Here is a 57671-nt window from a genome sequence, read left to right on the forward strand (position 1 = left end):
CGCCGCTCGCGGTCGTCACCTCGCGAATGTCCAGCAAATTGGTCAGCGAGAGCTGGTTGAGCGCGGTTTCGTCGAAATCCCCTGCGGGAACCGCCGACTGCGAATGGGCTACCCTCGGCGCCATTAGCCACAGAAGACCGGCGGTCACGGTCGCCCTGTTGCGCAAGCCCTTCTGGGGTAAGTGGCTGTGTGTCCTGGTCGTCATGGTTCCATTGCAACCAGCATGGTCGGACTGCTCCCGAAAGAACAAGAGCAAAGCGCAAAGGCTCCGATGATGGAGATGACGGACCTCCCGTCCTCGGGCGGCGCGTCGGGCAGCGGCGCCGGGTCCCTCGGGGCACGTGAATCCGACCCCGGCGACCCCGACGAGCAGCTCAGCGCCACGAAGAGGCCGCCGAGGCTGTAGGCTCGCCAGAGCAGACGCCGGAAGCGGGGGCGCGTCGACCTCATCTCCATTCGTCGACCCCCAGATCCGCCATCACGTGTTTGGGGAGCTTCCGGATCGCGTTCTCGATGACTTGACGATTGCTCAAAAACGTGACCGCCACCAGCCCGACCTTCGCCGTCGAGAGGCTGAGGATTACGAAGCGCATCGTGCTCTTGGACTCGAAATCGGAACGAAACCGCTCCGGGAGGAGCACGGCGTCGGCCGTCTGGAACTGGAGCAGCGGCAGCAGAGCCTCGATCTTCGTGACGCGCTGGACCTCCGGCGCGTCGCTCACGCCCAGGAGCCCGGCGACGAACTTCGGGAGCGCTTTTCGCTCGACCAGGTCGATGATCCCGTACCTGTGCGATGAGAGCATGTCCTTGGTCAGCGCCTTCGTCGAGACCAGGAGGTATTGCTCCGCGTCGCTCCCCGCCTTCAGGCCCTGGAGGTCGGCTGTCCGGTTGAGCGAGGCCAGGACCGGTCTCGGCGAGAGCGCCGCGCTCGGCGGGTTGGCCTCGAGCGCCGTCCTGAAATCGCTCAGCTTTCCGAAGACCGTGACATCGACGCCGGGCATCGCCTCCTCGATCTCCTGCTCCAGCGCTCGCGCACGGAGCGGCGTCACCGCGTAGACATAGAGCGTGGCCTCGGGGCCGGCCGTGGTCGGGGGGCTGAGCAGCAGGAGGCAGCACCCGAGCAGCAGAGCCGCCGCGAGCAGGACCGCCGACGCGCGCGCGGACCGCCGAGGTCGCGAGGGCCAGAAACCGGCCGTCCCGCTCCGAGCACGCGCGACCAGCTCCTCGATAACAGGGTGAGATGCTCCGGGTCGAAATGGAGAGATCAAGTCGTTGTCTCGCCGCGTACGCTCGTTGTCGCGCCGCGTCCATGACGGTATCCAGCGGTGCGTGGCCTGCGCTTGCTTCGCGAGGTGCTCCAGGGCAATCACGGCCGCTGACCGCCGTCCCCGCGTGGAGCGCGCGCGACACCTATCCACCCCCCTCATGCCCTCCCGGTCATCGTGAGCAGTCAGCGTATCCGAGGATCAACCCTCCTTGTCAAGCGCCCCCTGGTCATGGCCGCACGAAGCGCGGTCAGGGCCAGGCGGCCGTGAAGCGGATGCGCGCTGCGGAGCGGGGGCGCTCCACGGAAACAAGCCTCGCGCCCCGCGCGCGCCGCGAAGCGGCGGTCAGCAAGCCCGACAGGATCTCTGACGCGCGGCATTAGGAGACGGCCTAGTCGGGTCGAGGCGCGCCAGGCTTCACGCCGGTCGCTCGCGCGCTTACGGCGGCCTTCCTGCCCGGCGGAGGCACGAGATGTAATTGGGGTTGCCGACACATCCTGCCTCGTTTGCACACATGTAGAACGACGGTGCGCGTGAGGCTTGATGTCGCCACCTGCGACCACAGGAGAGGGTCGCACGGCGGCGATGACACAGGGCGGTTCGCTGCTGCGACATGAGCTGGAACACCGGCGGTCTCACCGATCCTGGCAGGGCGCTTCGACCTACAGAACCACCCGCTCTGCGCGGCCGCGGAGCTGCGGAAGCTCGTCCCCGCGCTGCTGGACAAGGGCAGGTTCGATCGGACGGTGCGGATCATCGACAAGGCGAACTGGCTTTGTCCTGCGACGGCCGCGGAGAACCGAGTCGTCTCGACGAAGCTGATCACGTCGGACTTTCCTTTGCCTGTCCGGTAGCTCGGGCACGACGACCTTCATCGCCATCGCAATGGTTTTCTCTGCCTCTCTCAGTGCGTTGGCGTTCGAGGGAGCCCTGCGCCGGGTTCATGGACAGTAGCGGAAGGCACAACCGCATGGGCCTGGCTCCCCCGGCTCAACCGGAGCCTAGCGTACCCATCAAGATCACGTTATGCCTCTCCGCGACGGCGATGTTGGGGCGACCTTCGCCCGATCGCGGGGCTTCTCGGACTCGCCAGGTCGTTGACCGGAGCGCGGCGCGTCGTCGGCCCGCTGCGCTCCCAGGGGTTGGCGGTCCCCGGGTCGCGCCAAATCGATGGCTAAGCGGATCGTCACGACGCGGTTCGGCCTACGCGGATCTCCGCGTTTATCGCACTCTGGCACCTCGTCTACGTGGCCTGCTGCTGTCGACGCGCCCTTGCTCGCCCGTTCGGTGCGGGCGTCAGGCCGAGCAGCCGACCGATCGCCTCGTGAACGACCCGGGCCCCCACCTCATCCCCGAGGGCGACGGCGCAGCTCAGGGTGCTGGCGAGTGAGGCGACCACGGCCGCCCGATGCGACGGATCGGTCACGGCGAGCTCCCCAGGCCCGGGGCTTGACACTTGGGCCCGGGTTGGGCCCAGGCCGTCCGAGGGGGTGCGATCCGTCGTCACGCCCTCCCCAAATCCCCGGGGAAGCGACGGATCGCGACGGTTCGCCCCCGCGGAGTCGTCCCGCCAGGATTTCTGGGACGACGAGGCGGATGCGGAAGAAATGTCAATAATTTCAATCTGTTCTGTCTGATTCACGGCCGGGTCGCTCGCTGGCGTGGGCTCGTCGCTTTTCGTGATTGGCTCGTTAGCGAGGCATCGGAACAATAGCGCCAGGCCCGTCAGCCTGCCCCGCCCATCGTGAGCACCATGCGCCAGCGTGTCTACGAACCGCGACTGTGGCGGGCTCCGACGGACAGGGGAGCACCATCGTTTCACGATAGCTGCGCACCGCATGAGCGTTAGAGCATTGTGGCCATCTCGGGCGGCCAGAGATCGCTCGGGCTCAGGGTGCAGGTGACGCGGGGGTAGACGAAGTCGGTTTCCTCGTTCTCCCTGCGGCGGAGCTGGAGGAATTGGTGGCGCTCCTCGTCGTTGGCCAGGGTCAGCGGTGTGCCGTCCGCAAGCTCGGGACGCCCGTCACGAACACATACCCAGGTCTTCGAGGTGCGAAACGTGCCCCCGAGCCAGGGGTTGTCGGGAGCGTCAGTCGCGGGGTCCAGCACGATCCGGTGACGGAACCTTCGATTGGTGTCGGCGGAGAATACGACGACGCGGCCGTGGAGGAGTGGGATTACGAAGGAGGGCCCCCCGGGCTCCTTCGACTCCACCATCAGCCGCCGTGACGGCCCGGCCTGGGGGTGTTCGTAACAGGAGAAAAGGGCGATCTCGCCGGCATCCTCCAGGTCGAGCGCCTGGTCCGAGTGGGCGCGCATGGTGGCGTAGGCGCGGGTGTAGACCTCCAGCAGCGCGTTGTTGAAGGGTAGCGCGAGCGAGGCACACGCGCGGATCTGCCGTGCGAGCGTGGTGTGGATCGGCCGAAAACACTGAGCCGGGAGCTTGTAAGCGGTCGTGGTGCGGACGATGGGGACCCCGCGCGGGCCGTCGCTCACCACGAGCACCGCGCCGCGCCGGCCTTTCCCGAGCTCCTCGAGCCGAGCCGACGCGGACAGCGCCGCGAAGAGGTCGCCCTCGGCGGGCACGGTGTAGGTGCGAAACATGTCCGACGCCTCGTAGATCGGCGCCCGGTAGTCCCCTGCGTTCATGCTGAAGCGAAAGCCGTCTCCGTAGTCGATGGGGGCCGACGTCTTGTTCTCTTCGGCGTACAACCGGCGAAGCGCCGTCATCCCCTCGGGCGTGGGGGCCTCCAGCTCCACCCGCGTCCCGTCCTGGAGCAGGAATGTGCGCCCACCCTCGTGGACCGCCTCGGTCTTCGAGCAGCGCACCACGTAGCCCAGCCGGGTCGGGAGCCGCGCGGCGTCCAACTCGGACGGCACTATCTCGTGAGTGTAGCGTCGGTTGGTCGACAGCGGCATGAAGAACACCGAGTTGGGATACAGCGTGATCGTGAACTGGTCCGGAAATGTGTGTCCCTCCTCGGTCTCGATCTCCTTGTATCGGAAGCGGAGCCGGGTCAATCCGGTGATCGCCCGGTGACCACGATCGAAGCGGTCGCCGGTGATGGGCGCGAGCCGATCGAGGAGTTCGTAGAAGGTGCAGAAGGCCATGACGCCGTCGCCCGGCATGCGGTGGGTGTCAAGATAGTTGTCCGTTGATTCGGTCACATCCTCGTGAGTGCCTGAGCCTCGTGAGTGTGGGGGTTGAGGGTCACGGGGCCGATGGGCGTCCAGTTGCGTGTCTGGCCGGTCCAGCGCAGGGGCGTCCTGCGGCGGGCCCGCTGGTAGAGGGCATGGCGGGCGGCGAGCAGCGCGCCGTCGCGCCCCCGGTGTCGGTCGTCGGGCGTGACAAAGCGGATGCTGCTGTGCAGGTGCTCGCCGTTGTACCAGGCGACGAAGCGCGCGACCCACTGGCGTGCCTGTTCCACGGTGGCAAACGGGCGGCGTGGGTACTCGGGCCGGTACTTGAGGGTGCGGAAAAGGGCCTCCGCGTAGGGGTTGTCGTCGCTGACGCGAGGGCGGCTGAAGGAGGGCACGACGCCCAGGCGCTGGAGGGTGGCGAGCATGGTCGAGCCCTTCATCGGGCCGCCGTTGTCTGCGTGCAGCACCAGGCAGCCGGAGCCCACTTTTTCACGGCCGCACGTCTGCTTGACGAGGCGAGCAGCAGCGACCATCGACTCCTCGGTCTCGACCGACCAGCCGACAATCTTGCGGCTGTAGACGTCCACAACCAGGTACAGGAAGTAGAACGCTCCGCGCACTGCGCTCTTCAGGTAGGTGATGTCCCAGCACCACACCTGATTGGGCCTTCTGGCGACGAACGAGCGAGGACGATGGGCGCTTGCCGGTCGAGCCGGATTGCGGTGTGCCAGCAGCCCCTGCTCGCGCAGGACGCGGTAGAAGCTCGACTCCGACGCGAGATACACGCCGCGGTCGGCCAGGCGCGGGACGATCTGCTTGGGCGAGAGGTTGCGGAACTCCGGGCTATTGGCCGTCTCGACGATGCGCCGGCGCTCCGCTTCGGTCAGCTTGTGCACCGGGGCGTGGCGCGGTCCGGCTCGACCATCCTCGCCGCCGGCCTCGCCTCGCCAGCGAGCCACTGTGCGCGCGCTGAGTCCGAGCGCACGGCAGGCCGCCGCGAGCGTGGCGCCGCCACGCACGGCCTCGTCGATGAGCTCGAGGGTCACCTGTCGGTCTCCGGGTCCGTGTCGTCGTCCCCGTCCCCCCAGATGGTCTGGGCTTTCCTAAGAAGCTCCTGCCGCAGCCTGCCCCTCGACGAGCGTCAGGCCCAGCGCATCCGCCCGTCGGCGGAGATTGGCGATCGATCGTTGCCGGTAGCGCTCTTCGTAGTAGTTCGCGCCCGGATCGACGTAGGCCGAGCCGTGCCGCAGGGTGTTGTAGAAAAGTACGGCGATCTTGCGGGCCGTGGCCGTTATAGCCTTCGCCTTGCCGATACGCGCGGCGAGTCGCCGGAAGAACGCTCCGAGCCCTGTGCTCGTTCGACTCACCGAGACCGCTGCAAGGCGCAGCAGGGCCGCTGCACGATTCGCCGAGGGGCGTGTGCGGGAGCTGAGTACCTTGCCGCCCGAAATCTTGGTGCCCGGTGCGAGCGTCAACCACGAGGTGAAGTGTTTTACGGTAGGCCAGCGCGTCATGTCGGTACCGCACTCCGCCACGATCCGCAGCGCCGAGGACGGGCCGAGGCCGTTGATCTGCGTCAGGTCGACGCCGAGCATCGCATGCAGCAGGGCATGGACGTCGAAACGCGGTTCATTCCTCTGGGCCTTGCGTCAGCGTGGAGGAGGTGGTGGCGGGGCAGTCTCCTTCTGTGGCAACGCGCGGACGGTTCGCTCGATCTCGGCATCGCAGTCCTGCAATTTGGCTTGGTAGGTGTCGTAGAGCTCGATGGCCTGCCGAAGAGCGAAGACGTGCTCCGGCCGGTAATTGCCCGTCAGCGCCTCGCAGATCGTCTCGACCGATGCTTTGCAGCGCACGTCACGGTGAGCCGCCAGCACTTCGGGATCGCGCTCAGCACCAATGATCGCCCGCAAGATCTTCATGCCGGTGAGCAAGACCGACCTGATGGAGCCCTTCCCGAGGCTCAAGGCCTACTACGAGCGCTGTCAGGCCCGCCCGGCGTGGCAGCGCACCCTTGGCCTCTACGCCGAGCGACTCGGCGTGAGCGTCGACGACATCCGCGAGAGCGTAAGTTCTCGTCACGACAGGGAAGCGCAGGCAGCGCGAGGAGTTAAGAACAACGCGCACCAGCCGCCGGAATTCCTGGACAGGGCGGCCACCAGGCGGTCTAACGTAGCAGTGTGCCGCGGGCGCGCAGCGCCCGTCAGCACCAGCGCCAAGTTCGGCGGCTCTTCCCATCAGATAGCGCGCAAGATCCCATTGGGGGATCATCCAGCCACTCTCGGCAGGGAGAGCGGCGCTCCTCTTCGATTCTTCCGCGTCAGTCGCCTGCGCATCGGTCAGGCCGCTATCGAGCACCGGCCGGTGCGGGGCGCGCCCGCCGGTGACGGTCGTAAAGCGCGTCGCGCCAGGCCACGAGATCAGCGTAGCGTTCCGCAAGCGCTGCGTGCCACCATGGCGCGCGCGCCGCCGGGCTCAGAGCGATGTACCGGGTATCGACCGGCGCGACGAACTGCAACGTCACGGCCATCGCCATGTCGGCGTACGTCAGGCCCTCGCCGAGCAGGTACGCGCGGTCACCGGCGAGGGCTTCCCGCAGCCCGTCGAGCTCGCGCGCGAGCGTCGCGTCCGCGACGGCGAGGGCGGCGGCGTCGATCCCGTACTTCCGCCGGAGAAACACGATCGCCAGGTCCGCTGCCGGAACCGACGCGCGTCGCACGGGTGCGGGAAGAAACGGCGGCTGCATCTCGACCTTGGCGGCGCGGTCGTGCGTGAGCCGCTCGAGGTAGAGCGCGCGGCCAGCCGCGAGCGCCGTCTCGCTACGGGCGTTCCACGCGGTGATCGCCGCGTCGTGGTCGGGCGGAAAGAGCGTCGGTCCGCGGCCGATCTGGTCCGCATGCCGCGCGATGGCGAACGAATCGGTCAGCACGCCGTGCGGCGTGACCAGCGCCGGGGTGCTGACCCTGCCGGTCGGTCGTCGCGTGCGCAGTCGCAGCAGCAGCTCACCGAGCAGCGGCACGTGCTCGCGGTAGCTGTACGCGAGGCCATGGTGGTCCAGCGCCCAGCGAGCTTTCTCGGACCAGGGAGCGAAGTGTTCGGCAATCAGCGTTCGCATGGTCCCTCAGGGAACAGAAAAAGCCCGCGCCCGTCCAGCAACGTCACGGGCCCGTGTCGTCGGGAGCGAGCTTCGCGACGTCTCGCCCGTCGGAGAGGGCGAATCGGCTGAAGAAGCTCCGCCAGTGACCCCCTCCGACGACGGCACGTTCCCGTCGAGGACGGGCGTTACGAAGAGGTAAGCGTACATGGAGGCTCGATCCTCTGGAGGGCGGCTCACAGAGTCCACGTCTCCCATGTCCGAACTATCAGTCGATTGGTCAACCGAAGCCGCCGGACCAGGTCTGTCTAGCTCGTCGCCTTTTGTGACCTCCCCCACGGAGAGTCTCACGGATCGGCTCTGCGCCGCGAGGCCCCAATGCTGTCCAGCGCCGTAGGGCAGATCCGTCTAACCCGGCGGCAATCGCCGCCTTTCCGGGGGTCGGGGCGGCGTGGAGGGGGCGCGGCGGACGCGTCGCGCCGCGCCGCGCCTGGGTGACACGGCGCGGCCGCCTCATCGGGACGTTGCCGGACACAACCCGGTCCGCTCACAACCCCGGACCGAAGGGGCCGTCGAGGGGGCTGCGGACGGCCAGGCCGCCGCGGTTCAGCACGTGGGTGTAGATCATCGTCGTGCTCACGTCGCGGTGGCCGAGGAGCTCCTGGATGGTGCGGATGTCGTAGCCGGCTTCCAGCAGGTGCGTGGCGAAGGAGTGACGCAGAGAGCGGCGGCGAGGGCCGCGCCGCCGCCCAGTTGCTCCCCTGCGTGCCGGTTCGGCAGCTCAGCCTCGCCGCGATCCAGTGGACATCGAAGCTCGGCAGACATCAAGCGCGATGGCCCGCGCTGTTTACGGCTTCTCGGGGAAGAAGTCGTCAGGGAAGACGAGCTCCTCCACCTCCTCCAGGTTCAGGTCCTTCCAGTTCCATACCCTCTGCAAGAGGCCGAAGTCGAAGGCCCAGTAGTACGCCTCGCTCCCGGAACCGAGCAAGGTGCAGCGGTAATCCATCGACGTCCCGAACCCATCCGCGTATTTTGCCTCGCTGCACGTGAAGAGAATATCGTCCTCCACCGCGCTCCAGGGCACGACCTCCTCCAACCGAAGCCGACGCCCCCTGGGCTCGCCTGCGCCGTGCGACCGGCGCCCATCCCCCAGACGATCCCGACGCGCCCCGGGACCGCCTGCGCGAACGAACTGGATGCCACGGAGCTCCCCCGCGTCCGAGAATCTCAGCTCCAGCTCCAGCTCCCGGGCCCGCCACAGGGGCAGAGAGTAGAACATGATCGTGTGGCGATAAGGCAGCTCCTCCACCAGCGCCCGCTCGGTGCGCAGCGGCTCCCCGAGGAATCGACGGTATTCGTCCGCATGACACACGCTCCCGGCGTCCGCTTCGAACAGGCGCGCGCGCGACCATCTCCTGCGCCGCGGCGACCTCCGACGCGCCAACGCCCAGCAGCCTCAGCCCTTCCGAGACGCGCTCCTTGTTACGCATACCCGACATGAGATAAACCTGAAACGCATCAACAGGCTTCATCATCCCGCCCTCCCGAGCCTCGTCACGGCGTGGCGAACACGGTGAACTCCTTGCTGATGCAGGCGCTCACCATCGACGAGAGGCCATAGAGCGCGCCCGACACGCCCGCTCGCAACGGGTCGCGGCCGTCGGTGCCGAAGAGGCTGGGCAGCACGGCCGTGCAGCCGAGCGCTACGACCCGATCGGCGAACCCGAGCACATGGGGAGAGATCCCGGGCATCTTGGTCAACACCAGGACGGCGGGTCCCTTCCCCTTCCGATACACGTCGTGCGCGACGCCGCGATGCGTGAAGCGCTCGAGCGCGAAGGTGGCCAGATCTCCCTCTGGCGTCCTGGGTTTGCTCGGTGAAATCACGACGACACTGCATCACAACAGGTGCGCGCGGTAAAGCCCTCTCCGGCGGCACCCGTCGCTCCCGCGGAGGAGCGCCTACGACGGAGTCATGGATACCGCGACGCCCTTCGCGGCGAAGGGGCGGCTCCGGCCACGGCTCGCGAGACCACGCCCGCGACGAAGCTGTATGCGGCGCTCGGTCTCGTGGCCACACCGCTCTACGTAGTAGGGCCGACAGGCGCGCGGCTCTCGGGCGGTCTCGCATCGGGTCGGGTGTTCTTTCCATGGGCGGAGCTCGGCGTGGGGGCGACGTTGCCGCGCACCGTGCCCGGAGGGGGAGCGTCGGTGAGCCTCACCTGGCTCACCGCTCGCGCCTCGCTGGCGCCGCTCGGCGCATCCCTCGGCGATCACGTCTTCGTGAGTGCTTACATGATGTTCGATGCGGGCGCGTTGCTCGCCTCGGGGGAGGGAGCCCCGGAGGTCTACAGCCGATGGCGCCCGTGGCTCGAGGCGGGCGCCGACGCACGGATGCGCGCGCTGCTCGGCGCATGGTCCTTCATGGATTGGCAGGTTGGGCCCGCGCTGCCCCTCCTTCGGGACGAGTTCTACTACGTGCACGGCGGGACGGCCTATCAAGCCCCCGCCGTGCGGCTTGACGCCGCGCTCTCCATCGGGGTGCTTTTTCCGTGATCAAACCGGGGACCTCGTGGATCGCCTGGGATGAGCCCCTCGTGATCACCACCACCGACGACGCCCCCGGCTCCACCGCCTTCCGCCTCGCTCGCCCTCCGGGCGGACTCGTGGACGCGCAGGCGCGTTCCCCCTGTGAGTCCACCGCCTGCGGTGCCCGCGAGGCGCGTCTCGAAGAGCTCGCGTCGCACCTCGAGTTCCTGTGGCGGTTCGCGTGCCGGATGGGCGTGGGCGAGGCGGCGGCCGAGGACATTGCGCAGGAAGCGTTCGTGGTGGCGGCGTCGCGCCTCGACGCGATCCTTCCCGGCAAAGAGCGCTCGTATCTCGTCTCGGTCGTGGTTCACATGGTCCGACGCGAGCGAACCCGGCGAGCACGTCACGAAGAGCTCACGGGAGAGCCCTCCGCGCCGGCGGGCGAGCAGCCGGACAGCCGCCTCGACGACGCACGCGCGCGCAGGCTGCTGGATGCGTCGCTCGAGGCGCTGGACGACCAGCTTCGCGCGGTGTTCGTGCTCCATGAGATCGAAGAAGAGACGATGGCGGACATCGCCCATCTGCTGGACTTGCCGCCAGGGACCGTGGCGTCACGACTCCGCCGCGCCCGTGAAGCGTGGAAGCGAGCGACCGATCGGTTGAAGAAGGGTCTGCCGGTGAGCGGCGGGAGGCGGCCGTGAGCGACTCGTACGACGACTTCGACCGCGCGCTGCTGCGCGCCGGGAGGACGGCGAAGGCGCCTTCCTCGCTCCGCGCGAAGGCCCTCGCGGCCGCCGCGGCGGGGACCGCGACCGCGGTCGCAACGACGAAGCTCGGCGTCGGTGCGGCCAAGGCGAGCGGGGGGATCGCGGCGCAGGCCGCTCACGCGTTCGGCCTGAAGGCGGTGGTCGTCGCGTTCATCGGCGTCACGTCGATCGCCCTCGTGCTCGGGGGCGCGTACGTGGCGACCCATCACGCGGACGCCGTCGCGCCCGCAGCCCCCGTGCGCTCGCCTCGCGCGGCCGAGGTCGGTGGGGCGGCGCCGGCAGCCATCCCACCCACGCAGGAGGAGCCCGCCCTGCCTGCAAAGGAAGAGCCCGCCGCCGCCCCTGCCGCCGAGCCCGCCCCGCGCGCAGCGGCGTCGATCAAGGACGTGGCGCCGGCGCCCCAGGGGATCAGGCTCGCGCGCCAGGTCCCCTCATCCGCTCCTGCGGTGACGGCCGTCCCCGCCGTCGACCCCCTTCCACGAGAACCCCGCGGTGAGCAGGTCGCGCCGTCCCCTGCGGCACCCACCTTCGTTCTATCGGACGAGCTCCGGCTCATCGACGCCGCGCGAGCGGCCCTCGCGCGGGGGGACGCGCCGCTCGCCCTTCGCCTCACCGCCGAGCACGCGGCGCGCTTTCCAGGGGGCAGCCTCGCCATCGAGCGCGACGTCCTCCGCGTCGACGCCCTCTTGGCCGGCGGGCGCATCGCGGAGGCCGCGTCGCACGCGTGCGCCTTCGCCGCGCGGAGCCCGCGCTCCACTCAGGCGCCGCGCATGATCAAGGTGGGTCGCTGTTCAAATACGATTCCGTGATCAAACGCGCGGGGAGAGATCGCCGGGCAGTGGAGGATTATCGACCATGCGATTCCTGAAGAGTGTACTCTCGTTGTTGTTTCCGCTCGCCCTCTCGGCCACCACGTCGGGGTGCGCCGGAGATGTGGTGATCGATGACCTCGACCCCGGCCAGCCGCTCGACCCCGATGGCTCGGGCGCGGGCGGCGCGGGCGACGTTATCCAGGGCGGCGACGTCAGCGCGACAGCGCACCTGGAGGCGGTCGCCGATGCCGCGGTCTACGGGGAACATTTTGACGACAACGGGGATGACACGAATTTCGGTTCCATTTCTTCTCTGTGGTTCAACGAGGGGATCCCCAGCCAGATCTTCCTCCGTTTCGACCTCAGGAGCGTCCCGAGCAACGTGAACGTCCTGTCCGTGCGGCTCGAGATGACGGCTCATCATAGCGAATATGGAGACAGCGTTGATACGCGTCTCGTGCTGAACGACACCTGGGACGAGTACGGGATAACGTGGAACAACCAACCGCCTATCGAAGACAAGGTGCTCGGCTCCTGGTCTGTGGGTATACTTTCTCGTTCTGCCAAGCTCTGCGTGAACGACCACGAGTTGCTCATCGCCCCCGTGCAGGAGGCGCTCGCCTCGGACCAACTCATCTCTTTCCGGCTAGATTCAACGTGTTGTGACTCGGACTACTACTCCCGCGAGTGGGACGACGTGACCAAGCGACCGCAGCTCGTCGTGGAGTACGAAGAAGAACCGTAGGTTGAACCCAGGCTCAAGGGGAGCTCTGCGGCCGATGGCTCATCGCCGAGCATGCTGCAGCGCGCGATCGCGCGACGTTCCATGTGAGCTCGACAGGGCCCGGTCCACGATCGGGCCGGTCGAGACCGACCACGCCCTCGCCCAAGTGACGGATCTCGTCGCCGGACGACTGGCGCAACGGTAAAAGCGGTGAGCTCGCCGGAATAAGCTATCGATAGCTCTCCGCGATGCGCTGCTCTCACGGCCGCCCGAGGCGACGGATCGGTCACGGCGAGTTCCCCAGGCCCGGCGCTTGACAACTGGGCCCGCGTTGGGCCCCTGCCTCCCGAGGGGGTGCTATCCATCGTCACACTCTCCCCAAATCCCGGGGCAGGCGACGGATCGCACCGGTTCGCCCCCGCGGAACAGTTCCGCCAGAACTGCCGGTTCGCTCCCCAGCCTGCGTGGCGCCTCCTGCCCGCATCAGCTCATCCGCTGTCAGGCGCCCTTCGCATGGGCTCGCGGAGCACATCAACCCTGGAAGGTTCGACGGGAAGAACTCCGCGAAACCGAAGCGACCCTGGAAGAGGACGCGCGCGCCGCTTGACGATCCGCGCTCGGATCGAATGACAAAAGGGGAGGAGATCACCGATGTCGATCGAGCTCAACCACACCATCGTCCCGGCGCACGACAAGGAGGCTGCCGCGCAGTTCTTCGCGCGCATGTTCGGACTCGCGGTGGACGCGCCGTTCGGGCCGTTCTCCCCCGTGCGCATCAACGGCGGGCTCACGCTCGACTTCGCCGACCGCGAGACGTTCGAGCCGCACCACTACGCGTTCTTCGTGGACGACGCGGAGTTCGACCGGATCTTCGAGCGCATTCAGAGCGCCGGCATCCCCTTCAGCGCCGATCCGCACGCGAACGAGATGGGCCGGATCAACCACCGGAAGGGCGGCCGCGGCTTCTACTTCCGCGATCTCGACGGGCACATCCTCGAGGTGCTGACGCGCGCGTGAGCTCGGCTTTGCGCCACCGGCCCGTTCATTCGCGCGGCCGCAGCGTCTTCATGAGGCCGTCGATCATCGGCTGGAGGCCGAACTCGAACACGCGATCGAGGTTGAAATCGTACCCGCCCGAGAGCTCGTCCAGCAGCCTGGCGAAGCTCGGATACGGCCCCGACGTCGCGATCGCCAGGAACGCGGCCCCCTGCGATTCGTTCCACTGCGCTTCGGTCATCCCCGTGGTGGCCTCGGCCTCGCGCTCCGACTCGAGGTTCACGGCGACGCCGCGAACGTAGCTGTAGAGCGTCATGTGCGCCTCGAGCCGGGTCGCCGCGTCGATCCCGGGGGCTTCCATGGCCCGCAGGATCCACTCGGCGTGCGCGATCACGTTCCGCAGCGCGACCGGCCGCGCGAGCGGCAGCACGTGCGCGAGCCATCCGTGCCGCCGGTACAGCGCCCACTGCGCGCGGGCCGCGCGGATCAGGGCCTCGCGCAGATCGCGAGGAGGCGAGCTCGGCAGCGGGTGCTCGCCGAACACCGCGTCGATCATGAGGAGCACGAGCGCGTCTTTCCCCTCCACGTACCGGTAGAGCGACATCGTCGGCACGCCGAGCTTCGCGGCGACACCGCGCATGGAGAGGGCGTCGAGCCCCTCGTCGTCGGCGAGCCGGATGGCGGCCTGCACGATCCGCTCGCGCGTCAAGGCGCCGCCTCGCTCGGACGGCTCACATGCCGCGCGAACGCTCTCGGCCACCACGTGGCCCGAGCGCGGGATCGAGCGGATGAGCCCCTCGTGGCGCAGGGTCGACAGCGCCTTGGTGGCGGTGGCGAGCGCGACGCCGAAGGAGCGGACGATCTGGCGCGTCGAAGGGATGCGATCGCCCGCACGGAGGCGCCCGGACGCGATGCGCGCGCGCAGGTCGTTCGCGATCTGCAGGTAGGGCGGTCCGTCGGCCGACTTGCGGCGGTTCGTCGACGCGCCGCGCTTCACCGGAGGCATGGTGACTGTACTAGCACAGATGGTCGGTTGAAAGCGCGCGCGACGCTGCCTGGCGCGGCGCGCGACCGCGGCTGTTATAGCCTAGAATTATGGGCCATGGCGCCACTCGTGGGGTGCCGGGCGCCGCCGCCGTCGCCATGCTCGTGCGTACGTCGTACGCGCTCGACTACGTACGTCGTACGCAACCTTCCCCCCGAGGTCCCCATGTCGAACGGCACCGTTCTCGTCTCCGGCGCAGGCATCGCAGGCCCCGCGCTCGCCTACTGGCTCTCGCGTCGCGGGTTCACCCCCACCGTGGTCGAGCGCGCCCCCGCCCTGCGGGCAGGAGGCAACGCCGTGGACTTCCGCGGGCCGACGCACCTGCGCGTCCTCGGCGAGATGGGGGTGCTCGACGCGATTCGACAGCATCAGACCCACATGCGGGATCTCGCGATGGTGGACGAGACCGGCCGGCGCCTCGTCACGCTCCCCGCGGCGTTCGCGAGCGGCGACGTGGAGATCGAGCGCGGCGACCTCAGCCGCATCCTCCACGAGGCCGCGAAGGACGCGGCCGAGTTCGTGTTCGGCGACAGCATCGCCTCGCTCACCGACACGCCCGACGGCGTCGACGTCACGTTCGAACGCGGCCGGCCGAGGCGCTTCGACCTGGTCGTGGGCGCCGACGGGCTGCACTCCCGCGTGCGCGCGCTCGCGTTCGGCGACGAGTCGAGGTTCCTGCGCTTCCACGGCCATTACGTGGCGACGTTCGCCGCGCCGAACCACCTCGGCCTCGATCACCAGGGCCTCATCTTCAGCGAGCCGGGGCGGGCCGCCAGCATCGCGAGCGCCCGCCGCCCCGAGGAGGCGACGGCGCTCCTGATGTTCGCCTCCAGGCCGCTCGGCCACGATCCGCGCGACGTGGCGCAGCACAAGGCGATCCTCGCCGAGCGTTTTGCGGGGATGGGGTGGGAGGTGCCGCGTCTGCTCGAGGCGATGAGGCAGAGTCCGAGTCTGTATTTCGACGCCGTGGGGTGGATCGACATGGATCGCACTTCGCGCGGTCGCGTCGTGCTCCTGGGCGACGCCGGCTACGGCGGCACCCTCGGCGGACAGGGGACCGGGCTCGCCGTGGTCTGCGCGTACGTGCTCGCGGGTGAGCTCGCCGTCGCGAAGGGAGACCACCGCGCCGCGTTCCAGCGCTACGAAGCGCGGATCCGTCGATATGCCCGGCGCTGCCAGCAGGGGGCGAAGCACGTCGGCTCGTTCTTCGCACCGCCGACCCGCGTGCAGCTCGCGCTGCGCAACGCGATGTACCGGGCGCTCACGTCGCGCCCGCTCTCCCGCTGGTTCGAGAAGATGGTCACGAGCGCCGCCAGCGACCTCGTGCTCCCCGCGTACCCGGCGTGACCTCCTCGCCGTGCCTCGATCGCGTGGGCTCGTTTCCGCGGCGCAATCCAGCGGTGTTTGCGAGCAGCAAGTCGAGCACCTGCTGCGCGCGCTCACGCGCGACCGGCACGTGGACACCGCGACCGTGCGCGGCGAGGCCGTCGCCCACCCAGACGCGGGTCTCGCCCTCTCGCGTGAGCTCCTTGACGTGCGCCACGTTGATCAGCCAGTTGCGATGCACACGCGCGAAGGACCGCCCGAAGGACGACTCGATGGCCGCCAGCGAGAGGTCGATGTCGAAGGCGCCGTGGGAGGTGTGCACCTGCGTCAAGCGCTCCGCGGCCTCGAACGCCCAGACCTCGTCTCGGTCGAACAGCACGAGGCCCTTGTTCCGCCGCGCGGCGATCCGCAGCGGACCCGCGCGCTCCGGCCGCGGGTCGCGCGCCCGCAGCCTCTTCAGGCACTGCTCGACACGTTGCTCGGTGAAGGGCTTCAGGAGGTAGTCGGAGACGCCGAGATCGTAGGCCTCGAGCGCATGCGTGTGGAACGCGGTCGCGAGCACGAGCAACGGAGCGCCCGGCAGCGCCGCGAGCTCGCGCGCGACGTCGAGCCCCTCGTTGCGACCGCCGGAGAGGCGCACGTCGAGGAACACCACATCGAAGGCGTGGCGCCCTTCTCCGAGGAGGATCTGCCGTGCTTCTTCCGCGGACGACACGGCGCCCGCGACCTGCGCGAGGTTCGAGCCATCGAGGAGCTCGACGAGGTAGTCGCGCGCCGCCCACTCGTCCTCGACGACGAGCGTGCGTAGCTTCGCGTCGCTCACCGTGCTCATGCCGTCGCTCCTCGAGTCATCAGCACCTCGACGACCGCAGCGGTTCCTTCGCTCGACGACGAGAGGCGCAGCTGTGAACCAGGGCACCTCAGCTGGAGTCGCCGACGCACGGTGTGGAGGCCGAGCGCGCCCGAGCGCGGCTCGTTCGCCGAGAGACCGGGCCCGTTGTCCGTCACGGTACATACGAGCTTCGATGACGTGCCGGCCTCATGGATCGCCGCCCGCACGGTCACCCGTCCGCCGCCCGCGCGACACAGCGCGCCGTGCTGGACCGCGTTCTCCACCAGGGGTTGCAGCAAGAGCCGCGGCAGCAGCACGCCGCCGACGTCGGCCGGAATGTCCCAGTCGAAGCGCAGGGCGTCACGGTGGCGTGACTCGAGGATCTCCGCATAGCGCCTGAGCCACGTGATCTCCTGGTCCAGCGGCTGCATCTCGTCCTCCCCTTGCAGCGAGCCCCGGAGCAGGTCTCCGAGTGACCCGATCAAGCGCCGCGCCTCGCGCGGATCCTGCACGACGAGCCCCGCGATCGTGTTGAGCGTGTTGAGGAGGAAGTGCGGCTCGAGCTGTGAGCGCAAGCGCGCGAGCTCCGCCGAGACCCGGAGTTGCTCCGCCTCGAGGCGGAGCTTCTCCGTCTCGAGCGCGCGGCGCTGGGCTTGTTCGGTCACGTGCGGGGACACGAAGACGAGCCCCCAGATGCCGGCGAGCACGAGGCCCATCATGGCGCCGAACCCCGCGACGAGCGGTGGGGAGAGCGGCCCCTTCTCGTCGAGCTCGACGCCGACGAGCCCCTCGAAGACGAGCACGAACGCGAGCGCGAACAGGGCCCCGACGACGACCGCCCCGAGGAGGCTCACGACCAGCAACCTCGTCGGGCTGAAACGGCGTTCGACGCCGCGCTCGAAGGCGGCGGTGAGGGCGAGCAGCACCACCGGCGCCGCGACCAGCCAGAGCGAGAAGCTGATGACGATGCTCGCGATGTGCTCCTCGCCGCCGAGATCAGGGGCGGTCTGGAGCACCCCGACGCCGATGGCCGAGGCCATGCCGAGGAGCCAACGTCGCCGGGTATGGAGGGTCAGCGGCGCGCGCGAAGCAGAGCCTTCCATGAAGGAAAGCTACCATTCGGGGAGACGGTCCACAACGTTCGCCGCTCGCACGATGAAGCGAAGAAGGCCCGCGACCGAGCGCTCACCGGCTCGTGCGCGAGGAGCGACGGCTCGTCGGAACCAACACCCGGCTCGTCGGAAGTGCACGGCAGAGCCGCGCGCCAGATGGGAGAGCTGAGAACCCCAGCCAACCCATCACTCCCACTCGCTCAGACGGACGAACCATGACCCAACACACACTCCGCAGAGAGCGCGAGCCGTCCGGCGGCTCGCGTCCAGGCCGGCTCGTGACCCGCCCTTGGCATTGGGCCGCAGTCGTGCTGATGGCGACGAGCGCCTGTGGCACGAGCAGCGCGAGCAGAGAGGACCTCACGGGAGAGCAGCTCTTCAGCACGCCCTTCCCGCGCTCCAACGGCCGCTCGTGCGCCACCTGCCACGTACCGGAGGACAACTTCACGCTCACCCCCGACCACGTGGCGCGGCTGCTGGAGACGAACCCGGACGACCCGCTGTTCAACGCGATCGACGCCGACGACCCCACGGCCGAAAAGCTCACATTCGAACACCTGAAAAAGGGCCTCGTGCGCGTGTGGCTCACATTGCCCGACAACGTGGACCTGATAGACGATGACGGCAACGTGATCACCCCCGGGGATCGCAAGCTCTTCGTGTGGCGCGGAGTGCCCTCCATCGCTGACTCGGCGTTGACTGCGCCTTTTCAGCTGGATGGACGTATGAAGACGCTCGAAGATCAAGCCCAGGGAGCCATCACCGGGCACAGCGAAGGCGGCGAGGCTCCCCGGAGCGAGCTCGAGCGCATCGCCGCGTTCGAGCGCGATGTCTTCTCCTCGAACCGGGCGCGCAGCGTCGCGGAGGTTCTCGCCGGCGGCGGTGCCCCGGAGAGCGCGCCCGACGTGGAGGACGAGCTCGATCTCACTCCAACGGAGGAGCGGGGACGAGAGGTTTACAAGGCCATATGCGCGGCGTGCCACGGGGGCGGCAACCAGGCGACCATCGTGGATCGGGATATCCACGATCTGGCCTTCCCGGTCATCAAACCCGACGGAACCGTGCTTTATGAAGTGCCAGCGACAGATCCCCCGACCCCGGTGCTCGCCGCTCAACCCAGGAACGAATTTCTTAATATTGGGTCGGCATACGAAACATTCATGGGCCAGCTGGACCCTGATTCGCATGTCTTTACGAGGGATGTGAGCTTTCCACGTTACCGGTATCGGTTCTACACGGACGATTCTCGAAGGGAGATAGCCGCGGACCTGCCTCCGACTCCCCCGCCGGGCTTCGATGACGATCCGGGCGGCGATGGCGACCCCGCGGGCCTCAATGACGATCTGGACAGCGATGGCAACCCCGTCGCGGGGCCGAACTTCGGGCTACAACTTTTCTCCGCCGATCCGGGTCGCTCCATGATCACCGGGAGCCCCAACGACTTCGAGGCATTTGACGTACCGACATTGCGTGGAATAGGGAAAACTGCTCCCTACTTCCACGACAATGCCGCGGACACCCTGGAGAGGGTTGTTGACGTCTACAGCGACCACCTGCTCTCCAGGTTCCCATCCCTCACCCTGCCTGGGGAGAAGGAGCCGGACGATGATGGGGATATCGGCCCTCCCGAGGCGTTGACCGCCGATCAGAAAAGCGACCTGGTGGCCTTTCTGAAGCGGCTGTGAGAGCCAGCCGACGCTCGCGGTGGACGATCTCGACCTCGCGGCCTTCATGTGCGTGAAGACGGTCGAGACGCTGACGCACACGGCGGTGGTGAACGACGGCGCCTACGTCGCCGGCCCGAGGATGAAGACGTTCCTCGACGAGACGACGCGTCTCGTGGCCGGCTACCTCACGGGCACGTGATCCGGCGCGCGCCATCCTGGCGCGCTCGAAGCACGCGGATCAGGAGCGCCCGGAGGGCGGCGTGTGCCCGCGGCGCGTCTCGCCGTGGCGTGAAGGCGGCGCCCTTCGAGGCGCGCCGCCCGCGCGGTGAGCCCCTTATTCGCCGCGCTCCGTGCGCGCCGCCTCGTCGAGGAAGCGCTCCATGCGGCTCCGCATCTCCGACAGTTCGCTCCTGAGGTACGCGACGTCCGCCTCCCACGCGGGGCGGGGGGGCCCATGCGCGTCTTCCTCGACGGAAGAGCGAATGAGCTTGGCGTAGCGGTCCACCTGCTCCTCGAGCTGCCCTTCGCGGAACGGGCCGTCGAGCAGGCCCCGGACCGCGCTCCGGTAGCCCGCGAGGTCCTGGCGAAGGGCGCTGAACAGCACGTCGCAGCCGGGCACGCGCAGCTGCGCTCTGCCTTCGAGGACCGGGACGTCTTCGGGGCACATCTCCGGCGTCTCCGTCCAGTGAGCCGCCCCGCCGAAGAAGCGCCAGCTGCCCAGGCTCAAGGTGTTGTCGAGATCCCACGGAACGACGCGGAACGTGCCCGACGAGGGCTCTTCGTAGACGAAGTAGTTGTGGTTCGCGGCGGAGCCGTCCTCGTCGACGTAGAAGGTGGTGATCCCGTCCCAGTTCAAGATGGCGTCATCGACGGCCAGGTAGCGCTGGAGCTCCTCGACATCCATCCATGTCGACAGGGCGGCGAGGCGCTCCGCGCCCTCGGTGGACGCGAGGTCCTCCGCGAACGCGATGAAGCGCTCGTGCGTGGCCTCCTCTTCGTTCGTCTTGATCTTCCCGGCATAGTAAGCGGAGTCGGTCGAGACCGGCCAGGCTGCTTCGTAGAGGCTGCCGTCGGGATCCTCGGGAAACTGGTTTTCCGTGAAGCGGCCGTCGGCGTCCTCCACCATCGAGAAGAGGCCGAGCGGCTCGCCGTTCACGTGCAGCGTGGCCCACGCGCTCCTCGGGGCGGCCACGCCCATGTCCCTGTAGAGATCATAGGCGAGCCGCTCGTGGAGCTTCGTGGGGTCGCGGATCATGGAATGGAAGTTCAGGCGCTTCTGCCGGAAGAAGCGCTGTCCGTCGACATACTCGTCGAATCTCACCTTCATGCTGAGCTTCGGGCAGGGGAGCTCTTGCTGCTCCTCGACGCACATCTCGAGGGTGCCGTAGCCGCCCTTGAAGCGCAGGCCCACGAGGCCCAGGCTGCTGCCCCTGTAGCAGGCCTCCGCCTCGACGTACTCCTCCTCGATCGGGTTGGCCTGGAGGTCCGCCCAGGTCTCGTCGCGAAGCCGGAAGTCGAAGCGCGGGACGTCGCTGGCCGCGTACAGCGCGCTCGGGTCGCCGTCGGCCACCGCGGCGTCCGGCGGATAACACGGCAGCGTCGCTCCCTGCCCGCCGTTCTCGATCTCTTCGCCCCCACAGCCCGCGCCCAGCGTGGAGAGCGCCAGCGCGAGCAAGAGGCAATACGTTCGTTTCATCAGCCGCTCCTTGCGGGCGGCGAGCCTAGTCGCGGCGTTCGCGCCTGTCGACGCTCGGCGTTCGCGCGTCGCGCCAGGACGGCTGTCGCTGAGCGCCTCGATCCGGCGGAAGCGCGTGCGCCGCAAGCTGCCTCGCTGTCTGCCCGAGCTGCCGGTCTCGCGTCTCCAGGGCGCGTGGCTTGCTCACCGAGCTCGGCGAGCCCACCGATGTTCAAGCGCGCTCACCCGACCGAGGGCCGCCGCTCAGCGCGCGTCGGTGAGGTCGAGGCCGCCCGGGAGGACGACGAAAAAGACGCTCTCCTCCTCGGCGTATCCGTCGTGGCTCTCGCCCGGCGCGGTCCAGAGGTAGTCGCCTGGCGAGAGCACCCGCTCGCCGATCCGAAGCCTCCCCGAGACGAGGTACGTCTCTTCGCCGCCGGGGTGGTCGTGGCGCCGCGCGTGCGCCCCCTTCGCCATGCGAACGAGCACCGTCAGCCCTTTGCCGCCGTCGTGGCGGCGCAGGAAGCTGAACTGGATGCCGGGCGCGACGGTCTCGAACGACTGATCTTGCTGCTGGTGGAAGGTCGTCGTGTTCATGAACCCACTATGATCGTCGCCTCGGTATGTGAGAAGCTCATGTTTCGCATGATTTCATGAGAGCAGCTCATGTCCCAGATGCTCGAGATCCGCCACCTCCGCCTCGTCCGCGCCATCGCCGAAGAGGGCGGGCCCACGCGCGCCGCGGCGCGCCTTCACCTGACCCAGTCCGCCGTGAGCCATCAGCTCGCCGAGCTCGAAGGCCGCCTCGGGGTCGTCCTGTTCACGCGCGTCCGGCGCCGGCTCAAGCTCACCCCGGCCGGCGCGCGGCTGCTCGACGCCGCGCGCACGATGCTCGTCGATCTGGCGCGTATCGAGCGGGACCTGCAGTACGCCGGATCGCGCAGGCACGAGGTCTTCCGCATCGCCGTCGAGTGCTTCACCACGTACTACTGGCTCCCGCCGGTCCTCTCGGCGCTCGCGAAGGACCATCCGCATGTCGACGTGCGCATCGTGCTCGAGGCGCGGCGCGAGCCCGTCGCCGCGCTCCTCCGCGGCGAGATCGAGCTCGCCATCGTGAGCTCGCCGGTGCGCGATCGCGCGCTCGTCGTCGAGCCGCTCTTCGACGACGAGTGGACGGTTATCGTCTCACCGTCGCATCCGCTCGCCGCGCGTCCGTACGTCACCGCGATCGAGCTCGGTCACGAGAAGCTCCTCACCGTCGACGCCCCGCGGAGCGACGTCGAGCGCCTTCGGGAGCTCATCGCCAGCGAGCGCGCGCCAATGCCGCTCGCCGCGCGCGTGCCGCTCACCGACGCGCTCGTGGATCTGGTCAAGGCCGGTCTCGGCGTCGGGCTCGTCTCCCGCTGGGCCGTCGCGCCGAACATCGCGCGCGGCGAGGTCGCCGCGCGCCGCCTCACCCGCGACGGCCTCCCGGAGCAGTGGGCGGCCGTCTACAGGCGCGACGCGGCTGCGCGCTTTCCGCTCGCGCGCTTCGTCGAGCTCTTTCGCGCGCCGTCGTCCCTCATCACCCCTTCACGCGCGCGCCAGCGACGGTCCCGTTGACGATGGCCTGTCGAGGACGCCCCGATGTCGGACGTCCTCGTAGGCCCAGCGGCCCAGCGCCTCCCGGAACCAGCAACCAGCCCGGGGAACGCGGCGTCACGAGATGAGAGGAGTGGAGGCATAGAGGATACGGAGGGGCGAGCAAAGAAACTCCGTGTCCTCTGTGGCTCTGGAGCTCGATTTGCCGGCTCTTCATGGGAACTCGGGCCGAATGACTTGGGTAAGCTGAGCTGAGGACAGAACGAGGCATCGCGACGCGCGCGGTCCCGCTACTTCGGTTCGCCGTGCCACACTTCCTGGTATCGTGCCCGGATGAACGAGGACGAAGAGCTTCGCGAGTCCGAGAACCTCGAGGAGATCGTCCGCGCGGCGGCGGGCGACGCGGCGGTGCGCGTGACCGACGGAGAGAGCGTCGACGACGTGCGCGATTACGGCCGGGTCCTCGACGCGCTCGACGCGATCTCGGGCGGCGTGCTCGGTGTCACCACGCGCCGCTTCGAGGAGGGCGCGACGCGCACGATCGTGCTCGAGCGGGGCGCGCGAGCGGCGATCGAGCTCCGCCTGGAGGGCGATACCGACTGGATCGACCATCCGGCGCTCGTCGAGCAGCTCGATCGCGCGCTCGAGGCGGACGGCGCGTCGGGCCGCTTCTATGCGTTCTGTTCGCGATCGTGGGGACAGGAGGTCGGCTTCGCCTACCTGCCGAAAGCCGAGGGCCAGCGCATTGCGGAGCTCGTCGCGGCCCGGGAGGAGATCGCGATCTTCGAGGACTTCTTCCCCAAGGGGCGCCAGACCGTCGACGAGGACTGAGTCGGCGCGCCCACCGATGTTCCAGCGCGCTCACCCAACCGAGGGCCGCCGTGCTGTGGAAGAGCACCGTCCTGCGCCGCAAGGCGCTCGGGGACGCCGCGTAGCCGCAAGAACATCCCGTGCCAGACCAATGCCCGGAGGGCGACGTGTGCCCGCGGCACGTCGATGCGCCCTTCGTCGCGCTCGACTAGAGCACGGATCACATTGATCAAGCGAGAGATGAACCGCCAAGCGCGCCAAGGACGCCAAGAAAAACACAAAACCCTTGGCGTCTTATGGCGCCTTGGCGGTTCGAATTTCTGCTCGTTTCAGGCGGTTTCAGCCCGTCAGTCGCTCTAGCGCGGGACCTCGGGGATGAACTCGGCGCCCAGGCGGAAGATCAGGAAGTCCTTGGTGACGTTGCCGCTGCCACCGGCGGGCCACAGGAAGGGACTGCCGGCGCTGCGGTCCGGATCCCACTCGTACCACATCCACCGAGCCTCCTCGTCGATGTCGCAGACGATGGAGAACTCATTGCCGGGCTCCGGAACCGAGCGCTCCGTGTCGTTCGTCTCTCCGAATGCGACATGCCCGTGCGCAGACGCCTCGGTGGTCACCCAGCCGGCGCTGGTCGTCTGCGGGTCGAGCTCACCGCTGTTGCAGCGCGCGATATGCTGGTTGATGGTCTCCAGCGTCGGCCCGTGCGAGCCGAGGTCGTAGTCCTCGCCCGTCGCGCAGACCTCCCACGCGCCGTCGCCGGTGAAGACGGGAGCGGCCCCCTCGCGGAAGAACTGGCCGATCACGCCCTGTGTCGTGGACTTGTCGGCGTACGTGATGATGTAGAGATAATGCCCGGCGTTCGCGGACGCCGCCGGCACGGTGTACGACTCCGGCCCGTTGCCGATGGGACAGGAGAAGATCTTCCCGGCGAGGGTGTTCTCGATGCCCCCGAAATAGTTCAGGAGCCCGTCGCCGGTCCCGTAGCCGAAGCCGTACGCATTGTCGGCCGTGATGATCACGCTCACCGCGGTCGAGAGCCCGGTCCCTCCGCCGACGCCGGCGATCTCACCGAGACCGTTCTCGTCCTCCCCGCCCGCGCCCCCGTTGCGGCTTGATCCGCCTCAGCCCTTGTTCCCCGCTCGCCGCTCGAACCGCAGCCTGAGCACCTCGTCCTCGAGCTCGTTCGCGATCGCCATCGCCCGCCGCCGCGCCTCCGCGCCCTCGTCGCCGCCCACGATCCGCGCCAGCATGTTCAGCGCCATCGCGCGCATCCGCATGTGCCCGCCGTCCCCCGCGTGCCGGCACGCCTCGCGCGCGAGCGCGGCGCCTTCCTCGGGGAAACCCTGCTTCCACCTCGCATACGCCAGCCCGTTCGCCCGCCGCGACCGCGCGAAGGCCGGACCGTCCTCCGGGATGCGCCGGTAAAGCGCCTCCGCGGCCGCCGGATCCGGCTGCTTGCCGCCCCAGGAGCGGTTCCGCTCGAAGGCGCGTTGATCGATCCACCGGGCGAACAGGCAGGCTCGGTCGCAGGCGGGCATCCGCAGCTCGAAGAGCGGCTCGATCTCGTCGAGCAGGCCGGGCACGCGCGCGACGTCATCACGGCTCGCCACGAAGGCCTCTGTGAGCAGGGCCTCCACCCGCGCCTCGGGCGGGGCCTTTCCGAGCAGCGGCCGGATGCGGGCGAGGTGCGTCTTTCCGGCCTCGCGGTCGTCGCCGCGCAGCACGCAGGTGGCGTGGGCGAGGGCGAGGAAGACGTGGGAGGTCGGATCCTCGCTCACCGGCGGTCGATCCCAGAGGCGCAAGAGGTCCTGGGCGAGGGGCAGGGGCAGGTCGGTGAACCGCGAGTGATAGGCGCCCATCCAGCGGGCGCGCTCGGTGAGCGCGTCCGGCAAGCCGAAGGCCGCGAGCGCGCGCGCCCCCCACGTCCCGCCGTCCCGCTGGCCGCGCGTCCGCAGCCGGCGCAGGGCGCGCTCGATCGAGTACACGTCGTCCTCGTAGCCGCGCAGGGAGGAGAGCCGCTCGGCGACCGCGGTCAAGGAGCCGTGCTGCGCGACGAGCCAGGCGACGTAATCCTCCCAGGAAAAGCCCGCGGGAGCGGCCTGTCCGGTTTCGTGTCCGGGCATTTTCTTCGCGCGGATCCTATCAAGGTCCAGCAGAGAGGAGGACGGACATGGGAAAGGAACCTGCGTTTTTCCTGGTGATCGATCTGGAGGCGACGTGCGACGAGGAGGGCCGCATCCCCGAGCGCATCATGGAGATCATCGAGATCGGCGCGGTCCTCGTGGACGGCGCGACGCTCGAGCCCGTGAGCGAGCTCGCCACCTTCGTGCGCCCGGTCATCCGGCCGAAGCTCACGGAGTTCTGCACGAAGCTCACCACGATCACGCAAGCAGACGTCGACGCCGCGCCCACGTTCCCCGAAGCCGTCGCGGCGCTCGGGCGCTTCGTCGGCCAGCGGGAGGCGCTCTTCTGCTCGTGGGGCGATTACGACCGCAAGCAGTTCGAGATCGACGCGGCCCGCTGGGGCGTGCCCCTGCCGCTGCAGGGGCACATGAACATCAAGAAGCGCTTCTCCGCGGCGCTCGGGGTGACCCAGCGCTACGGCATGGCGAGCGCGCTCGAGCGGCTCGGGCTCCCGCTCCACGGGACACACCACCGCGGGATCGACGACGCGCGCAACATCGCACGTATCCTGCCTTACGCGATTGGCCGCGTGCCGATCCCCGAGGCAGGGCCCGCGGGGTGAGCGCCTCGCTGGGGCTTCGGGGCTGTGTCACCCCTCGCGCGCCACGCGGATCGCCTCCGCGATGCCGGCGGAGGTGAGCTCGGGGTCCTTCAGGAGCGTCGCCGCCCAGGTCGCGAGCTCGCCGGTCGTCCGGAAGACGTTGGGCGCCCGCCCCGTCTGCAGCAGCATCATGATGGAGCGGACCGAGGCGGCGATGAACCCCTCCGACTCGACGAGCGTGGCCGTGCCCCTGAGGTTCCGGGAAGGGGAGCTCGCCGCCCGCCGCATCGCGGCCCGGCTCGCCTCGTCCGGCGGCAGGGTGTGCTCAAGGGGGAGGACGACGACGAAGACCGCGCCGTACGGCTGGTCCGCCGACCAGCGAGCGAAGAGCTCTCGCGAGCGATCGATGCCGGTCGCGGTGGCCTCGCCCCGCCAGACCAGCAGCATGAGCCGCCGCCACACCGCCACCACGTACCTGTCCGTGCGCTCGAGTAGCTCGGCCGTCATCGGAGGAGGACGGACCGTTATCATTGTGGCGTATTGTCGTTCCGCCGGGGGGATGGTCGTCAAGCCCATGCCGATTATTCGGCGCTCGCCGGGCCCGGCGGACGCGGTTACGCCGGGAGCCCGTCCCTGTCCAGCCGCTCCAGCCGCTCCAGCCACACTTGATGGCCGCCCGGCGTCGCGCCAATCGGCCGCCGGCAGCGCCCGCTCGGCCGCGGTCCCGCTCAGCGTCTCGAGCAGCGGGAAGCGCGTGGCCGGGCTCACCATCCTGGGCCGGGCGCCTTGGTGAGCCGGCTTTGGTGTGCGGCGTACCAGCGGCGGCGGACCTCCGGCGCCGCCGGGGGCGAGCGATGAACAGGATGTGATGAGCGGTGCGCGATGAGCTGCGCCGGGCGCCTGACACCCACCCGCACGCGAGCCCGCATGCGAGACCAAGAGCCACATAAAAAGCTCACGCGGCAAAAAAAGGATCTAGACAGGCGAAGCGAGGAATCGTTATCTTGAAAAATGGTCCCGTGCGCACTCTGCATCAAATCTCGTCAGACACTCCCGCGTACCTGATCCGATCGTGTTCGTCCCTCGGCCTCCGCGAAGGGTCGGCGAGGGCTGCTGATCCGGCTGAGCGTCGCGGCGCGCCGCCGCCGCGCGCGCCGCCGCCGCGCGCGCCGCGCGGGGCACGCCGCGACCCGCGGACCGCGAGCTGCGCGCTGGCCATCGATATCGATGAAACCTCGATGCGCTCGATGCGCTCGATGCGCTCGATGCGCTCGATGCGACAGACCACGCTCGTCTCTGCGTTCCTCCCCACAGATCGTGAGACGACGCGAGACGACGCGAGACGCCCAAAAACGTCACCGAACGACCCAAAATTGTCACTGCGCAACTCGATGTATTTTTCTGATCTGTCTTCAAAAAGATCTGGACACCTTCGTAGTCGAGTTGCTATCTTGAACACTGTCACCTTGCGCATCCGCCCTCTGATCGAAGCACAAGCACCCGCGTACTTGATCCGATCCTGATCAGCCCGCGGGGGCTCATTCCGACCGGAGCCCGCGAAACCGACCTCGCCTGACCCGTGTGTCATGGTGCCTGCTATTCGGATGACGCTCCAGCAATGGTTCACCCGTGAGGACCTCGAGGAGCTACCAATGAAGCAGATCGCAATCGCATCTTCTGCCGCGCTCGCCACGCTGTTCATCACCGCCACCAGCCTCGCCAACACGACCGCTCCGTCTCCCACGTGCACCGTGATCAAGCGGGGTGTCCTGGGCGACATCTACAACGCCGAGATCTGGAGCCTCGCCCCGAGCTACCACGTCCCGTCCCCGTTCGAGGTCAACACCGGGTTCTCCAGCTCGGTCGGAGAGAAGCGCGCCCTGTTCCGCTTCGATCTCAGCCCCATCCCCGCCGGCTCTCTCGTCACGTCGGCCACGTTCTACGCCCTGACGTACACGAGCACCGCGAAGACCGTGTACGTCCACCAGGTGCTCGCCCCCTGGAGCGAGCCGCTCGTCACGTGGAACAACTTCGGCGGCATGGATCCCGCCGCGTTCACCTCGTTCGTGCCCAACGTCACCGGGTGGACCACCGTCGACCTCACCGGGATGGTGCAGCAGTGGGTGAGCGGGACGGCGCCGAGCTATGGGATCCTCCTGGAGGAGGGCGCCAGCGGGAAGACGTCGTACAAGGGCAGCGCCCACACCGAGATGGGTTACCGCCCTCTCCTCGAGGTCTGTTACACGGTGCCGAAGGGCTCGATCGGCGACAAGGTGTGGTTCGACGCGAACGCGGACGGCATCGAGGACGCCTCCGAGCTCGGCATCTCCGGCGTCGTCGTCGACCTCTTCGGCGACGCGAACTGCGACGGCGTCGCCGACGGCGCCCTGCGCCAGACGGCCGTGACCGGCGCGAACGGCGTCTACCGCTTCACCGAGCTCGAGGCGGGCTGTTACGTCGTCGACGTCGACGACGCGACGCTCCCGCTCGGCCATATCCTGACCAGCGACGACGAGCCGCTCGGCGTGTCCCTCGACGTGGGTGAGAACGTCGCCAACGCCGACTTCGGCTACGTGACGTACTCGTCGATCGGTGACACGGTGTGGCTCGACAGCGACGCCGACGGGCTCTACGAGCCGGAGACCGGCGAGCTCGGCGTCAACGGCGTCCGTGTCGAGCTGTTCCAGGGGGCCCAGCTGGTCGACTTCACCATCACCGGCACGAGCCCCTACACCGGTCAGCCCGGCTTCTACCTCTTCGACACGCTCCCGGCGGGCACCTACTCGGTGGTCATCACGCCCGACAACTTCATGACGAGCGGTCCGCTCGCTGGGCAGGAGCCGACGGCCGATCCCGATGGCGGGCTCGACAACGTGGGCGTGGTCTCGCTCGGCTGGGCACAGGACCTGCTCGACGCGGACTTCGGTTACCAGCTCTCCTGCGGCAACGGCGTCTGCGGCGGCGACGAGAGCTGTTCCACCTGCGCCGTCGACTGCGGCGTCTGCCCGCCCCAGTGCGGCAACGGCACCTGCGAGGCCGGCGAGGACTGCGGGAGCTGCAGTTCCGACTGCGACGTCTGCCCGCCCGCCTGCGGCGACGGCACCTGCAACGGCAGCGAGAGCTGCGGCACCTGCGCGGACGACTGCGGCACCTGCCCGCCGGTCTGTGGTAACGGCACCTGCGAGGCCGGCGAGGACTGCGGCAGCTGCTCGGACGACTGCGGCGCCTGCCCCGCGGTCTGCGGCAACAACGTCTGCGAGAACGGCGAGGACTGCTCGACCTGCACCGGCGACTGCGGCGCTTGCCCCGCGGTCCCCGGCAACGGCGTCTGCGAGGCCGGCGAGAACTGCTTCGAGGTCCCGAGCGACTGCGGCATCTGCCCGCCGGTCTGCGGCAGCGGCGTCTGCGAGGCCGGTGAGACCTGCTCGAGCTGCGCGGCCGACTGCGGCGAGTGCCCGCCGGTCTGCGGCGATGGCGTCTGCAAGGCCGGCTCCGAGGACTGCTCGAGCTGCGCGGCCGACTGCGGCGCCTGCCAGTGCGCCTCCCCCGGCACCGGCACCCCCGGGTACTGGAAGAACCACGAGAGCGCCTGGAAGGTCTCGCAGCTGACCATCGGTGGCAAGACCTATACGAAGTCCCAGCTCCTCGACATCATCAGCCGTCCGACCAAGGGTGACGTCACGTACATCATCGCGAAGCACCTCATCGTCGCCAAGCTCAACGTCGGTATCGGCAACCAGTCGAGCTGCATCGAGGACACCATCGCCGCGGCCGACGCCTGGCTCAAGAAGTACCCGCTCGGCAGCAACGTGAAGGAGAGCACCAGCCGGAACGCGCCCTGGACGACCGGCAAGCCCCTGGCCGAGACGCTCGACGCGTACAACAACGGCCTCCTCTGCGCCCCGCACCGTGACTGACCGACGCTCGGCCGATACCCGGTGATCGGCCAGCACGACGAGATCTCCCCCGAGGCCAGCGCCCGCCCCGAGCGAACCGCCTCAAGCGCGACCTGCGCTGGCCCCTCCCCCTCTCCTCGGCCGCTTCCCCTCCTGCGCCGCTCCCTCCCCGAGTTCCTCCTCACCGAACGTCCTGGTCCGCGATCGGCAGCCTCATCGCTCGATCGCTCCGCAACCAGCAGCCCATGCGAGGCGTGCCTCTTCATCCTTGATGCCTTTCATCGAGGAGGAGGCGACCCTGAGGTCGAGCGCTTCAGGAGATGGCGGCCTTCGACGGCCGTGTCGCTCACTTCTCCAGGTTGCGCTTGGAGAAGGTGTCGTCGCTGATGGCCTCGTTCACCTTCACCTTCTTGCGCGTGAGCGTGGTGGTGAGGTTCTTTGTGTGGTCCACCATCTTGAGGGTGCCGGGGGTGCAGACGTCGCCGTCGCAGGAGTAGCCGGTGCGGGTCTCGGTCTTCACCAGCTTGCCCTCGGTCTTGTAATACCTGATCTCGCTGGGGACGTTCTTGTCCTTCGTGATCGTCATCTCGATCTTGGCGTAGGAGGTCGCCTGGCCGCTCCTGGGCGTGAGCGTGAGCTTGACCTCCTTGTCGCTGGAGGAGCTGACGGCCGGCGTGTAGCTGCCGTACTTCTGGGTGGCCAGGTCTCCCTGGCTGAAGGCCATGCCGAAGGCGCTCTGATCGCTCGTGTGGCTGGCGATGCGGCGGACTTTGCCGAAGGACGGCAGATAGACGTACATCTCGGTAGGGGAGAGGATGAGGACCTTGGTGCCTTTGAGGTCGGCGGGAGCCGTGAACTCGGCGAGGCGCTTCTCGCCCTTCATCCACACGTTGATGCCGACGGTCTTGTCGGGTCTGCCGCTCTCCGTCGTCTTGGCCTCGTACTCGAAGTAGAGCGTCTTGGCCTTGTTCATGGCCGCTTCGGTCGCTGCCAGGGCCTTGTCGGCGGCGTCGTCGGCCAGCGCGGCGGGGGCGTGCGAGAGACCGAGCGCGACCGTGGTGGCGAGGATGGAAACGAAGCGCGAGAACCTCATCGGGACCTCGGAGAGCTGGGGGGCCCGCCGCTTGCCGGGGCGGAGCCGCCGTCGTTGATCAGGGCAGTGGAGCTCGGGGCGGTGGCCCCGAGTTCGAACAGAGCGGAGGCGCCCTCGGCATCATAGAAACATGGCGTCCGCAAGGTCAATCCTGCTGTTCCCGCACCTGCCGGCCGTGGCCGCGCAACCGGACACGTCGGAGGAGGTGGGAGCGGACGCCTCCGTGAAAGACGAGCACGGCCGGCGGACGGGAGGGATCCGTCTTGACACCGCGTTTCATGGAAGGCGCCTCCAGCCTCATCACGCGCGGCGTTCGTTGCCCCAGGTCGCCATCCCGCAGCCCCAGGTGCTGAGCAGGAAAACGAGAGCCGCACATCGCGTCACGCCAATGGACCCCGTGCAGCTGCAGAAAGGCTCGCTTGCATCATGGTGTCAGTGGCCATCTCGGTGACGTCGAGCTCTCGCTCCTCGAGCGAAGCCTGCTTGTGACGCCCTCTCACCAAGGCACGACGGCTCGCGCCCCCCGGTGGTGCCGCGAGCCACCACCAGACATGGAGGCGCGCCCCTCCAGCCCCGCGTCCCTCGCGCCGCGCCGCGGCCAGGATCTCGGCTGAAGCAGCCTCTCCCGCTCGCCCGGCTCCCCCCGTCGGCCCTGGTACGGCTCATGCGAGTGTCCGCCTGGTACCGGCACGAAAGAAGCCGCGCGACGCTCGCTGCAACGACCAAGGAGATACGATGCTGCCCACGAACACGACCCGCAAGACCCGCTCCCTCGTCATGTCCCTCACGATGGCCGCCGGCCTCGCCATCACCGCGTTCTCGCCCCCTGCGGCGGCCGGGCCGCTGCCGACGCTGTCCGGATGGGGCGTGCGCGGCCATGCCAGCTTCATGGGCTCGGTGAGCCAGCAGGTCGACGGCTCGCTCAGGGGGCATTTCACGATCATCATCCACAATCCCGGCGAAGACCCCGTCACCTGCCGCTACCTGCGCTTCCGTCCCCATACCGTGAGCGGCGGAAGCTGGAGCTTCGATGGCCATGGCACGTGCTGGACCTCGGGCGGCGCGTTCGCTGCGGCGAACCGCTTCACCTTCTCTGACCTGGGCAGCCCAGGCGCGGGCGTCGACGCCGTCGACGTGAACTACTACGGCGCGGTCGGCGTCTCGATCCCCGGCGGCTTCTTCGATGACGGCGATATCGTCTACACGCCTTGAGGAGGCAGCTCACCCCGCCGTCGCTTCGAGCTCGCCGAGGATGAAGACCGCCGCGACCGCCGGCTCGAAGAGCTCGGCGCGCACGGCGCGGTACTGCGGGTCGGCGAAGAACCGCTCCCGCGCCGCGCGGTCGGGGAACAGCAGGGTGAAGACGCGGTTGATCCGCTCATCCCCCTTCAGCACGCGCGCCACCACGAAATCGTGGCCGAACGCGCCGCCGTAGGACAACAGGATCGGCATCATGCTGGCGCGGTAGCGGGCGTAGGACGTCTCGTCCGCCAGCTGGAGCCCCACCAGGAGCACGTGTTGCCGGCCCTCAGCGCCCATGAGAGTAGCCTCCATCCACGTCGAGCGTCGTGCCTGTCACGAAGCCGGCCCTGGCCAGGAACAGCGCCGCTTCCGTCGTGTCCCGCACCTCGCCGACGCGCTGCAGCGGGTGGATCGAGGCCAGCGAATCGGCGCCTTCGCCGATGAGCGGCGTGCGGATGATGCCGGGCGCCAGCGTGTTCACGCGGATGTTGTGGGCGGCGAGCTCGGCGGCCAGCGAGACGGTGAGCGCGTGGACGCCGCCTTTGCTGGCCATGGCGGCCGAGGCCGGCATCCGCGCCATGGCCTGCTGGACGAGCACCGTGCCGATATTGATGATCGAGCCCCCGCCGCCCTCGATCATCAGCGGCACCGCCGCCTGCGTCATCAGGAACGTCCCCTTCACGTTGGTGGTGAAGAACCGCTCCAGGTCCTCCTCCGTGCTCTCGAGGAACGGCTTCACGCCGAAGATCCCGGCGTTGTTGATGAGCACGTCGACGCCGCCGAAGCGCTCGCGCGCGGCCGCGGCGACGGCCCGCGCCGTGGCCCGATCCCCCACGTGGCCCGGCACGGCGACGACGCGCGCCCCGCCGTCGAGGCTCCGCCGCGCCTGCTCGAGCTTCTCCGGGTCGCGGCCGTTCATGACGACGCTCGATCCCTCGGCCAGGAAGCTCCTGGCAAGGTCGAGGCCGATACCGCTGCTGGCGCCTGTGATGATGACGCGATCGATCCTGGTGGACATGGAGTGTCGTTCCTTTCGCGCCGACAATCTACGGCCGCCCCTCGAACCGAGAAAGTGGTATGTTTCTATCAACACCATAACTCCAGGTTCTGATCCTGCGGGCCCCCGCCATGACCTACGATCAGCTCGTCGCCTTCCTCGCCGTCGCGGGCGAGGGCACGTTCAGCGCCGCGTCCGCGCGGCTGCACAAGTCCCAGCCGGCCGTGAGCAAGCTGGTGCGCAACCTCGAGCGCGAGCTGGGGATCGAGCTGTTCGATCGCCGGGAGTACCGCGCCACGCTCACCGACGCCGGCCGCCTGTTCCACGAGCGCGCCGCGGCCGTCATCGAGGGCACCGAGGCGCTGCGCAGCTTCGGCATGCGCCTCTCGGGGAAGGCGGAGCCGATCGTGCGGCTCGCCGTCGACGCGGTGACGCCGCTCGGCCCCATCATGGACATCTTCCGGGGGCTCCAGGCGCGTCATCCCCTGGTGCGCATCGAGCTCGGCACCGAGCGGCTGGCGGGCACCGCCGACGCGCTGCGCGAGGACCGCGCCGATCTCGCCGTCGCCACGAAGCTCGGGATCGACGGCTCAGCGGTGGAGACTGCGCGCTTCTGCGACGTGCGGGTGATCCCGGTGGCGCGCTTCGATCACCCCCTGGCGACCTGCGGCGCGCCGATCCCGCCCGCGCTGCTGCGGGCGCACGCGCAGATCATCCTGCGCGACAGCGCGAGGGCGAGCGCCTCGCCGTCCCTGAACGTGCTGGAGGGCGGCCTGCGCTGGACGGTCACCGACGTCGCGGCGAAGAAGGAGGTCCTCCTCGCGGGCATGGGCTGGGGCGGGCTGCCCGAGCACGTGGCCGCCGGCGCGCTGGCGGCGGGCGAGCTCGTGGCGCTGCAGGTCCCCGAGTTCGTGGCCGACACCATGGAGCTCTTCGTGATCCGCCGCCGCGACCGCCCGCACGGCGTCGTCGCGCAGGCGCTCTGGGAGGCGCTCGGGCGCTGCGGCCACGGCGCCGGGGCGCCCGCGGCGGCCGGGAAGGCCGCGCGCCGCCGGAGGAGGGGTTGAGGGCCGCGCCGGCCAGACCTCCGGCGGCGGAGCGCGCTCGCCAGGCCGGTCGACGTCGTGCCCGTGAGCGCCGGCCGACCGGCGCGCTGCCGCTGGGTCACGCCTCTCCACGGCAGATCGCTCGGAGGATCTCGCGCGTGTGTCCGCGCAGCCATGCGTGCGCCTTGTCGCCCTCGCAGCGCTGGTGCCACAGCTGAACGATCCTGAGCTCGGGCGCGTCGAGCGGCAGCGGACGGGTGCTGAGGCCCAGCGCCCGCACGATGGGACCGCAGACGCGCGCCGGCAGCGCGACGACGAGATCGCTCTCGTGGGCGAAATGGATGGCCGCCGCGCACGTGGGAGCCGCCGCGACGACGCGCCGCCGCAGCCCCAGCGCCTCGAGCGCCTCGTCGATCGGATCGCGCAGGCGGCCACGGCGTGAGACGATGACGTGGAGCGCCTCGGCGTAGCGCCTGGCGGTGAGCCGGCCGCGCGCGAGCGGGTGGGCCCGGCGGAGGGCGACGACGACGCGATCTTCGCCGACCAGCTCCCCGCGGATCTCGGGGAGCGCGGGCTCCGTCGAGCCGAGCTCGAGATCCACGCGCCCGTGGCGCAGGTCGTCCGTGTCTCCCGCGGGCTCGGCCAGGAGCCGGACCTTCGCGAGAGGCGCCTGCTCCTGCACCGCTCGCAAGAGCCGCGTGCCGAGCGCCGTCGTCAGGGCGTCGTGGCAGCGGACGGTGAAGGTCCGCTCGAGCCTCGCCAGGTCGAGCTCCCGCTCGGGCGCGAACACCGCGTGCGCTCGCTGGACGATGGCCTGGACCTCCTGTCGCAAGGCCAGCGCGCGGGGCGTGAGCGCCATCGTCCGGCCGGCGCGCACAAGGATCGGGTCCCCCGTGGCGTCCCGGATGCGCCCCAGCGTTCGGCTCATCGCGGGCTGGGACAGGCGCAAGCGGGCCGCCGCGGCGCTGACGCTCCTCTCCTCGAGCAACGCGTCCAGCGCCGGCAACAGGTTCAGGTCCACATGCATGGCGGTAATTCTTCCTCATATCAACTATGCATTGGACGGTATGAGTCGTCCAGGGTTTATTCCTCCGCGCGGTGGTTCAGCGGTTCACGAGCACGCGCGAGGCGCTCGTCCGAGGAGGATTCATGTCGATTCATTCCGATCATTCCGAGCAGATGAACAACGATGTGATGTGGCGAGACCGGAGCCCGGGCCGCGCGGAGGGCGAGCCCCTGCTGCCCGCGGTCGTCGCGGCGCTCTCCGCGGCGGGCGAGCGGCTCGTCGGTCGCTTCTCGACAGAGCCGCGGCCGAGGAGCCGAGAGGACATCTTCGCCGCGCTCGGCGCCAACGATGCGGTCTCCCTCGAGGCGCTCCGCGAGCCCTTGTCGCGCGCTCGCCCGGAGGCCCGGTGGGTCGAGGACGAGCTCGAGTGCGGGCCCCTCCCGCCGGGGGAGTGGTGGGTCACCGACACCGTCGAGGGGAACATCAACCATGTTCACGGGATGGCGGACTGGTGCGTCACGGCGACCCTCGTCCGCGACAACGAGCCGGTCCTGACGGCGGTGCACCTGCCCCTGACCGGCGACACGTACACCGCCCGGAAGGGCGCCGGCGCGTACCTCGGGACCAGGAGGATCCGAGCGTCGGCGAAGACGGCGCTCGGCGCTGCCTTCGTCGGGACCGGCCAGGCGAAGCCGGGTGAGGACGACGAGACGTACCGGCGGATTGGCATGTCCGTCACCGCGATGCTCGGAAGCGCGCTCGTCCTGCGCGTCTCGGTCCCGGCCACCCTCCAGCTCGTTCAGGTCGCGGCCGGCCGGATGGACGTCTTCTGGCAGTACAGCCAGATCCGCTCCGGGCTCGTCGCGGGGGCGCTGCTCGTCGCGGAGGCCGGGGGCACGGTCACGGACACACGCGGGGAGCGCTGGACCCTCGCCAGCGAGGACTTCCTGGCTGCGGCGCCCGGGCTCCACGCCGGCGCGGTAGGCGTCCTGTCGATCGTCCGATGAGAGGAGGAGGCTGAACATGGATCAACTCATGGGAAACATTGGAATCCTCGGCTCGGGCCGTGTCGCCACGGTCCTCGCCAACAAGCTCGCGGGCGCCGGGCACGCCGTCACGATCGGCACCAGGGACCCGGCGCAAGCGGCGCTGAAATGGTCGGGAGCGCGCGTCGAGCTCAGGGATCACGCGGAGACCGCGCGCCTGGCCGCGATCGTCATCAACGCCACCCCCGGGGACACGAGCGTGGAGCGGCTCGGCGCCCTCCGCGACGCGCTGAAGGGAAAGATCCTCGTCGACGTCTCCAACGCGACGCTGCGCGGCCGCGACGGCCTCCCCGGCAGCCTGCTTTACCCGAACGGCAGCGTCGCCGAGCGCCTGCAGGCTGCGCTGCCCGAGACGGCCGTGGTCAAGACGCTGAACACCATGCTGTTCACCGTCATGGCCGATCCCACGAGCCTGCGCGCCGCTCCGACCGCGTTCCTCTCCGGCAACGACGAGGGCGCGAAGGCGGTCGTCGGGCGGTTGCTCGGTGATCTGGGCTGGCCGGCCGGCTGGATCGAAGATCTCGGAGACATCGAGACCGCGCGCGGTCCCGAGGCCGTCGCCTTGCTCGTCCCCTCCGTGCTGCGAAGGCGAGGGCTCGCGCCCTTCGCCGTCGCGCTCGCCCGGTAGACGCGACGACGCGCATCGCGGATCTGGAGCCCAATCCATCTCCGTGACCGGGGCTTGGCGAAAGTACCCATCCGGTCCTGCGCGAACGCCCATCGCGAGAAAATTGCAGTCAGCGAGGAGCGCCTTGCTCGTGTGATTTTCGCTGCTGAACGGAACGAACGGAACGTGGGCGCGCCGGGGGGCAACACGTCCTGAAAAATCAAATGATGTCGCCGTCACTGGAATCACGGAGCCCCCGGGACGGTCCCGACGGCTCCTGTGCGGTCGAAGGGGAGGGATCCGCTCTCAATTTCCTGGCGATTGAAGAGCGCTCGTTGTCTAATCGCGGGACTTCAGCGCTCCCAGCGCTGGTGAGGAGCGACAACGATGTCCAGACCCTCGCGTCACCAGCCTGCGCGTCGTCGCGGAGGCGCTCGGTGGGCCGCGCCGATCGCGCTGGTCCTCGCCGGCGGCTGTACGGGATCCGTGGGTGAGCCGGGCGCCGGTTCCGGCTCCGGCTCGAGCTCCGGCTCCGGCAAACCTGGTACCGACGATCCCATCGGTGTTTGCCGGGACGACACGGTGTACCCCGGGCGAGCGCCGCTCCGGCGGTTGACGCGCTTCGAATACAACAACACGGTTCGCGACCTCCTGGGGGACACGACGGAGCCCGCCTTCTCGCTGCCGAGCGAGGATATCGGGAACGGCTTCGGCAACGACGCGGACACGCTGTCTGTCTCGAGCCTGCTCGCCGAGCAGCTGGGCACCATCGCGGAGGGCATCGCCCAGCGCGCGACAGCGACGCCGGAGGCGCTCGAGAGGCTCGCTCCCTGCGCGGGCGACGTGACGGCGGCGAGCGAGGAAGCGTGCGCGCGCACGATCGTCGAGGACCTCGCGGCGCGCGCCTATCGCCGGCCGCTCCAGGCCGGCGAGGCGGACGAGCTCCTCGCGCTGTACAGCGTCGGGCGAGAGGACGCGACGTTCGCCGCCGGCATCGCGATGGTGATCGAGGCGGTGCTCCAGTCGCCCGATTTCCTCTACCGCGTCGAGTGGGGCGCGCCCGATCCCGCGCGCCCGGCGCTCCGCCGGCCGACGGGCGACGAGATGGCGACGCGGCTCTCGTACCTGTTCTGGGGCACGATGCCCGACGAGCAGCTGCGCTCGGCCGCGCGGGCGGGGGAGCTCGCGACGAAGGAAGGCGTGCGCTCGCACGCCGAGCGCATGCTCGACGATCCTCGGGCCCGACCCGTCGTGCGGTTCTTCTTCGACAGCCTGCTCCCCATCAGCAGCCTCGCGGATCTCGAGCGGGACGCGGAGGCCTTCCCGACCTTCTCTCGCACCATCGGCTCGCTGATGCGTGAGGAGACGCAGCGGTTCCTCGAGCAGGAGATCTTCGAGGAGGCCGGCACCTGGCCGTCCATCTTGACCGCCCCGTACACGTACATGAACGGCCCGCTCGCGGCGTTCTACGGCGTCTCCGGCGTGACGGGCGACGCGTTCCAGCGCGTGGAGCTCGATACGACCCAGCGCCTCGGGCTCCTCACCCAGGCGGGGGTGATGGCCGGGACGACGCACTCGAACATGACGAACCCCGTGGTCCGCGGCTCCTTCGTGGTCCAGAAGCTGATGTGCCACGTGATCCCGCTCCCCACGGGCGACATCCTGGAGAAGGTGAAGCCGCCGGACCCGTACACCGGCAAGACGGCGCGGGAGCGCTTCAGTCAGCACAGCGAGGACAAGGTCTGCGCGACGTGCCACCAGTTCATGGATCCGGTCGGCTTCTCGTTCGAGAACTACGACGCCGTCGGGCTGTTCCGCACGACCGAGAACGACGTCGCGATCGACGCGAGCGGCTCGGTGCCGGGCACGGAGGGGACGGTGAGCGGGCCGATCGAGCTGGTGCGCAAGCTCGCCGAGGCCGAGGACGTGCAGAGCTGCTTCGCGACGCACTGGATCGAATACGCCTACGGCCTCACGCTGCGCGCCGAGGACAAGTGCACCCGAGAGGCCGTCACGGCCGCCTTCAAGACGTCCGGATACAACGTGAAGCAGCTCCTCATCGAGCTCACGCAGACGGACGCCTTCCACACCATGGCTCCCCGGGAGGAGTGACGGCTATGTCGACGTTTCGCTCGACGTTTCGCTTGAACCGGCGTGCCTTGCTGCGAGGTGCTGGCGGCATCGCCATCGCGCTCCCGTGGCTGGAGATCATGGGCACCGAGCCCACGGCGCGCGCGCAAGCCGCCCCCGCGAAGCGCTTCCTCGCCGTCTACACGCCCGGCGGGACCGTGATGGACCGCTGGCGGCCGACGGGCTCCGAGACGAGCTTCACGCTGAGCCCCATCCTGGCGCCGCTCGCGCCGGTGCAGAGCCGGCTGCTCGTCGTCGACGGCCTCGACATGAAGAGCGGGCTCGGCGAGCAGCACCAGGCGGGGATCATCGCCTGGCTCACGGGCACGCCGCAGGACGGCGCCGCGGGCCGCGCCTACGGGAGCGGGCCGTCCATCGATCAGGTGATCGCCTCCCGGATCTCCGGGGGGCAAAAGGCGAAGGCGAGCCTCGAGATCGCGGTGCGCTGGGCGACGGGAAAATCGCACGGCCTGCTGTCTCCGATGAACATCGCGAATTTCGAGAACGACGCGCCTTACAGCCCGATCCCGCCGCGCATCGATCCGGTGGAGATCTTCACCGATCTCTTCGGCACGCTGAACCCCGGTACCGACGACGACGCTGCCCGTCGCCTCGCGCGAAAGCAATCGATCCTCGACTTCCTCGACCGGCGCTACTCCGCCCTGTCGTCGCGGCTCGGCGCGGCTGACAGGCAGAAGATCGATCAGCACCTGACGAAGATCCGCGAGATCGAGGAGAGCCTCAGCAAGGCGCCGATCGCGACGGGCGCCTGCCAGGCGCCGGCGAAGGTCGACACGTCCGACTACAACCCGCGCACGGGGCGCAACTCCGCCGACAACGGCTCGATCAAGGACACGTCGACCGACGCGGCGATCCCCAAGGTCGGCAAGCTCATGACGGACATACTGGTGATGGCGCTCGCCTGCGACATCACCGCGGTCGGCACCCTTCAGTGGAGCGACACCGAGGCGAAGCACACCTTCCCCTGGCTGAACCTGAGCGAGCACCACCATTACTACCAGCACGACGGCGGCTTCAGGGCGGCGGAGTGCGAGCTCATCTGCAACTGGTATTCGAAGCAACACCTCTATCTCCTGCAGGAGATGGAGAAGGTCGACATGGGCGGACACTCGCTGCTCGACGAGAGCGTCGTCTTCTTCGGCTCCGAGATCTCGGATCCGCCGAGCCACAAGAAGACGAACATGCCGTTCCTCCTGGCCGGCGGCGGCGGAGGCCTGCGTACCGGGCGCTGGCTCCGGTACAAGAACCTCCCGCACAACAACCTGCTCGTCTCGATCTTGAACCTGTTCGGCGACACCCGGACCACGTTCGGCACCCCGGAGCATTGCACCGGGCCGCTCACGAACCTGACATAGCAGCGAGAACGAGGCGCGTCCGAGCAAAACCGGGCGAGCCGCTTGGAGGCACCACGCAGCGGGCAGACCTCGAGGGTACGCTCGGGAGGCCTACTCCTCGACACGGACTGATTGACCGATACCGTCCGTCGGGGGGACATGGCTCAGCCAGGCAGCACAATGAATACCATTGACGACATCGCCTTGCATCGTCGGCGAGGTGATGGAGTGGCTTGAGGAGACCCGCGCTGGATGTTGCTCTTCACCCGCAGGCACGCTCCCTGGCTGAGCCAGAACGAGTGCGCTTTCTCCGACGTGCGGCGAACGGTTTCTTTCTCCAGGGATGAATCGGCGATGAGACACACGCGTACTTGTGGCGCATAACGAGCGCGCCGCACGCCTTCGGTCGACCTACCGCCCCGCGTCTTGGTCGGCCGTCCCTGAAGAGGTCCAGCGGGCTGGAGCGCCTCATCGCGCCTTTGGCGAGTAAATCTCTGTTGAGTCTTGACCTCGGCTGCGGCACGCTCGTCCTTCAATGCACAGGGGGCAGCTCTTCGGCCGCCGCTTCGAGCTCGTGGACCGCGCGGGCACGGGGGGAATGGGGACGGTGTGGCGCGCGCTGGACCGGACGACGGGTCGACCCGTGGCGCTCAAACTCCTCACCCGCGTCAGCGACCGCGATTCGGCGAGGTTTCGTCACGAGGCGCGCGTGCTTGCGGGGCTCTCGCACCCGCACATCGTGCATTATGTGACGCACGGGCTCGAGCCTTCGGGCGAACCTTACCTCGTGATGGAGTGGCTCGACGGCGAGACGCTCGCCGACCGGCTCGACGGGGCGGGCCTGAACCTCGAAGAGAGCCTGCTCGTCGCCCGTCGCGTCGCGAGCGCCCTCGCAAAGGCCCATGCCCTCGGCGTCGTTCACCGGGATATCAAGCCGAACAACCTGCTCCTGGTCGGCGGCGAGGTCGAGCAGGTGAAGGTGCTCGATTTCGGGATAGCGTGGCACCCAGGAGCGACGAGGCGCCTGACGCAGACAGGATCGATCCTAGGGACCCCCGGGTACATGGCCCCGGAGCAGGCTCGCGCGGAGCGCGAGGTGGGCCCGCCGGCGGACGTGTTCGCGCTCGGGTGCGTGCTGTTCGAGTGCTTGACTGGCAAGCCTGCATTTCAGGGCGAGCACCTGATGGCGCTGCTCGCGAAGCTCCTCTTGGAAGAGCCGTCGTACCTGATCGAGCTCCGGCCGGACGTGCCCGCAGGGCTCGCGGACCTCGTCGCGCGGATGCTCGCGAAGGAGCCTTCGGAGCGCCCGGCCGACGGGGCGGCCGTGATAGAGGCCCTCGTATCGCTGGGGTCGGACGCGGAGCCGCGCAGCCGCGCCGAAATAGGCGCTGGTTTCCGATCGATCACCCGCATGGAGCGGCGGCTCGTATCCATCGTGGCGGTGGCCTCGGCTCATGGCCAGTCCGCCGTCGAGGCCCGGACGGCTCCCGCCGGCGAGGTGAGGACCACCGGAGCGACGAGGCCCGCCCAGGGCGCGTCGCGGGGCCTCGTCGAGGCGGTGAAGCGCGCGGCGGTGCCGCTGGGGGCGCGGGTCGAGGAGCTCGTGAACGGCGTCGTCGTGGCGGCGCTCCTGAGCGAGGGCAGCGCGACGGATCAAGCGGCGGCGGCGGCGCGTTGCGCGCTCTGGGTGAGGGCGGCGACGGACGCCGCGATCGTGCTGGTGACGGGCCGTGCCGAGGCGACCCACCGTCTGCCCGTGGGAGAGGCCCTGGAGCGGGCCGCGGCATTGCTCGATGAGACACGCGGGCTCGAGGGACGAGGCGTGCTGGTGCGGATCGACGACGTGACCCGAGCGCTGCTGGACCCGCGCTTCCAGGTCGTCGAGGAGGCAGGCCGCTTCCTGCTCCAGGACCTGCGGCAGATCGGGGACGAGCCGCGCACCCTCCTCGGCAAACCGAGCCCTTTTGTCGGTCGAGACCGGGAGCTCCGGAGCGTCGTCGACCTGATCGAGGAGAGCTTCGAGGAGCGGCGCCCGGTCGCGGTCCTGGTGACGGCGCCCCCTGGCATGGGCAAGTCGCGCCTGCGACAAGAGATCGTCCGCGTGATCCGGGGGGGCCACCCTGATGTGGCGCTCGGGATGGCCTGCCCCGATGCGATCGGCGCAGGCTCGCCCTTCGCGATGCTGTCGGAGGCGCTGCGCGGCCCCCTCCAGATCACGGCCGGCGAGCCGCTCGCGGCCCAGCGAGAGAAGATAAAGCACCTCGTCTCCGTCTCCCTCTTCCATGCGGGTGAAGAAGCCCGGCATATCGCGGAATTCCTGGGGGAGCTCGCGGGCGCGCCGTTTCCGGACGAGGACAGCCCTCGCCTGCGCGCCGCCCGGCAGAGCCCGCAGCTCATGGCCGAGCAGGTGGAGGCGGCGTACGTCGCGCTCATCTCCGCCGTGGCGAGCACCCGGCCCGCCCTCCTGGTCCTCGAGGATCTCCACTGGGGAGACGCGCCATCGATCAAGATCGTCGACGCGGCGCTGCGCGAGCTCGACGACCGGCCATTTGCGGTGATCGCGTTCGCGCGGCCATCGGTGCACGAGCTCTTCCCGCGTCTATGGGCGACGCGCAACGCCCAACAGATCCGCCTCAACGAGCTCTCGCGGCGTGCGGCGACGGAACTCGTGCTGAGCGCGCTCGGCGCGGCCGTGGAGCCCTCCCAGGTCGCGGAGATCGTCGAGCGGTCGGGAGGGAACGCGTTTTACGTCGAGGAGCTGATCCGCACGGTGGCCGAGGGGCGGGGGGCGGCGCTGCCCGACACCGTGCTGGGCATGGTGGAGGCGCGCCTCTCGGCGCTCGCGCCCGAGGCGCGGCGGCTCCTCCGGGCGGCGAGCCTATTTGGCGAGGTCTTCTGGAAAGGCGGCGTGAGCGCTCTCCTGGGGGACGACGTGTCGGTGGACGCCTGCCTCGCGCAGCTCTGCGCAGACGAGCTCATCATGCGGCGCGTCCGCTCCCGCTTCGCGGGGGAGGAGGAGTACGCGCTCCGGCACGCGCTGCTCCGCGAGGGGGCGTATGCCATGCTCGCCGACCGCGATCGGGCGCTCGGGCACAGGCTTGCTGGCGCGTGGCTGGAGCGGACCGGCGAGCGGGATCCCGTGGTGCTGGCCGAGCATTTCGAGCGCGGTGGCGAGGGCGCGCGCGCGGCCGAGTTCTACCTCACGGCCGCGGAGCAGGCACTGCGCGGCGCCGATCTCAGGGGCGCGATCGCGCGCGCCGAGCGCGGCATCGCCTGCGGGGCCTCCGTGGAGACGGTGGGGGCGCTCCGCGCGGTCCAGGTGGAGGCGGGGATGTACCTGTCCGAGCACGCGAGCACCTACGAGTGGGCCTCGCAGGCGCTCGCCGTGGCCGACCCGGCGAGCGCGTGCTACTGCCGCGCGCTCGGGTTTGCGATCAAATCCGCGGCGCTCGCCAGGCGAATCGACGCGCTGGAAGACCTGATCCAGCGCCTCTCGACCCTGGAGTCGCCTGGTTCGGGACTCTTCTGGGTCATGATGGCGTACGAGCAGGTCGTCTACGTGCTGCTGTTCGCGGGCATGCGTGACGCGGCCCGCGGCTTCCTGCAGCGCATGGAGCTCATCGTCGCACAGGCAGAGACGGTCGACGCGTCGAGCCGGGGCTGGCTGGAGCTCGCGCGCGGGGCCTGGTGCCGCCACGCGGAGCGCGATGGTTTCCGCGCGCTCGGCCACAACCGAGAAGCGCTCAGGTGCTTCGAGATCGGCGGCGATTGCCGCCACATCTTGAATGCTCGGATGTTCCTCGAGATGAGCAACCAGGGGCTCGGCGCCCTCGAAGCGGCGGAGCAGAACCTCACGCGCGCGTTCGCCTCCGAGGGCGCGAGGGGACACCTCGGCTCCATCGTCGTCTATCACCTCTCGTTCGTGCTCCTGCAAAGGGGCAAGTACGAGCAGGCCATCGAGCTTCTCGATACCTACCTCGGCGACGTCGCCGACCCGATGGACGCGATGATCCCGAACATGCGCATCGCCCTTTGCGCCGCGCTGGTCCGCTTAGGACACCATGACCGGGCCGAGGAGGCCGTCCGTGAGGTGGTTGAACCCTCGGCGGGGCCGCTCTACCTCGCCCTCTCCGTGAGCCTGGGTACCGTGCTCGCCGAGCTCCGGCTCGCTCAGGGCCGCGCTACAGAGGCGGTGACGTTTGCGCGCCAGGCCATGGACCTGACGCGGAGCAGCGGGATATCCCCGTGGTTCCACGAGCTCGATCTGCCGCTGGTCTACGTGCTCGCGCTCCAGGCGAGCGGCGACGTCGACGGCGCCCGCGCGGCGCTGCGGGCCGAGCGCGATGATCTGCTCGCTCGAGCCGCCGCGATCCCCGACGCCGGCTATCGGCGGAGCTTCCTTGAGGGCCTGCCATCCCGCGCTCGCCTACTCGCCCTCGCTCGCGAGCAGCTGGACGAGCCGTCGGGGTCTGAGAGCGTGTCCGCGATGGTCACCTCAGCAATCTGACCGTCCATGCGTGCAACCGTGTGCTGTCTCGACAGCGCCTGCGGGAACCAGCGAGCGGCGAGCTGTCGGGCTGGCCCGGCTAGAATAGCGATCACGTTGATCAAGTGAGAAATAAACCGCCAAGACCCCAAGGACGCCAAGAGAAGATTCTCTTCTTGGCGTCCTTGGTGCGCCCGGCATGGGCGCGGAACTGGAGGTGAAAGTCCTCTTGGGACCTAGGCGGAAGGGCACCCAACACCGAAGCGACAAGGGCGAGCCCGCATGGGGTCGTCTGGTGGAAGTCTAAGGTGCAGTGCCGAACCGAGCGAAAGCGAAGCGCTGACGATGCGCACGTACCGCGGGGTGAGCCGGCCAACGGCGGCGAAGCCCAAATGTCCGTCGGGCGGCGTGCGTATAGGCGACGGGCTCGGCACGAAGTTTCGCGTTCTTACCCGGGGAGACCTCCCGGCCTCCGCCACAGGCGACCGCGGGCAGTAACCATGGAGAACGAAAGGACAAAGTGGTGAAGGAATGGGAGGAGTCGGATGGTCGTACAGTACCGGAAAGCCGCCGAAAGGCGGTCCCAACCGCGGCGACGCGGGGAGGGAAGGCGACCACGGCCAGTGAACAGGCAGGACAGCTCGAACTGTTCCGAGCGACAGTCGACAGCCCGCAAGGGGCCGACGGCGGGGTGGACACGGGCCGGCCCGTGGCTGCGCCGCGCGCGGCGCCGAAGGCTCGGAACACGAAGGGAATCGCCCTGCCGGCGATGACGATGGAGGAGGTGGCGTCCGAGGACAACCTGATGCGTGCGTTCGAGAAGGTGGCGCAGAACGACGGCGCCACTGCTCCGGTACCGGAACCTCCCGCACAACAACCTGCTCGTCTCGATCTTGAACCTGTTCGGCGACACCCGGACCACGTTCGGCACCCCGGAGCACTGCACCGGGCCGCTCACGAACCTGACGTCATAGCGCCAGAGCGACAAGTGGGCTGAAACCGCCAGAATAGGGCAGGGTTTCGAGTCGCCAAGCGCGCCAAGGCGCCAATTTTTTCATTTCTTGGCGTCTTGGCGTCTTGGCGTCCTTGGCGGTTCATTTCTCGGTGGATCAGACTGAGCGGCCCGCTTGAGCGTCCTGCGCACTCCCGGTGCTGCAGCGTCGTACGATGAGGGCGAGGCCGAACAGGGCGACGGTGAGCCCGAGGTACGCTGACCTGCTGCCAGCGCCGTGAAAGCTGCATCGGGCGTCGTCGCTGGTGTCGTCGGTCCCATCATTTCTGCTGCTGTTGCCGGCGGCAGCGCTGGAGGTGCCGCCGCCCGCGCCGTTCCCTGCTCGGCCGCCCGCGCCCGGCTCCGCACCGCCGCTCCCGCCCGCGCCGGGCTCCACGCTGTCGCCTCCGCCCGTACCAAGCCCTGCGCCGCCGCTTCCGCCCGCGCCGCCGCCGCCTGCGCCGGTCCCGGGTGAGGGCTCCCAGCCGAGCAGCCGCGAGACGACGCGCCGCGTGCGCGCAGCAGGGCCGCGCTTGTCATAGCTCAGGAGGAACCGGCCATCCTCGCCGCGGGCCAGCATCGGCGCATCACAATCGTCATCCACGAGCAGCGCCTCCATGCCCGGCGTTCCATCGGGGGCCACGGCGCGGATCCGGAGCCGGTGCGTCTCCGCCTCTTCCCACACCACCTGGTAGCTCGCGCCGTCCCAGGCGACGGCCGCCGCATGACCAGCGCTCGTCGGCGAGATCAGGAATGCTTCGCCCCTCCAGCCGCCCGTGCCGTAGATTCGACCGTGCACCGGCCCATCACCGCTCTCCGGCCAGCCATCGACGGACTCCGTCCAGACAACGAGTGTGTCCGTGCCGTCCGTTGCCCCGGCGACGGCGGCCGATGCGCTCGACAGCAGGAAGCCCTCCCCGACGTCTCCCGTGCGGCTCACGGGGACGAGATGCAGGCCGGCCTTCGAGTAGGCCACCAGGTAGTCCTGCCCGGCGCGGAGCGGCATCGCGTGCGACTCCGCCCCGACCGAGGGCACGATGGGGAACACCGGGCCGGCGCTCCCCGAAGCGCCGAGCAGGCGGCCCGACGCTGTGTACACGAAGGGCTCCTCCGCGGTCCTCTCCACGAAGGTCACCAGATATCCGTCGCCGTTGCCCGCGACCGACGGCGTCGCCGACAGGTGGAGCGACGAGACGGCGGCGCTCTCCCCGAGCGCGCCGTCGCCCGACACCCGCCGCAGGTGATCCCCGCCGGCGCCGAGCGCGCTCCAGGTGAGCACCGACGCGCCGTCGCCGTTCGAGGCCAGATCGATCGCGAAGGCGCTGCTCGCGAGCTCGATCCCGACCGGATCGACGACCTCGCCGGCCGCGCTCACGCGCACCGCGCGCGCGGTCGCCCGCTCCCCTTCCGGGTCCGGCTCGTCGGTCCAGGCGACGAGGTAGCTCTCGCCGGTCCAGGCCACGCGCGGGGCGCCCTGCCTGTTCGGCAGGGGGCTGAGCCCGAGTCGGCCCGCGGCCAGCGCGAGATCCGGGCCGATCAGGCTGCCCTCGATGCCCTGGCCGTGGAACGCGAGCAGGAAGCGCGAACCGTTCCACGCGAGCGCGTTCCGATCCGAATCCCGGACGGAGCGAGGCGACCCGTCCGCGAGCCTCACGTCGTCGGTCCCCTGCACGACACCCTCGGCCGAGACGCGGGCCCCGTACATCGCGCGACCGTCCCGCTCGTCGGCCCAGGCCACGAGATAGCTGCTGCCGTCGAACGCCGCGGCGGGGGCCCCGGTGCCCGGGCTCGGCCGCGAGATCGGGAAGTCCCTTGCCGCGATCGTGCCGTCTGCGCGCAGCACCGCGCCCCGGATCGTGCTCGTGGGATCGTCCCGTACCCACGTGGCCAGGAAGCTCGTCCCGCCGGACGCGAGCGCGGCCAGCCGCGCGTTGCCCGGGTCCTCCGAGATCTGAACGCCAAAGGCGTCGAGCGCTGTCCCATCGCTGGCCACCCGCGCCGCACGGATGGCCCGCGCGCCGCCGCCGGCGACGTCCTCGTCCCAGGCCACGACGGAGACGTCCGCCCCGGCGCCGACCGCCGGCCGCGACGCGCGGCCGCTCGTGGAGAGGGCGCGCTCGGCGCCGGGAACGGCGCTGCCGCTCGGGTCGACGAGCGTCGCGCGGACGTCGTCGGCCCCATCGTCGGCGAGGCTGAGCCAGGCGGTCACGAAGCGCTCCCCGTTCCACTCGACCGAGGGATACACGCCCTCGGCCGACGTCGAGATCGCGAAGCTCGCCGGCCCTTCGAGCGTGCCGTCGGGTCGCATCACGCGGCCGCGGATGGTGATCCGGGCGTCGTCGCCGTACTGGCTCCAGGTGACGAGGTAGCGGCCTCCGCCGTACGCCACGCTGGGCAGGTACTGACCGGCGGACTCCTCGCCCAGATCCAGCCAGTCGAGATCGAGCACGTCCCCGCGCGCGCCGACGCGGACCGCGCGGATGCGCGACAGATCCTCGAAGACGACGACGTAGCTCGTCCCGTCGGTCGCGATCTCCGGATCGAACCCCACGTCTTGCTGGACGGGCACGGGCGGCTCCGTCCCGATCTCCGGGCCCACCTCCGGATCGAGCAGCGCCGGATAGCCGCTCTCCTCGACGACCGAGGCGGGCACACGCAGCTCGATGTGGCCGTCCGCCCAGCGGGCGGGCACCGGAACGCGGCGGCCCGACGCGTCGATCCACGTGCCGTGGCCGTACACGAACCGCTGCCCCGGCGCGGCGCCGAGGACGAGGCCGCGGGCGTCGCTCGCGACCGAGGGCGCGGCGTCCGCGGCGCCGAGCCGGGCGCTCACGCGCACGACGAGATCGCCGCGCCCCCCGGGCCGCTCGGGGAACCGGAACGCCTGCTCGGCGTTCGCCTCGTGGTTCCTCCACAGCTCGCTGCAGGTCTCGAACGCGCGCTCCGCGCCGCCGTCCGCCGCCATGCGCACGCGGCCCTCGCCGTTCACGCACTCGTGGCCGGCGCGGGCGATCGATCGCGTCGTCAGCGTGAGCGCGCTCCCTGGCTGGAGCTCGCCGGGCGCGCCCTCGAGGAGAGGCCCGCGGAGCGCGCGGCGGCGCGCCGTCAGCTCGGCGGCGGTGCGCGCCCCGGCGAGCGCCTGGAGCTGCCTCGCTCGCCCCCTGCGCGCCGCCCTCGCCGAGGGCTTCGCGCGGATCCGCGCCGCGCCGCCCTCGACGTCAATCCGGTGGGCGGCGCCCTCGGCGGAGAGCCCTTGTCGCGTGGATCGAAAGCTCGCCCGCGCCCTGCTCACGATCCGCCCGAGCTCGACCGGCGCGGCGCCGCTCGGCCGGAGCGCGCGCTCCGCGGGGCGCTCGGCAGGACCGGTCCCCGCCGCCTGCGGTCCAGGCGCGCTGCACGCCGAGGCGCACCCCGCCATCAACAGCAACCATGCTCGACTCGAAGCCAGCGTCACGATGCACCTCCTGACGGCCTTGGCAGCCGACGCGCACCCCGCCGTTCTCTGATGGATGAGCCAGCGGGACGGTAACAGCGTGTGTGCGTTCACGTCGATCGCGGACCACGACGAGGTCATGCGACGACTCCGGTGTTGTGACCTGGCTAGATCGCCGAGTCAGCAAGACCCGGAGGACGCTGTGCGCTTGACGGGGGCAGGGGCGTGAAGATCGCCAGCAGGCCGCGGGCCAGACCGAGCTGGCCCGCCGCTCTCACTGGAGAATGGCCGGGGACGGATTCCCCGTATAGACCTGCGAGCAGCGGGGCTTCTTCGCGTCGGACGGGCAGCGGAGCCCCTGGTAGAAGCTCAGCGTGTTCGCCAGGGGGGCATAGCCGCTCGGGACCTGGAGCTTCGACACCGAGCCGAAGTAGGCGAGGCACGCGTCGCGCCACCAGCGCGCCTCGTAGTGCTGGATCTCAAGGAAGTCGCTCACGTCACCGAAGCGCTTGCCATCGATACGGCCCTCGACGGACTTCCATGTCTCTCGCATGACCCCCACCTCATCGACGCCCTGGCTGTAACGATGGACGAGCTCCTCCCAGACCGTCCTCCCCGACTTCAGCTTGTCTTGCCAGCCGACGCGGTGGAAGAAGAGCACGAGATCGTCCGGGACCGTGTCCCGGCTTCCAAACGTCTGTCCCACCTGCGCGGCGTACTGGGCAACGGCGTTGCTGCCCGCCGAGGTGCGGTTGAAGCCGATGCTGTTCGCGTCCGCCTTGTGATAGTAGACCGGGTTCCACTCGACGCGGCTCAGGCTGTTCAGCCACGGCCCCGGCCCGTAGTGATGGTCGTTGCCCATGATGTGGACAAGGCCGAGGGGCGTCATGTAGTCGACAAGCGCCTCGCGTGACTCCATCATGATCTGAACGACCGGCTCGACGACGACGGGGTCGTTCGAGAACGTCTGCCGGACCCACTCCTCCGCGATGGCCTCCGAGGAGAGGTCCGGGTTCCACGCCAGGCGCCCGAACACGTACCAGTTCGCCTGGTTCATCTGCGATCCGGTCCAGTTCGTGTCGTCACCCACGTTGGCGACGCCCGAGATCGCGGTGGTCGTGTACTTGTGGAGGGTGCCGTCGATGACCCGCGCCACGGTCGAGCCCTCGCCGCCCGCGTAGGTGTCCGCCTTGAGGACCTCCTCGTAGAGCGGGCCGAGGTAGGCGAGGTGCGTGTCCATGCCGAGGTACTCCTTCGTGATCTGGAGCTCGAGGGCGAGGGGCGTCTTCGGCATGGCCCCGAACAGCGGATGGAACGGCTCCCGGGGCTGGAAATCGAGCGGGCCGTTCTTGGCCTGCACGAGGACGTTGCTCTTGAATTTGCCGTCCAGAGGCTTGAACTCCTCGTAGGCCTGCTTGATGCGGTCCGGGGGGCTGGTGTCGGAGTAGACGAAGGCGCGCCATATCACGATGCCGTCATGCGGCGCGAGGGCGTCGGCGAGCATGTTGGCGCCGTCGGCGTGGGTCCGCCCGTAGTCTTGCGGCCCTGGCTGACCCTCGGAGTTCGCCTTCACAAGGAAACCACCGAAGTCGGGGATCTGCTGGTAGATCTCGTTGACCTTGTTCGTCCACCATTGCTTGACGCTGGCGTTGGTCGGATCGGCCGTGCTCAGGTTGCCGATCTCGACCGGCGCGCTGAATCGCGCCGTGAGGTAGACCTTGATGCCATAAGGGCGGAAGACGTCGGCGAGCGCCTTGACCTTCGTGAGGTACGATGGCGTCAGGACCTGCGCGTTGGCGTTCACGTTGGTCAGCACCGTCCCGTTGATGCCGATGGAGGCGTTGGCCCTCGCGTAGTCCTTGTAACGGGGAGAGAGCGTGCCGGGCAGCGCGCTCCAGTCCCAGATGGATCGGCCCGCGTAGCCGCGCTCCACGCTGCGATCGAGGTTGTCCCAGTGGTTCAGGATGCGATGGCCGATCTTCGGAGAGCCGGTGAGCGACAGCTTGTCGAGGGCGCTGTGGCTCTGGACGTGCCGGAGGAGCGCGAAGGTGCCATAGAGCACGCCCACCTCGGTGTTGCCGGCCACGGCGATCACCGGCTGGCCTCCGACGTCGGCGGCCTCGACGAGGTAGCCCTCGGGGCCCAGGGCGCCGAGGCGCGCTGCGAGCGGCAGGCCCTTGATGACGTCCGCTGCGGCCGTCCCGATCACCACGGCGCCCGGTCCGTCGACGGCCGCGCCGGTCCCGACGGTTCCGCCCGTCAAGCCGCTCAGCCCTTTGACGAGCTCGGCCTCGGCGATGTCGAGGCTCGCGCCGGTCCCCGATTTGACCACGCGCTTGAAGGCCGCCTGGTACTCCGCGAGGCGCCCCGGAATCGGCACCTTCGGGTACCTGAGCCAGAGGTCTGCGCCCGTCTCGTCCGGCAGGGCGCCCGGCGCGGGGTACTCCTCGTCGGAGCCCGACATGCCGCCCGTGCTCCCGGTCGATCCTGTCGTGTCCACGCCGCCCTGGCCGACCGATGTGCCGCTGTTCGCGCCGCTGCTCGCGCCGCCGCCCGTGCCGGTGGCCCCGCTGGGGCTCCCCGCCGCGCTGGAGCCGCCGCTGCCGGTCACCTCGTTCGGCTCATCGGTGCCGCTCGAGGAGCAAGCGCCCGCGAGCGCCGCGCTCAAGAGCCCGACGACGAGGAGCGGTACCCTCAGGATCTTCATCGAATGAGCCCGTCTGGTGGGCGGTCGACCCGCGCAACGTGGCATCTTGTTTTCCGAAGGAGGCGCCATCTGAATCAGCCTTTCCATGGAGGGTGGCTTGGGAAAGAGAGTGAACAAACCGATTCGCGGATCTCGAGGGTGAATCTCGACGCCCGTCAAGGCCTAAACGCGCCGTGCAAGACTGCAACGCACCGCGGCTCCGTCATGCCTTGCCCACCCCGTCAGAGGTCGCTTCTCGTGCCGTCGTGCGCGAAGTGTTCAGCGTTCCTGCATTTCTGGCGGCTCCGAGCAAAAACGTCAGAAATGCGGACTGAAGCTGCCAATAACCGTGATCGAGGTGCCTTCCACTGGGAATGCTCACCCGATCGCGCTGCGGTCCAGTGTCTCCGGCGGAGGAGGACGCGGCACGACAGGCTCGCGCATGGCGAGGCCGAGCCCTGCAGATCTGCGAGGTCCGGAATGTCCGTTCGACCGAATGGCTCCAAACCGCTCATCGGAGCCGCTTCGCTTCCGCTGCTCGCGGCGTGCGCGGTGAGCATCGGCGACGACTCGACGGGCGGAGGAGGCGACGGACCCAATGCGCAACCTCGAGCTCGGCCGGCGTCACCACCTCTGTAGGTCAGGGCACAGGGGGCCGGCCGTGGTATGCCATCGCGGTGTCCAGCGCCGCTGATCCCTCGGCTCCTCCGCCGCCGCCCGCCTTCGAGGCCAGCGACTACAGCTGGCTCGTCGGCTTCGAGGGCGACTGGCGCGACACCTGGTGGAACCGTGACTTCGTCGAGCTCATCGCCCGCCGGCTCCGGCTCGACGAGGTGCGCGCGGCGGTCGATGTCGGCTGCGGCGTCGGGCACTGGGGTCGCACCCTCCTGCCTGTGCTCCACGGCGACGCCACCCTGGTGGGCGTCGATCGTGAACCGTCGTTCGTCGCGCGCGCCGCCGCCGAGGCCGAGGCGTGCGGGGTGGCGGCGCGCACGTCGTACCTGGAGGGCCTCGCCGAGGCCCTCCCGCTGCCCGACGCGAGCGTCGACCTCGCCACGTGCCAGACGGTCCTGATGCACGTCGCCGACCCGCTGCGGGTGCTGCGCGAGATGCGCCGTGTCCTGCGCCCCGGCGGCCTCCTGCTGGCGGTCGAGCCGAACAACTTCGCCGAGAAGGCCACCGCCCTGGTCACCGCGCCCGGCCTGTCGCGCGCCGACCGGCTCTCGCTGCTCGAGCTCGAGGCAACCTGCCAGGACGGCAAGCGCGCGCTGGGACAGGGGGACAGCTCCGTGGGCGAGCGGCTGCCAGGGCTCTTCCGCGAGGCAGGGCTCGGCGATCTCCACGTGTGCCAGTCGGACAAGTGCGCCGCGCTGATCCCGCCGTACGAGACGCCCGCGGAGCGCGCGGAGCTGCGCCAGATGCTGGCGTGGATCGACGGCGGCATCTGGCTCGGAACGGGCGGCACCCGCGACCAGGCCCACGCCTGGTATCTGGCCGGCGGCGGCGATCCGGCGCAGTTCGAGCGGCTGTGGGCGATCGCCATGCGGGAGGCCCGCGCGTGGAAGCAGGCCGCGCTCGCGCGCACGCACGGCGGCGCGCACGGGGTGACGTTCTACCTGGTGTCGGGGCGCAAGCAGGCGTGACGCCCGGCCTCGGAACGGCGTAACTCGACGCTGGCCCGCGCCCAGGCAGCCTGAGCGGCAACAGCATGGTCCGGCCCGGTGTGCGGGGGACGTGAACCATGTCGTCTCTGGGCGCCGCTGTCATCACATCGCCGGACTCAGCGTTCGAGAGAGAGCGCTGCCCGGAGCGCTCGCTCCTTGCAGCTGCGCTTCATGGTTGCTCTTGCTTTCTCAGGGTGCCCCGCCCCACCGCGGGGTATCCGCATGTGAGTAGCTGTCCGACGAACACCGTGTTGCCAGGCATGGGGTCGGCAAGGTTCGCGAGGTGTTCATGATCAGGCGCACGCTGGCCGGGAATATTGAGCTCTACCAATTGAACGAGGGTTCGCAGGCGTCTCGCTGGTGCACGTATCCACCTTGAGCAGAAGCCCGCGACTCAGACGTTCTGATCATGGAGAACCTTATGCGTACCACTCGCTTGCTTGGCTGCATCTCCGCTTCGTTCGCGCTCGGTCTGTTTGCGTGCGCCGTGGAGCCCATCGAGGAAGAGGATCTCGACACGCTGGACGGCGCCCTGGACAGCGCTGACGGCTCGATGTCGGCGGATATCGCGATTCAGTCGGACTGGGGGAACGGCTACTGCGCGAACGTGAGGGTGACGAACAAGTCCCGCTCCCCGGCCACCACCGGCTGGAACGTGGGCGTCCGGCTCAACGGCTCGACCCTGGTCAATGCGTGGAACGTGACCTCCGTGTCCTCGAGCGGACAGTTCACCGCCACGAACGCGACCCACAACGCAGCGATCAAGGAGAAAGGTTGGGTGGAGTGGGGGTTCTGCGCAAACGGCAGCGGGCGGCCCGCGGTCGCGTCGGTCACCGGCAGCGGAGGCACGATCGTCGGCACGGGCGCGTCCTCCTCGTCGAGCAGCAGCGCGAGCTCGTCGTCGAGCAGCAGCTCGTCATCGAGCAGCAGCTCGTCGTCGAGCAGCAGCAGCACGGGGGCGGGCGGGGCAGGCGGCTCGGGCGGTGCGGGCGGCTCCGGTGCGGGCGGCTCCGGCGGCTCCGGCGGGTCGGGCGGCTCCGGCGGGAGCACGGGCGCGGTCGAAGACAGCGGCGCGAGCTGCCCCAAGCCGACGTTGCCCGCCGCCTCGTCTCTCCCGGTGTTCGACACGCATCACGATCCGTTCCTGAGCTTGAGCGGTTCACGCATCACGAAGAAGTCGGAGTGGGCGTGCCGGCGCGCGGAGATCAAGTCGCAGGTCGAGACGTATGAGTCCGGATCGAAGCCGGTGGTGTCCAAGGACAATGTCACGGGGCAGTTCTCGGCGAACAGGCTGACGGTCAACGTCAACGATGCAGGGAAGAGCGCCTCCTTCTCCATCAACATCAGCCGGCCTTCCGGCGCGCCTGCTGGTCCGATCCCGCTCGTCATCGGCATCGGCGGTTCGAATCTGGACAACAGCGTGTTCACCCAGAACGGCGTCGCGATGGCGACCTTCGACAACAACGCGATGGGCGCGCAGAACGGCGGCGGCTCGCGCGGGACAGGCACGTTCTACAACCTCTACGGCAGCAACCACTCGGCCAGCTCGATGATCGCGTGGGCCTGGGGCGTGAGCCGGATCATCGACGCGCTGGAGAAGACCCCGGGGGCCAACATCGACCCGAAGCGCATCGCGGTGACGGGTTGCTCGCGCAACGGCAAGGGCGCGCTCACGGCCGGCGCGTTCGATGAGCGCATCGTGCTGACGATCCCCCAGGAGTCGGGCGCCGGCGGCTCGGCGAGCTGGCGCGTCTCGCAGGCGGGCGCCAACGCCGGGGAGAACGTGCAGACCCTGTCCAGCGCGGCCAGCGAGCAGCCGTGGTTCCGCGCGAACTTCGGCTCGACCTTCGGCAACCGGGTGACGTCCTTGCCCTTCGACCATCACATGGTCATGGGGCTCGTCGCGCCGCGCGCGCTGCTCGTCATCGACAACAGGATCGACTGGCTCGGCATCAACAGCACCTTCACGGCGGGGTCCATCGCCCAGCAGATCTGGAAGGGGCTCGGGGTGCCGGACAAGATGGGTTACTGGCAGACCGCCGCCCATGCCCACTGCGCGTTCCCGTCCTCGCAGAGGGCGGCCCTCGATGCGTACGTGAAGAAGTTCCTCGTCGGCGGCGGCACCGCGGACACCAACCTGCTCAAGGGCGACGGGGCGACGGCCGATCTGAACCGGTGGATGAAGTGGACGGCGCCGACCCTCCAGTAGCCGCTCGGGGCGAAGGGGCGCCTCGCAAGGGGCGCCCCGACCGGCACCCGCCCCGGCGGCGGTGATCGCATGCTCGACCGCGATGGCGCAAGCCGAGGGCTACTTCACGAGCTGGCAGGCGTTCGAGCCGACCAACCCCGAGATTGTCCAGAACGGGGGAGACATCGCCGCGGTGGGGTGGGCAGAGCGGGGCGACTACGACGACGTGATCATCAGCAACACCCTGGCCGGGGTCCCCACGGGGCTCGAGACCAGGGGGTGGGGCCTGGCGACGCTGGACCCTGCGCTCGATTGGATCAGCAGCAACGGCTATGCGCTCGATTACCTGTTGATGGACATCGAGGGGGACACCCAGACGCAATACGACCTGCTCCTGGACAACGTCGACCGCGTTCGAACCGACCCAGACGCGGATATCTCGGAGGCCTATGTGGGCAACTATGGCTACTACCCTGGGATGAGCGTCGATACGTCCGGCGCGTGGCCCTGGAATGTCGGTGAGCAGTTCAAGATTGATCGAGAGAATATCTACACTACGTCAGGCATCAACGTCGCGATGCCGGTGGCGTACAACTCGAGCCAATCGGCGTTGCATGTCGCCTCCTCGATCAATGGCGTGCCTTATGTCGGCGGAACGGCGCCCACCCAGATCTCCGCGATCTTCTGGCAGGGGCTCGAGACGGTGAGCGTGGCGGCGCGCCACCTTCCTGCTGGTGATTTGTTGATTCCCTATATCGCGGACTTCGTCAACAAACCCAACTATGGTGTGCCTCAGCCGCAGGTCCTCCTGCCGACGGACAACGTCGCGCAAGTCCAGCATTACCGGCTCCGCGGGGCGGACGGGTTCAGGACGTGGGAGGTCAACGTCAACCAGACGGGGGCGACCACCTACTACATCCAGACGTATGGCAACGTCGTCGCCGCGACGCTCGCGTTCACTGCGGACATGGCTGACGCGTGGCAGGCGCTGGACGGCGTGTTCGCGCGGGACGGCGAGCTGCGCACCCTCAACCTGGCGACCAACAAGAACGCCGGCATCGAGTGGTCCGGTGTTCAGAGAGGGGGCCGCGTCGATGTGCTGGTGAGCAACATGAACACCACCACGCAGCACGCCGACTGGTCTCATGTGGCGGCGTTGCCCTCCCGGTCGCCGGACGTCGCTTCCCACGACCACGTGCGCCTCCAGTATGAGGCCTGCGCCATGGATCGCGAGGACTACGAGCAGCACGTCTTCGGCAACGCGATGAACAACCAGGGCGCGAACAGCTGGTCGGGGGCGAACCCGGACAAGTTCGCGATCGGCTCGCCGCCGGGAAGCGGGAATGACTCCGAGCAGAGCATCGTCTCCACGGGCGGCTACAACAGCAAGGTAGCCTGGTCCGCGTTCGATGGCCCGAGCTTCAACAGCACGGACAAGGTCGTCTACTCGGGTTTCATCTACAATGCCATCTCCGGCGTCGCGTTCGAGCCGATCAACGTGGCCGGCGGGAGCCCGACGGGCTACGCACTCCCTGCCTACCAGGGGCCGACCGTCTCCATGGCCTGGGGGGCGCTCCGTCTTCGTTCTGGCTATGACGGCGGAGATGTCTATCAAGCCGTCAACATCCCCGCCACGATGGGCAAATGGCTGGAGGTGAAGATGGTCGTCAACCCCACCGTGGGCACCGGTCTTGGCTCGCTGTACGT

Annotated in this window: 44 protein-coding genes and 5 pseudogenes (2 of these 49 cut by a window edge); 25 read left to right on the forward strand and 24 right to left on the reverse strand. The window is 69.2% G+C overall.

All coding sequences use genetic code 11. The features are described 5' to 3' along the window. On the reverse strand, positions 1-148 hold the beginning of the coding sequence (locus WME82_RS05485; protein WP_438041954.1) for a TonB-dependent receptor plug domain-containing protein. Its footprint begins 2009 nt before the window's first position; 148 of the gene's 2157 nt are visible here — the first part of the coding sequence; the start codon lies at positions 146-148; its stop codon lies off the left edge, out of view. Between the two features lie 132 nt (positions 149-280). Here WME82_RS05485 and WME82_RS05490 point away from each other — a divergent pair, with 132 nt between their 5' ends. After that, on the forward strand, positions 281-406 hold the full coding sequence (locus WME82_RS05490) for a hypothetical protein (protein ID WP_438041955.1): 126 nt from the start codon (positions 281-283) through the stop codon (positions 404-406). A 40-nt stretch (positions 407-446) separates the two neighbouring features. Here the strand turns inward: WME82_RS05490 and WME82_RS05495 are convergent, their stop codons facing one another. The 8 genes and pseudogenes from WME82_RS05495 to WME82_RS05530 form a co-directional block, all read right to left on the reverse strand. Continuing rightward, positions 447-1049 carry a hypothetical protein gene (locus WME82_RS05495; protein WP_438041956.1) on the reverse strand — a complete coding sequence of 201 codons (603 nt, stop codon included), beginning with the start codon at positions 1047-1049 and terminating at the stop codon, positions 447-449. Between the two features lie 2838 nt (positions 1050-3887). After that, positions 3888-4403 (reverse strand): annotated as a pseudogene (locus WME82_RS05500) (hypothetical protein); the annotation flags it as partial. Between the two features lie 26 nt (positions 4404-4429). Next, the gene (locus WME82_RS05505) at positions 4430-5452 is read right to left on the reverse strand and encodes an IS3 family transposase (protein ID WP_438041957.1); all 1023 of its coding nucleotides are present in this window, start codon (positions 5450-5452) and stop codon (positions 4430-4432) included. Between the two features lie 57 nt (positions 5453-5509). Continuing rightward, a pseudogene (locus tag WME82_RS05510) lies at positions 5510-6331 on the reverse strand (transposase); the annotation flags it as partial. 419 nt (positions 6332-6750) lie between these two features. Further along, positions 6751-7518: a glutathione S-transferase family protein gene (locus WME82_RS05515; protein WP_438041958.1), complete on the reverse strand. Its 768-nt coding sequence runs from the start codon at positions 7516-7518 to the stop codon at positions 6751-6753. 526 nt (positions 7519-8044) lie between these two features. Beyond that, positions 8045-8254: pseudogene (locus WME82_RS05520) on the reverse strand (tyrosine-type recombinase/integrase); the annotation flags it as partial. A 90-nt stretch (positions 8255-8344) separates the two neighbouring features. Further along, on the reverse strand, positions 8345-8581 hold the full coding sequence (locus tag WME82_RS05525) for a hypothetical protein (protein WP_438041959.1): 237 nt from the start codon (positions 8579-8581) through the stop codon (positions 8345-8347). A gap of 470 nt (positions 8582-9051) precedes the next feature. Then, positions 9052-9384, reverse strand: a complete 333-nt coding sequence (locus tag WME82_RS05530) for a hypothetical protein (RefSeq protein WP_438041960.1) — start codon at positions 9382-9384, stop codon at positions 9052-9054. Between the two features lie 183 nt (positions 9385-9567). Between WME82_RS05530 and WME82_RS05535 the strand changes: the two genes are divergently transcribed. The 5 genes from WME82_RS05535 to WME82_RS05555 all read left to right on the forward strand — a co-directional run bounded on the left by WME82_RS05535 (position 9568) and on the right by WME82_RS05555 (position 13346). Further along, positions 9568-10053: a hypothetical protein gene (locus WME82_RS05535; RefSeq protein ID WP_438041961.1), complete on the forward strand. Its 486-nt coding sequence runs from the start codon at positions 9568-9570 to the stop codon at positions 10051-10053. Positions 10054-10094: 41 nt separating this feature from the next. Then, positions 10095-10727, forward strand: coding sequence for an RNA polymerase sigma factor (locus WME82_RS05540; RefSeq protein ID WP_438041962.1), 633 nt, complete (start codon positions 10095-10097; stop codon positions 10725-10727). Continuing rightward, entirely contained in the window at positions 10724-11602 is an 879-nt protein-coding gene (locus tag WME82_RS05545) for a hypothetical protein (protein ID WP_438041963.1), read from the forward strand. The genes WME82_RS05540 and WME82_RS05545 overlap by 4 nt, the downstream gene beginning before the upstream one ends. Before the next feature lie 46 nt (positions 11603-11648). Next, a complete protein-coding gene (locus tag WME82_RS05550) occupies positions 11649-12350 on the forward strand; it encodes a CBM96 family carbohydrate-binding protein (protein ID WP_438041964.1) in 702 nt (233 codons plus the stop codon). A gap of 630 nt (positions 12351-12980) precedes the next feature. Further along, a complete protein-coding gene (locus WME82_RS05555; protein ID WP_438041965.1) occupies positions 12981-13346 on the forward strand; it encodes a VOC family protein in 366 nt (121 codons plus the stop codon). 25 nt (positions 13347-13371) lie between these two features. Here the strand turns inward: WME82_RS05555 and WME82_RS05560 are convergent, their stop codons facing one another. Further along, on the reverse strand, positions 13372-14331 hold the full coding sequence (locus WME82_RS05560) for a TetR/AcrR family transcriptional regulator C-terminal domain-containing protein (RefSeq protein ID WP_438041966.1): 960 nt from the start codon (positions 14329-14331) through the stop codon (positions 13372-13374). A 204-nt stretch (positions 14332-14535) separates the two neighbouring features. Here WME82_RS05560 and WME82_RS05565 point away from each other — a divergent pair, with 204 nt between their 5' ends. Next, positions 14536-15717 carry an FAD-dependent monooxygenase gene (locus WME82_RS05565; RefSeq protein WP_438041967.1) on the forward strand — a complete coding sequence of 394 codons (1182 nt, stop codon included), beginning with the start codon at positions 14536-14538 and terminating at the stop codon, positions 15715-15717. On the opposite strand, the gene WME82_RS05570 is transcribed toward WME82_RS05565, so the two are convergent. Both WME82_RS05570 and WME82_RS05575 read right to left on the reverse strand, forming a co-directional pair. Continuing rightward, positions 15671-16528, reverse strand: a complete 858-nt coding sequence (locus WME82_RS05570) for a LytR/AlgR family response regulator transcription factor (RefSeq protein WP_438041968.1) — start codon at positions 16526-16528, stop codon at positions 15671-15673. The two genes, WME82_RS05565 and WME82_RS05570, sit on opposite strands and share 47 nt — an antisense overlap. After that, the gene (locus WME82_RS05575; RefSeq protein ID WP_438041969.1) at positions 16525-17568 is read right to left on the reverse strand and encodes a sensor histidine kinase; all 1044 of its coding nucleotides are present in this window, start codon (positions 17566-17568) and stop codon (positions 16525-16527) included. The genes WME82_RS05570 and WME82_RS05575 overlap by 4 nt, the downstream gene beginning before the upstream one ends. Positions 17569-17954: 386 nt before the next feature. Between WME82_RS05575 and WME82_RS05580 the strand changes: the two genes are divergently transcribed. Together WME82_RS05580 and WME82_RS05585 are read left to right on the forward strand one after the other, a co-directional pair. Further along, the gene (locus tag WME82_RS05580; protein WP_438044861.1) at positions 17955-19325 is read left to right on the forward strand and encodes a cytochrome c peroxidase; all 1371 of its coding nucleotides are present in this window, start codon (positions 17955-17957) and stop codon (positions 19323-19325) included. Between the two features lie 16 nt (positions 19326-19341). Then, positions 19342-19506: pseudogene (locus WME82_RS05585) on the forward strand (TetR/AcrR family transcriptional regulator); the annotation flags it as partial. Positions 19507-19641: 135 nt separating this feature from the next. On the opposite strand, the gene WME82_RS05590 reads toward WME82_RS05585, so the two are convergent. Beyond that, positions 19642-21003, reverse strand: coding sequence for a CotH kinase family protein (locus WME82_RS05590; protein ID WP_438041970.1), 1362 nt, complete (start codon positions 21001-21003; stop codon positions 19642-19644). 243 nt (positions 21004-21246) lie between these two features. After that, positions 21247-21579 carry a cupin domain-containing protein gene (locus tag WME82_RS05595; protein ID WP_438041971.1) on the reverse strand — a complete coding sequence of 111 codons (333 nt, stop codon included), beginning with the start codon at positions 21577-21579 and terminating at the stop codon, positions 21247-21249. A 69-nt stretch (positions 21580-21648) separates the two neighbouring features. Between WME82_RS05595 and WME82_RS05600 the strand changes: the two genes are divergently transcribed. Together WME82_RS05600 and WME82_RS05605 are read left to right on the forward strand one after the other, a co-directional pair. Further along, on the forward strand, positions 21649-22584 hold the full coding sequence (locus tag WME82_RS05600) for a LysR family transcriptional regulator (RefSeq protein WP_438041972.1): 936 nt from the start codon (positions 21649-21651) through the stop codon (positions 22582-22584). A gap of 312 nt (positions 22585-22896) precedes the next feature. Beyond that, entirely contained in the window at positions 22897-23394 is a 498-nt protein-coding gene (locus WME82_RS05605; RefSeq protein WP_438041973.1) for a hypothetical protein, read from the forward strand. 335 nt (positions 23395-23729) lie between these two features. Here WME82_RS05605 and WME82_RS05610 read toward each other — a convergent pair whose 3' ends face one another. Then, positions 23730-24398 (reverse strand): hypothetical protein, encoded by a 669-nt coding sequence (locus WME82_RS05610; RefSeq protein ID WP_438041974.1) that lies wholly within the window; start codon positions 24396-24398, stop codon positions 23730-23732. Between the two features lie 96 nt (positions 24399-24494). Continuing rightward, positions 24495-25496: a hypothetical protein gene (locus tag WME82_RS05615; protein ID WP_438041975.1), complete on the reverse strand. Its 1002-nt coding sequence runs from the start codon at positions 25494-25496 to the stop codon at positions 24495-24497. Between the two features lie 47 nt (positions 25497-25543). Between WME82_RS05615 and WME82_RS05620 the strand changes: the two genes are divergently transcribed. Continuing rightward, entirely contained in the window at positions 25544-26119 is a 576-nt protein-coding gene (locus tag WME82_RS05620) for an exonuclease domain-containing protein (RefSeq protein WP_438041976.1), read from the forward strand. A 27-nt stretch (positions 26120-26146) separates the two neighbouring features. Here WME82_RS05620 and WME82_RS05625 read toward each other — a convergent pair whose 3' ends face one another. Both WME82_RS05625 and WME82_RS05630 read right to left on the reverse strand, forming a co-directional pair. Next, entirely contained in the window at positions 26147-26605 is a 459-nt protein-coding gene (locus WME82_RS05625; protein ID WP_437298060.1) for a hypothetical protein, read from the reverse strand. 526 nt (positions 26606-27131) lie between these two features. Further along, positions 27132-27572, reverse strand: coding sequence for a hypothetical protein (locus WME82_RS05630; protein ID WP_438041977.1), 441 nt, complete (start codon positions 27570-27572; stop codon positions 27132-27134). A gap of 178 nt (positions 27573-27750) precedes the next feature. Here WME82_RS05630 and WME82_RS05635 point away from each other — a divergent pair, with 178 nt between their 5' ends. Next, positions 27751-30015 (forward strand): SdrD B-like domain-containing protein, encoded by a 2265-nt coding sequence (locus WME82_RS05635; protein ID WP_438041978.1) that lies wholly within the window; start codon positions 27751-27753, stop codon positions 30013-30015. 325 nt (positions 30016-30340) lie between these two features. On the opposite strand, the gene WME82_RS05640 is transcribed toward WME82_RS05635, so the two are convergent. Continuing rightward, positions 30341-31087: an outer membrane lipoprotein-sorting protein gene (locus WME82_RS05640; protein ID WP_438041979.1), complete on the reverse strand. Its 747-nt coding sequence runs from the start codon at positions 31085-31087 to the stop codon at positions 30341-30343. A gap of 735 nt (positions 31088-31822) precedes the next feature. Between WME82_RS05640 and WME82_RS05645 the strand changes: the two genes are divergently transcribed. After that, positions 31823-32299, forward strand: a complete 477-nt coding sequence (locus WME82_RS05645; RefSeq protein WP_438041980.1) for a hypothetical protein — start codon at positions 31823-31825, stop codon at positions 32297-32299. A gap of 9 nt (positions 32300-32308) precedes the next feature. Here the strand turns inward: WME82_RS05645 and WME82_RS05650 are convergent, their stop codons facing one another. Both WME82_RS05650 and WME82_RS05655 read right to left on the reverse strand, forming a co-directional pair. Further along, positions 32309-32626, reverse strand: a complete 318-nt coding sequence (locus WME82_RS05650) for a DUF1330 domain-containing protein (protein WP_438041981.1) — start codon at positions 32624-32626, stop codon at positions 32309-32311. Next, the gene (locus WME82_RS05655; protein WP_437298067.1) at positions 32616-33347 is read right to left on the reverse strand and encodes an SDR family NAD(P)-dependent oxidoreductase; all 732 of its coding nucleotides are present in this window, start codon (positions 33345-33347) and stop codon (positions 32616-32618) included. The genes WME82_RS05650 and WME82_RS05655 overlap by 11 nt, the downstream gene beginning before the upstream one ends. Before the next feature lie 110 nt (positions 33348-33457). Here WME82_RS05655 and WME82_RS05660 point away from each other — a divergent pair, with 110 nt between their 5' ends. Continuing rightward, on the forward strand, positions 33458-34393 hold the full coding sequence (locus WME82_RS05660) for a LysR family transcriptional regulator (protein ID WP_438041982.1): 936 nt from the start codon (positions 33458-33460) through the stop codon (positions 34391-34393). Positions 34394-34490: 97 nt separating this feature from the next. Here WME82_RS05660 and WME82_RS05665 read toward each other — a convergent pair whose 3' ends face one another. Continuing rightward, a complete protein-coding gene (locus WME82_RS05665; protein ID WP_438041983.1) occupies positions 34491-35399 on the reverse strand; it encodes a LysR family transcriptional regulator in 909 nt (302 codons plus the stop codon). Positions 35400-35566: 167 nt separating this feature from the next. Here WME82_RS05665 and WME82_RS05670 point away from each other — a divergent pair, with 167 nt between their 5' ends. The 6 genes from WME82_RS05670 (at position 35567) to WME82_RS05695 (ending at position 45976) form a co-directional block, all read left to right on the forward strand. Beyond that, positions 35567-36385, forward strand: coding sequence for an inositol monophosphatase family protein (locus WME82_RS05670; RefSeq protein WP_438044862.1), 819 nt, complete (start codon positions 35567-35569; stop codon positions 36383-36385). A 28-nt stretch (positions 36386-36413) separates the two neighbouring features. Then, on the forward strand, positions 36414-37052 hold the full coding sequence (locus WME82_RS05675; RefSeq protein ID WP_438041984.1) for an NADPH-dependent F420 reductase: 639 nt from the start codon (positions 36414-36416) through the stop codon (positions 37050-37052). Between the two features lie 366 nt (positions 37053-37418). After that, positions 37419-39143, forward strand: a complete 1725-nt coding sequence (locus WME82_RS05680; RefSeq protein ID WP_438041985.1) for a DUF1592 domain-containing protein — start codon at positions 37419-37421, stop codon at positions 39141-39143. A 5-nt stretch (positions 39144-39148) separates the two neighbouring features. Next, positions 39149-40537: a DUF1552 domain-containing protein gene (locus WME82_RS05685; RefSeq protein ID WP_438041986.1), complete on the forward strand. Its 1389-nt coding sequence runs from the start codon at positions 39149-39151 to the stop codon at positions 40535-40537. Between the two features lie 514 nt (positions 40538-41051). After that, on the forward strand, positions 41052-45023 hold the full coding sequence (locus WME82_RS05690) for a protein kinase domain-containing protein (protein WP_438041987.1): 3972 nt from the start codon (positions 41052-41054) through the stop codon (positions 45021-45023). Positions 45024-45811: 788 nt separating this feature from the next. Further along, positions 45812-45976 (forward strand): hypothetical protein, encoded by a 165-nt coding sequence (locus tag WME82_RS05695; RefSeq protein WP_438045038.1) that lies wholly within the window; start codon positions 45812-45814, stop codon positions 45974-45976. 135 nt (positions 45977-46111) lie between these two features. Here WME82_RS05695 and WME82_RS05700 read toward each other — a convergent pair whose 3' ends face one another. Together WME82_RS05700 and WME82_RS05705 are read right to left on the reverse strand one after the other, a co-directional pair. Further along, positions 46112-49411: a hypothetical protein gene (locus WME82_RS05700; RefSeq protein WP_438041988.1), complete on the reverse strand. Its 3300-nt coding sequence runs from the start codon at positions 49409-49411 to the stop codon at positions 46112-46114. Between the two features lie 289 nt (positions 49412-49700). Further along, on the reverse strand, positions 49701-52133 hold the full coding sequence (locus tag WME82_RS05705; RefSeq protein WP_438041989.1) for an alpha-glucuronidase family glycosyl hydrolase: 2433 nt from the start codon (positions 52131-52133) through the stop codon (positions 49701-49703). A gap of 656 nt (positions 52134-52789) precedes the next feature. Between WME82_RS05705 and WME82_RS05710 the strand changes: the two genes are divergently transcribed. The 4 genes and pseudogenes from WME82_RS05710 to WME82_RS05725 all read left to right on the forward strand — a co-directional run. Next, positions 52790-53755 (forward strand): class I SAM-dependent methyltransferase, encoded by a 966-nt coding sequence (locus tag WME82_RS05710; RefSeq protein ID WP_438041990.1) that lies wholly within the window; start codon positions 52790-52792, stop codon positions 53753-53755. 574 nt (positions 53756-54329) lie between these two features. Further along, positions 54330-54554, forward strand: a pseudogene (locus tag WME82_RS05715) (cellulose binding domain-containing protein); the annotation flags it as partial. Positions 54555-54926: 372 nt separating this feature from the next. Then, complete coding sequence (locus tag WME82_RS05720) at positions 54927-55985, forward strand: glucuronyl esterase domain-containing protein (RefSeq protein ID WP_438044863.1); 1059 nt, start codon at positions 54927-54929, stop codon at positions 55983-55985. Positions 55986-56067: 82 nt separating this feature from the next. Continuing rightward, on the forward strand, positions 56068-57671 hold the 5' portion of the coding sequence (locus WME82_RS05725) for a hypothetical protein (protein WP_438041991.1). 961 nt of this gene lie beyond the right edge of the window; 1604 of the gene's 2565 nt are visible here — the first part of the coding sequence; the start codon lies at positions 56068-56070; its stop codon lies beyond the right edge, outside the window.

The organism is Sorangium sp. So ce128 (genome assembly GCF_051525245.1).
Taxonomy (GTDB): domain Bacteria; phylum Myxococcota_A; class Polyangia; order Polyangiales; family Polyangiaceae; genus Sorangium; species Sorangium cellulosum_B.

Excerpts from the sequence above, each read along its gene's own strand:
- WME82_RS05490 (WP_438041955.1), top strand. The coding sequence starts at position 281 with ATGACGGACCTCCCGTCCTCGGGCGGCGCGTCGGGCAGCGGCGCCGGG.
- WME82_RS05515 (WP_438041958.1), bottom strand. The coding sequence starts at position 7,518 with ATGCGAACGCTGATTGCCGAACACTTCGCTCCCTGGTCCGAGAAAGCT.
- WME82_RS05550 (WP_438041964.1), top strand. The coding sequence starts at position 11,649 with ATGCGATTCCTGAAGAGTGTACTCTCGTTGTTGTTTCCGCTCGCCCTC.
- WME82_RS05555 (WP_438041965.1), top strand. The coding sequence starts at position 12,981 with ATGTCGATCGAGCTCAACCACACCATCGTCCCGGCGCACGACAAGGAG.
- WME82_RS05560 (WP_438041966.1), bottom strand. The coding sequence starts at position 14,331 with ATGCCTCCGGTGAAGCGCGGCGCGTCGACGAACCGCCGCAAGTCGGCC.
- WME82_RS05565 (WP_438041967.1), top strand. The coding sequence starts at position 14,536 with ATGTCGAACGGCACCGTTCTCGTCTCCGGCGCAGGCATCGCAGGCCCC.
- WME82_RS05570 (WP_438041968.1), bottom strand. The coding sequence starts at position 16,528 with ATGAGCACGGTGAGCGACGCGAAGCTACGCACGCTCGTCGTCGAGGAC.
- WME82_RS05575 (WP_438041969.1), bottom strand. The coding sequence starts at position 17,568 with ATGGCCTCGGCCATCGGCGTCGGGGTGCTCCAGACCGCCCCTGATCTC.
- WME82_RS05580 (WP_438044861.1), top strand. The coding sequence starts at position 17,955 with ATGGCGACGAGCGCCTGTGGCACGAGCAGCGCGAGCAGAGAGGACCTC.
- WME82_RS05590 (WP_438041970.1), bottom strand. The coding sequence starts at position 21,003 with ATGAAACGAACGTATTGCCTCTTGCTCGCGCTGGCGCTCTCCACGCTG.
- WME82_RS05595 (WP_438041971.1), bottom strand. The coding sequence starts at position 21,579 with ATGAACACGACGACCTTCCACCAGCAGCAAGATCAGTCGTTCGAGACC.
- WME82_RS05600 (WP_438041972.1), top strand. The coding sequence starts at position 21,649 with ATGTCCCAGATGCTCGAGATCCGCCACCTCCGCCTCGTCCGCGCCATC.
- WME82_RS05605 (WP_438041973.1), top strand. The coding sequence starts at position 22,897 with ATGAACGAGGACGAAGAGCTTCGCGAGTCCGAGAACCTCGAGGAGATC.
- WME82_RS05615 (WP_438041975.1), bottom strand. The coding sequence starts at position 25,496 with ATGCCCGGACACGAAACCGGACAGGCCGCTCCCGCGGGCTTTTCCTGG.
- WME82_RS05620 (WP_438041976.1), top strand. The coding sequence starts at position 25,544 with ATGGGAAAGGAACCTGCGTTTTTCCTGGTGATCGATCTGGAGGCGACG.
- WME82_RS05625 (WP_437298060.1), bottom strand. The coding sequence starts at position 26,605 with ATGACGGCCGAGCTACTCGAGCGCACGGACAGGTACGTGGTGGCGGTG.
- WME82_RS05630 (WP_438041977.1), bottom strand. The coding sequence starts at position 27,572 with ATGCGCAAGGTGACAGTGTTCAAGATAGCAACTCGACTACGAAGGTGT.
- WME82_RS05635 (WP_438041978.1), top strand. The coding sequence starts at position 27,751 with ATGAAGCAGATCGCAATCGCATCTTCTGCCGCGCTCGCCACGCTGTTC.
- WME82_RS05640 (WP_438041979.1), bottom strand. The coding sequence starts at position 31,087 with ATGAGGTTCTCGCGCTTCGTTTCCATCCTCGCCACCACGGTCGCGCTC.
- WME82_RS05645 (WP_438041980.1), top strand. The coding sequence starts at position 31,823 with ATGCTGCCCACGAACACGACCCGCAAGACCCGCTCCCTCGTCATGTCC.
- WME82_RS05650 (WP_438041981.1), bottom strand. The coding sequence starts at position 32,626 with ATGGGCGCTGAGGGCCGGCAACACGTGCTCCTGGTGGGGCTCCAGCTG.
- WME82_RS05655 (WP_437298067.1), bottom strand. The coding sequence starts at position 33,347 with ATGTCCACCAGGATCGATCGCGTCATCATCACAGGCGCCAGCAGCGGT.
- WME82_RS05660 (WP_438041982.1), top strand. The coding sequence starts at position 33,458 with ATGACCTACGATCAGCTCGTCGCCTTCCTCGCCGTCGCGGGCGAGGGC.
- WME82_RS05665 (WP_438041983.1), bottom strand. The coding sequence starts at position 35,399 with ATGCATGTGGACCTGAACCTGTTGCCGGCGCTGGACGCGTTGCTCGAG.
- WME82_RS05670 (WP_438044862.1), top strand. The coding sequence starts at position 35,567 with ATGTGGCGAGACCGGAGCCCGGGCCGCGCGGAGGGCGAGCCCCTGCTG.
- WME82_RS05675 (WP_438041984.1), top strand. The coding sequence starts at position 36,414 with ATGGGAAACATTGGAATCCTCGGCTCGGGCCGTGTCGCCACGGTCCTC.
- WME82_RS05680 (WP_438041985.1), top strand. The coding sequence starts at position 37,419 with ATGTCCAGACCCTCGCGTCACCAGCCTGCGCGTCGTCGCGGAGGCGCT.
- WME82_RS05685 (WP_438041986.1), top strand. The coding sequence starts at position 39,149 with ATGTCGACGTTTCGCTCGACGTTTCGCTTGAACCGGCGTGCCTTGCTG.
- WME82_RS05690 (WP_438041987.1), top strand. The coding sequence starts at position 41,052 with ATGCACAGGGGGCAGCTCTTCGGCCGCCGCTTCGAGCTCGTGGACCGC.
- WME82_RS05700 (WP_438041988.1), bottom strand. The coding sequence starts at position 49,411 with ATGGCGGGGTGCGCCTCGGCGTGCAGCGCGCCTGGACCGCAGGCGGCG.
- WME82_RS05705 (WP_438041989.1), bottom strand. The coding sequence starts at position 52,133 with ATGAAGATCCTGAGGGTACCGCTCCTCGTCGTCGGGCTCTTGAGCGCG.